The organism is Gemmatimonadaceae bacterium (assembly GCA_036273715.1).
GTDB lineage: Bacteria > Gemmatimonadota > Gemmatimonadetes > Gemmatimonadales > Gemmatimonadaceae > JADGGM01.
The window spans coordinates 1-51,583 of the sequence record DASUHB010000047.1 but is presented as its reverse complement, the minus strand read 5'-3'; the positions used below and the strand labels follow the sequence as shown (position 1 = coordinate 51,583).

Annotated in this window: 45 protein-coding genes and 2 tRNA genes; 21 read left to right on the top strand and 26 right to left on the bottom strand. The window is 67.9% G+C overall.

The window, feature by feature from the left end:
• Both VFW04_10410 and VFW04_10405 read right to left on the bottom strand, forming a co-directional pair.
• The coding region (locus VFW04_10410) for a hypothetical protein (protein ID HEX5179733.1) at positions 1 to 184 on the bottom strand (184 nt) is incomplete at its 3' end.
• Positions 185 to 1,939, bottom strand: a complete 1,755-nt coding sequence (locus VFW04_10405; GenBank protein HEX5179732.1) for a thiamine pyrophosphate-dependent enzyme — start codon at positions 1,937 to 1,939, stop codon at positions 185 to 187.
• 87 nt (positions 1,940 to 2,026) lie between these two features.
• Here VFW04_10405 and VFW04_10400 point away from each other — a divergent pair, with 87 nt between their 5' ends.
• The 4 genes from VFW04_10400 to VFW04_10385 all read left to right on the top strand — a co-directional run bounded on the left by VFW04_10400 (position 2,027) and on the right by VFW04_10385 (position 4,822).
• A complete protein-coding gene (locus VFW04_10400; GenBank protein HEX5179731.1) occupies positions 2,027 to 3,316 on the top strand; it encodes a Xaa-Pro peptidase family protein in 1,290 nt (429 codons plus the stop codon).
• Between the two features lie 76 nt (positions 3,317 to 3,392).
• Complete coding sequence (locus VFW04_10395; protein ID HEX5179730.1) at positions 3,393 to 3,572, top strand: hypothetical protein; 180 nt, start codon at positions 3,393 to 3,395, stop codon at positions 3,570 to 3,572.
• Positions 3,573 to 3,799: 227 nt separating this feature from the next.
• Entirely contained in the window at positions 3,800 to 4,273 is a 474-nt protein-coding gene (locus VFW04_10390; GenBank protein ID HEX5179729.1) for a MarR family transcriptional regulator, read from the top strand.
• A 183-nt stretch (positions 4,274 to 4,456) separates the two neighbouring features.
• Positions 4,457 to 4,822: a hypothetical protein gene (locus VFW04_10385; GenBank protein HEX5179728.1), complete on the top strand. Its 366-nt coding sequence runs from the start codon at positions 4,457 to 4,459 to the stop codon at positions 4,820 to 4,822.
• Between the two features lie 260 nt (positions 4,823 to 5,082).
• Here VFW04_10385 and VFW04_10380 read toward each other — a convergent pair whose 3' ends face one another.
• Positions 5,083 to 5,769: a TIGR04282 family arsenosugar biosynthesis glycosyltransferase gene (locus VFW04_10380; GenBank protein ID HEX5179727.1), complete on the bottom strand. Its 687-nt coding sequence runs from the start codon at positions 5,767 to 5,769 to the stop codon at positions 5,083 to 5,085.
• A 73-nt stretch (positions 5,770 to 5,842) separates the two neighbouring features.
• Here VFW04_10380 and VFW04_10375 point away from each other — a divergent pair, with 73 nt between their 5' ends.
• Complete coding sequence (locus VFW04_10375) at positions 5,843 to 6,889, top strand: radical SAM protein (protein HEX5179726.1); 1,047 nt, start codon at positions 5,843 to 5,845, stop codon at positions 6,887 to 6,889.
• Here VFW04_10375 and VFW04_10370 read toward each other — a convergent pair.
• Together VFW04_10370 and VFW04_10365 are read right to left on the bottom strand one after the other, a co-directional pair.
• A complete protein-coding gene (locus VFW04_10370; protein ID HEX5179725.1) occupies positions 6,886 to 7,743 on the bottom strand; it encodes a PhnD/SsuA/transferrin family substrate-binding protein in 858 nt (285 codons plus the stop codon). The two genes, VFW04_10375 and VFW04_10370, sit on opposite strands and share 4 nt — an antisense overlap.
• 51 nt (positions 7,744 to 7,794) lie before the next feature.
• Positions 7,795 to 8,946: an acyl-CoA dehydrogenase family protein gene (locus VFW04_10365; GenBank protein HEX5179724.1), complete on the bottom strand. Its 1,152-nt coding sequence runs from the start codon at positions 8,944 to 8,946 to the stop codon at positions 7,795 to 7,797.
• A gap of 103 nt (positions 8,947 to 9,049) precedes the next feature.
• On the opposite strand from VFW04_10365, the gene VFW04_10360 reads away from it, so the two are divergent.
• Both VFW04_10360 and VFW04_10355 read left to right on the top strand, forming a co-directional pair.
• Positions 9,050 to 9,727, top strand: coding sequence for a TIGR04283 family arsenosugar biosynthesis glycosyltransferase (locus VFW04_10360; GenBank protein ID HEX5179723.1), 678 nt, complete (start codon positions 9,050 to 9,052; stop codon positions 9,725 to 9,727).
• 34 nt (positions 9,728 to 9,761) lie between these two features.
• Complete coding sequence (locus VFW04_10355) at positions 9,762 to 10,313, top strand: TQO small subunit DoxD (protein HEX5179722.1); 552 nt, start codon at positions 9,762 to 9,764, stop codon at positions 10,311 to 10,313.
• 148 nt (positions 10,314 to 10,461) lie between these two features.
• On the opposite strand, the gene VFW04_10350 is transcribed toward VFW04_10355, so the two are convergent.
• The 13 genes from VFW04_10350 to VFW04_10290 form a co-directional block, all read right to left on the bottom strand.
• On the bottom strand, positions 10,462 to 11,649 hold the full coding sequence (locus VFW04_10350; protein ID HEX5179721.1) for a DUF2911 domain-containing protein: 1,188 nt from the start codon (positions 11,647 to 11,649) through the stop codon (positions 10,462 to 10,464).
• Positions 11,650 to 11,719: 70 nt separating this feature from the next.
• Positions 11,720 to 13,285 (bottom strand): NAD(P)H-hydrate dehydratase, encoded by a 1,566-nt coding sequence (locus tag VFW04_10345; GenBank protein ID HEX5179720.1) that lies wholly within the window; start codon positions 13,283 to 13,285, stop codon positions 11,720 to 11,722.
• Between the two features lie 51 nt (positions 13,286 to 13,336).
• Positions 13,337 to 13,531 (bottom strand): hypothetical protein, encoded by a 195-nt coding sequence (locus VFW04_10340; GenBank protein HEX5179719.1) that lies wholly within the window; start codon positions 13,529 to 13,531, stop codon positions 13,337 to 13,339.
• Positions 13,532 to 13,606: 75 nt separating this feature from the next.
• The gene (locus VFW04_10335) at positions 13,607 to 13,963 is read right to left on the bottom strand and encodes a Minf_1886 family protein (GenBank protein HEX5179718.1); all 357 of its coding nucleotides are present in this window, start codon (positions 13,961 to 13,963) and stop codon (positions 13,607 to 13,609) included.
• A 117-nt stretch (positions 13,964 to 14,080) separates the two neighbouring features.
• On the bottom strand, positions 14,081 to 15,343 hold the full coding sequence (glyA, locus tag VFW04_10330; GenBank protein ID HEX5179717.1) for a serine hydroxymethyltransferase: 1,263 nt from the start codon (positions 15,341 to 15,343) through the stop codon (positions 14,081 to 14,083).
• A gap of 391 nt (positions 15,344 to 15,734) precedes the next feature.
• On the bottom strand, positions 15,735 to 16,841 hold the full coding sequence (locus VFW04_10325; GenBank protein ID HEX5179716.1) for a Glu/Leu/Phe/Val dehydrogenase: 1,107 nt from the start codon (positions 16,839 to 16,841) through the stop codon (positions 15,735 to 15,737).
• Between the two features lie 47 nt (positions 16,842 to 16,888).
• Positions 16,889 to 18,049, bottom strand: coding sequence for an acyl-CoA dehydrogenase family protein (locus VFW04_10320; GenBank protein ID HEX5179715.1), 1,161 nt, complete (start codon positions 18,047 to 18,049; stop codon positions 16,889 to 16,891).
• Between the two features lie 10 nt (positions 18,050 to 18,059).
• A complete protein-coding gene (locus tag VFW04_10315; GenBank protein ID HEX5179714.1) occupies positions 18,060 to 18,905 on the bottom strand; it encodes a 3-hydroxybutyryl-CoA dehydrogenase in 846 nt (281 codons plus the stop codon).
• Positions 18,902 to 19,780, bottom strand: a complete 879-nt coding sequence (locus tag VFW04_10310; protein HEX5179713.1) for a type II CAAX endopeptidase family protein — start codon at positions 19,778 to 19,780, stop codon at positions 18,902 to 18,904. Before VFW04_10310 ends, VFW04_10315 begins: the two co-directional genes overlap by 4 nt.
• On the bottom strand, positions 19,777 to 20,334 hold the full coding sequence (locus VFW04_10305; protein ID HEX5179712.1) for a biotin transporter BioY: 558 nt from the start codon (positions 20,332 to 20,334) through the stop codon (positions 19,777 to 19,779). Before VFW04_10305 ends, VFW04_10310 begins: the two co-directional genes overlap by 4 nt.
• Positions 20,331 to 21,551 carry an acetyl-CoA C-acetyltransferase gene (locus tag VFW04_10300; protein ID HEX5179711.1) on the bottom strand — a complete coding sequence of 407 codons (1,221 nt, stop codon included), beginning with the start codon at positions 21,549 to 21,551 and terminating at the stop codon, positions 20,331 to 20,333. Before VFW04_10300 ends, VFW04_10305 begins: the two co-directional genes overlap by 4 nt.
• Positions 21,552 to 21,684: 133 nt before the next feature.
• Entirely contained in the window at positions 21,685 to 22,239 is a 555-nt protein-coding gene (locus tag VFW04_10295; GenBank protein ID HEX5179710.1) for an SRPBCC family protein, read from the bottom strand.
• Positions 22,236 to 22,580 (bottom strand): metalloregulator ArsR/SmtB family transcription factor, encoded by a 345-nt coding sequence (locus VFW04_10290; protein ID HEX5179709.1) that lies wholly within the window; start codon positions 22,578 to 22,580, stop codon positions 22,236 to 22,238. Before VFW04_10290 ends, VFW04_10295 begins: the two co-directional genes overlap by 4 nt.
• A 114-nt stretch (positions 22,581 to 22,694) precedes the next feature.
• Between VFW04_10290 and VFW04_10285 the strand changes: the two genes are divergently transcribed.
• Positions 22,695 to 23,225 carry a DinB family protein gene (locus tag VFW04_10285; protein ID HEX5179708.1) on the top strand — a complete coding sequence of 177 codons (531 nt, stop codon included), beginning with the start codon at positions 22,695 to 22,697 and terminating at the stop codon, positions 23,223 to 23,225.
• Between the two features lie 70 nt (positions 23,226 to 23,295).
• Here VFW04_10285 and thrS read toward each other — a convergent pair whose 3' ends face one another.
• Positions 23,296 to 25,287, bottom strand: coding sequence for a threonine--tRNA ligase (gene thrS / locus VFW04_10280; GenBank protein ID HEX5179707.1), 1,992 nt, complete (start codon positions 25,285 to 25,287; stop codon positions 23,296 to 23,298).
• 129 nt (positions 25,288 to 25,416) lie between these two features.
• Between thrS and VFW04_10275 the strand changes: the two genes are divergently transcribed.
• From VFW04_10275 to VFW04_10215, 13 genes are all read left to right on the top strand, one after another.
• Entirely contained in the window at positions 25,417 to 26,076 is a 660-nt protein-coding gene (locus VFW04_10275; GenBank protein HEX5179706.1) for a BON domain-containing protein, read from the top strand.
• A gap of 145 nt (positions 26,077 to 26,221) precedes the next feature.
• The gene (locus tag VFW04_10270) at positions 26,222 to 28,978 is read left to right on the top strand and encodes a valine--tRNA ligase (GenBank protein HEX5179705.1); all 2,757 of its coding nucleotides are present in this window, start codon (positions 26,222 to 26,224) and stop codon (positions 28,976 to 28,978) included.
• Complete coding sequence (locus tag VFW04_10265) at positions 28,966 to 30,237, top strand: Ig-like domain-containing protein (protein HEX5179704.1); 1,272 nt, start codon at positions 28,966 to 28,968, stop codon at positions 30,235 to 30,237. The genes VFW04_10270 and VFW04_10265 overlap by 13 nt, the downstream gene beginning before the upstream one ends.
• Complete coding sequence (gene selA / locus VFW04_10260; protein HEX5179703.1) at positions 30,234 to 31,607, top strand: L-seryl-tRNA(Sec) selenium transferase; 1,374 nt, start codon at positions 30,234 to 30,236, stop codon at positions 31,605 to 31,607. Before VFW04_10265 ends, selA begins: the two co-directional genes overlap by 4 nt.
• 2 nt (positions 31,608 to 31,609) lie before the next feature.
• The gene (locus tag VFW04_10255; protein HEX5179702.1) at positions 31,610 to 32,161 is read left to right on the top strand and encodes an HAD family hydrolase; all 552 of its coding nucleotides are present in this window, start codon (positions 31,610 to 31,612) and stop codon (positions 32,159 to 32,161) included.
• Positions 32,158 to 32,880 carry a phosphoribosylglycinamide formyltransferase gene (locus VFW04_10250; GenBank protein HEX5179701.1) on the top strand — a complete coding sequence of 241 codons (723 nt, stop codon included), beginning with the start codon at positions 32,158 to 32,160 and terminating at the stop codon, positions 32,878 to 32,880. Before VFW04_10255 ends, VFW04_10250 begins: the two co-directional genes overlap by 4 nt.
• Positions 32,855 to 34,993: a M20/M25/M40 family metallo-hydrolase gene (locus VFW04_10245; GenBank protein ID HEX5179700.1), complete on the top strand. Its 2,139-nt coding sequence runs from the start codon at positions 32,855 to 32,857 to the stop codon at positions 34,991 to 34,993. Before VFW04_10250 ends, VFW04_10245 begins: the two co-directional genes overlap by 26 nt.
• Positions 34,994 to 35,010: 17 nt before the next feature.
• A complete protein-coding gene (gene purH, locus VFW04_10240; GenBank protein HEX5179699.1) occupies positions 35,011 to 36,546 on the top strand; it encodes a bifunctional phosphoribosylaminoimidazolecarboxamide formyltransferase/IMP cyclohydrolase in 1,536 nt (511 codons plus the stop codon).
• Between the two features lie 37 nt (positions 36,547 to 36,583).
• Complete coding sequence (locus tag VFW04_10235; protein ID HEX5179698.1) at positions 36,584 to 38,839, top strand: DUF2723 domain-containing protein; 2,256 nt, start codon at positions 36,584 to 36,586, stop codon at positions 38,837 to 38,839.
• A 66-nt stretch (positions 38,840 to 38,905) separates the two neighbouring features.
• Positions 38,906 to 38,989: transfer RNA gene (locus VFW04_10230), tRNA-Ser, on the top strand.
• 42 nt (positions 38,990 to 39,031) lie between these two features.
• Positions 39,032 to 39,122: transfer RNA gene (locus VFW04_10225), tRNA-Ser, on the top strand.
• Positions 39,123 to 39,173: 51 nt separating this feature from the next.
• Positions 39,174 to 40,643, top strand: a complete 1,470-nt coding sequence (gltX, locus tag VFW04_10220) for a glutamate--tRNA ligase (protein HEX5179697.1) — start codon at positions 39,174 to 39,176, stop codon at positions 40,641 to 40,643.
• A 103-nt stretch (positions 40,644 to 40,746) separates the two neighbouring features.
• On the top strand, positions 40,747 to 41,328 hold the full coding sequence (locus VFW04_10215) for a hypothetical protein (GenBank protein HEX5179696.1): 582 nt from the start codon (positions 40,747 to 40,749) through the stop codon (positions 41,326 to 41,328).
• Between the two features lie 169 nt (positions 41,329 to 41,497).
• Here the strand turns inward: VFW04_10215 and VFW04_10210 are convergent, their stop codons facing one another.
• The 7 genes from VFW04_10210 to VFW04_10180 form a co-directional block, all read right to left on the bottom strand.
• A complete protein-coding gene (locus VFW04_10210) occupies positions 41,498 to 42,334 on the bottom strand; it encodes a hypothetical protein (GenBank protein HEX5179695.1) in 837 nt (278 codons plus the stop codon).
• The gene (locus tag VFW04_10205) at positions 42,331 to 43,515 is read right to left on the bottom strand and encodes an aminotransferase class I/II-fold pyridoxal phosphate-dependent enzyme (protein ID HEX5179694.1); all 1,185 of its coding nucleotides are present in this window, start codon (positions 43,513 to 43,515) and stop codon (positions 42,331 to 42,333) included. Before VFW04_10205 ends, VFW04_10210 begins: the two co-directional genes overlap by 4 nt.
• Before the next feature lie 63 nt (positions 43,516 to 43,578).
• Positions 43,579 to 44,199: a fumarylacetoacetate hydrolase family protein gene (locus tag VFW04_10200; protein ID HEX5179693.1), complete on the bottom strand. Its 621-nt coding sequence runs from the start codon at positions 44,197 to 44,199 to the stop codon at positions 43,579 to 43,581.
• Complete coding sequence (locus VFW04_10195) at positions 44,196 to 46,721, bottom strand: helicase C-terminal domain-containing protein (GenBank protein HEX5179692.1); 2,526 nt, start codon at positions 46,719 to 46,721, stop codon at positions 44,196 to 44,198. Before VFW04_10195 ends, VFW04_10200 begins: the two co-directional genes overlap by 4 nt.
• Before the next feature lie 66 nt (positions 46,722 to 46,787).
• Positions 46,788 to 48,059 carry a hypothetical protein gene (locus tag VFW04_10190; GenBank protein ID HEX5179691.1) on the bottom strand — a complete coding sequence of 424 codons (1,272 nt, stop codon included), beginning with the start codon at positions 48,057 to 48,059 and terminating at the stop codon, positions 46,788 to 46,790.
• A gap of 4 nt (positions 48,060 to 48,063) precedes the next feature.
• Positions 48,064 to 49,773, bottom strand: coding sequence for a hypothetical protein (locus tag VFW04_10185; protein ID HEX5179690.1), 1,710 nt, complete (start codon positions 49,771 to 49,773; stop codon positions 48,064 to 48,066).
• Positions 49,757 to 51,583 (bottom strand): hypothetical protein (locus VFW04_10180; GenBank protein ID HEX5179689.1); only part of this gene is annotated, 1,827 nt, incomplete at its 5' end. The genes VFW04_10185 and VFW04_10180, both read right to left, overlap by 17 nt.

Below are 51,583 nucleotides of genomic sequence, written 5' to 3'. Positions count from 1 at the left end.
GCCGGGCCGTGGCGGTATCCGCGTACGAGTAGCCGATGCTGCGCACGCCACCCGCAGTCGCCTCGACAACCACTATCGTCGTGGAGTTCCAACTGAGCGTGCCGTCGGCCTCGGGGAAGTCGGTGGGAATCGTGTAGGCGGTGACGTCCAGCTTCTCAATGCGCGCATCCATCCGGCGCGTCACCTATACCACCTCCCGCACCTTGTCCTCGAGCACGGTCTTGATGATGTCCCAGCGGTCGCGCTCCCCACGCACCAGCGCCTCTGCGAAATTCATCGCCTGTTTGGTCGAGATCTTGCCCGGCAACGGCGGCTCGTTAGGATCGACGACCGCCTCGACCACCGCCGGCCCGTCGTAGGCGAGCGCTTCGCGCAGCACCGCCGCCGCCTGGTCCGGCCTGTCGATGGTAAAGCCGCCCGCGCCACACGCCCTCGCAAGAGCGGCGAAATCGATCGGCTGGAGCTCGACGCCGAACTCCGGATTCGCGCCGAGCACCATCTGCTCCCACTTGATCTCGCCCAGCACGTTGTTCTTGATGATGATCACCTTGACCGGCAGCTTGTGCTTGACCAGCGTCGCGACCTCACCCATGAGCATCGTGAACCCGCCGTCGCCCACGATGCATACTACCTGGCGGCCCGGGAACGCCACGGCGGCGCCGATGCTGTACGGCAGTCCGTTAGCCATCGTCGCCAGCGACCCGGAGAGCGAGAACTGCATGCGGTCGCGGATGTCGATGTACCGCGCCGACCAGGTCGCGATCGTGCCGCTGTCGGAGGAAACAATCGCGTCGGAGTCGAGCAGCTTGTTCAGCTCATGGGTGACCACCTGAGGTTTCATCGGCATGTCGGTTCGCGTCCCGCGCTTCTGCATCAACGTGCGCCAGTCCTTCGTGCGCGACTGCGCTTTTTCGAGAAACCCGCGGTCCGCCTTCCGATGCAACATCGGCAGCAGGGCGCGCAGCACGTCGCCGCAGTCGCCCACCAGACCGATGTCCGCCGGATACCGCAGCCCGATTCGCGCCGGATCAGTGTCGATCTGCACCGCTTTCGCGTTGCCGGGCTCGGGATAGAACTCCATGTACGGGAACCCGCTGCCGGCGATGACTAACGTGTCACACTCGTCGAGCGCATCCTGTGATGGCGCGGTGCCCAACAAGCCGATGCCGCCTGTCGTGTAGGGACTGTCGTCGGGCACCGTCGCCTTACCGAGCAGCGGCTTGATGATCGGCCCGCCTACCGCCTCTGCGAGCGCCAGGACTTCGGCCCGACAGCCGAGGCAACCGCGGCCGGCGAGGATCGCGACCTTGGACCCGGCGTTGATGAGGTCGGCCGCTTTTTGCAGGAGCGCCTCGGGCGGCACCGAGTGGGCGCCCGCGAAGAGATCGGCGCTGTGTTCGGAAATGTTCGCGCCCGACCGATGGTTCTCGGACGCGGGCCATTCCTGGATGTCTTTGGGAATCGTGATGTGCGCAACCGTGCGGCGGGCGAGCGCGGTCTTGATCGCCTCGTCCACCACGTTATGAACGTGCGCCGGCCCCATGATGCGCTGATTGTAGGCAGCCACATCCATGAACAACTTGTCGAGATCGACGTCCTGCTGATAATGCGTGCCGATGAGGTCGTGGAACGTGTGTCCCGTGATCGCCAGCACCGGCTGTCCATCGCACTTGGCGTCGTAGAGTCCGTTCAGCAGGTGGATGCCGCCCGGCCCGGACGTGGCCAGGCACACGCCAAGACGACCCGTGTATTTGGCGTAGCCGCACGCGGCAAACGCGGCGGCCTCTTCGTGGCGAACCTGTATGAACCTGATCCGGCTCTGGCGCGTTCGCAGCGATTCGAAGATGCCGTTGATCCCATCGCCGGGGAATCCAAAGATCGTGTCGATCCCCCAATCGATGAGCCGTTCGACCAGCAGATCAGCTGTCGTGCTTGTCATGCTCGGCCTCTCCTGTCGAAGCAACGTCCGAAGCGAGAGCGCCGAGACGATGCTTGACGCGGCGCGCGACCGGTGCGATTGCTCGGCATGAATCGTTCCGAGAAAAGCACGGCCGAATCGGCAGGCGCGGCGCAGTTGCGGCTCGCGACTGACGAGACGCGTCCCAGACGTCACACTGAGCCCGACCGAGAGCGAATCGACCGCGTTAGGCAGGCGCTACAGCAGGGCGGCCTTGACGCGGTGGTATGCGCGCTCCCCAAGAACGTGCTGCTCCTCTCCGGTTATTGGCCGGTCGTGGGCACGAGCGTCGCGATCGCCACCCGCGACGGCCGCATCGCGCTGGCGGTGCCGGTCGACGAGGCGCTGTTGGCGGAACAGGGTTGGGCGGATGCGCTGCTGACCTTCACGCCCGGATCGCTTCGCGCGATCCAGCGCGCGGGCGACGCGGTGCGCGCTCCCCTCGCGAAGCTGTGCCGGACACTGCGGTTAGGCAGTGCTCGCGTGGGGTTCGAAGCAGGCGAAGCCGTGCAGGAGTCGTCGTACGCCGCCATCCATCTCTACGGGGCAAGCTTCGGCGCCCTGCTCATGGATGTGGCGCCGCGCGCGACCTGGGTCGCGGCCGACGTCATGCTCGCCGAATTGCGCGCGGTACTAACGCCGCGCGAAGGACAGGCGGTGTCGCGGGCATGCGGGATCGCCCGAACGATGTTTCGCGGTGTGCGACGGCACGTTCGCGTGGGGCGCACCGAGACCGCCAGTGCGGCGTCGCTGCGAGGAGCGCTTTCTACACGCGCGCCGAGCTGCGCCCGCGGCGATGGATTCGTGTACTGCATGGCCGGCGCGCACGCCGCGTTAGCGGCGGGCGCCTATGCCCGGTCGCGGGGCGATGTGACCATCGCGCCGGGCGACGTCGTGCTCGTGCACTGCAACTCCTACCTCGGTGGGTTCTGGACCGACATCACGCGGACGTATTCGGTGGGACCGCCGGCGCCGCGTGTGCGCGCAATGTTCGACGCGATATTCGAGGCGCGTCAGGCCGCGCTCGCCGCATTACGTCCCGGAGCGCAGGCCGCGACCGTCGATCGGGCGGCGCGGCGGGTGCTGGAGCGGCGGGGTTTCGGAACGAAGTTCACGCACTCGACGGGACACGGCGTGGGCTTCGCCGCGATCGACCACGACGCCATGCCGCGACTGCACCCGGCGTCGCACGACGTCCTAACGAGCGGCATGGTGTTCAACATCGAGCCGGCGATCTACGTGCCCGGCGTGCTCGGCATCCGGCACTGCGACGTCGTGCTGCTCGAGGCATCCGGCCCCCGCATCCTAACGCAGTTTCAGGCGACGCTCGACGACCTGGTGCTCGGTGACTCTGTGTGATGCGTGTCGTCAACAGAAACACGCTGCCGGACGCACTCGCTGCGGCGGGGATCGGCTACCGGCATCTGGCGGTCTGGTGGCGCTGTCATCGCCGGATCATCACCGACTCGTGTTGGCCGGCGGCACCCGCGTCGCCCACATCATGGCGCGCAGCCCGGTCGTGCCGGCCACGCTCACGCCGGGCGTCCGCGCTCTCGACGACGGGACGCTTTGCTATCCGGCGCCGGATGACGTCGGGGCGGCCCGCGACGGTTGAGCGACCGTGCACTCGCCGCACGCGACCCGGATGGCCGTGGCAGATCCCGGAATCGCCCGAGCTCCCCGTCGAGTGTGCACAATTCTACGGTGCACAACATCACGCATTGTTTAAATAACATGACGTAATTAAATTGTGTCATGTGGTCCATCGGCGGGAAATCGCCGGGCGCAGTACGAGAGCGCGGGCCTGCGGACGCGGAAGCACCCCATCGCGAACGAGGATCTGTGAGCCAATTGCATGGGCCCGGTGTGGCCACGTGGAGTGATGAGCTCTGCTTCGATATCTATGCCGCGGCGCGCGCGATCGCCCGCGCCTATCGGCCCTTCCTCGACAAGGTCGGGCTGACGTACCCGCAATACCTGGTAATGGTGGCGCTCTGGGAGTCTGCACCGCGAACGGTGAAGGCGCTGGGAGACAGCCTCGACCTGGACTCGGGTACGCTGTCGCCGCTGCTCAAGCGCCTTGAAGCGTCGGGCCTGGTTACCCGCCAGCGGCGCCGCGACGACGAGCGCACCGTGGAAATCACGCCCACCACGCGAGGGCGCGCGCTGGCACGCACTGCGGAGAAGGCCCCGAGGGAGATGGCGTCGTTGATGGGCATTTCGGCCGCCGATGGGCGGCGGCTGCAAACGCTCCTGGCGAAACTAACCACGTCCCTGGCCCAGCATTCCGAGCACGCGTTGTCACCCAAGGCGTAGCCTGCGGTCAGTCGCCCGGACGCGACAACCGCCGACATCGGTAACACAGTATGGAATGATACACAATTATGCATTGACTTATTTGATTGTGTACAATACATTGAAGGCGTGGTGCTGGTGCTGGCCCTATCACGGACACACCGCGTAGCGCATGGCACCTCACTCCCGGCCCGGGAGGGTCCAATGCGCGTCAGCCGCCCTGTACAGATCGTCACCGTGTTCACGTTCGTCATGCTCGCCGCGTGCGCCTCCGGAAGAGGGGCAAGGAACCAACCCGATCCGGGCTACTCCGGCGTGAACGTGCAGTGGGACTCGGGACCGCTCGACCGGGCGTACAACCACGAGCGCGCGGATATGGTCACGCGGCACAACCAAGAGAACGAGTATCCACGCTCTGGTGAGTCGTCGGATCAACGAGCCGAGCGGCAGTCATTCGAGAGCCAGGATCTCGAGAACCGCTATGCGCGGGGGAAAGCTGCTCATTCCCAGACCTTGCCACCGTCGGATGGACAGCACCACACCGACCACTCCGACCACGATCACCGGTAGGCGCTCGGGCGTGTGCGCGCGAGTAGGATTAAGTCAGCCATTGAATTCAGGACGCGCGCGGGAGCGGCTCTGCATCGAGTGAGATGCAGAGCCGCGGTCGCTGCGCTGCGCGGAGACGGGAGACGCCCGTGAGCCTCGAGTTTTCAATCGGCGTCCGCCTAACGCATTTCTTCGACTTCCTCTTTCTCTCCCTTCTGGTTCGGAGCGGGATCGAGATCCGCTCTCGCCCGCTGGGCCATGAGCGTGCGTTGTCCCTCTGGTTAATACCTATGATGCTCGCCCGTTGACCACTCCGCGAGCAGCGCGGCGGTGCGCGGCGCGCGCTCCGGACGCGCCAATAGCTCTCGGCCGAGACGGGCGAGATCTGCAGGAACATCCACGTCATAGTGCTCCGCGGTGACGGTTGACGACAGACCGAGTCGTCCTGCTCGCGCGATGAGAACGTCGAGGGCCGATGCGGTGCCCATCGCCTCCGGATCGAACAGCCCGGCATGAGTCCGGGTGGCACCTACCAGGTAATAGCCTCCGTCGTCGCACGGTCCAAATACCAAGTCATGCGTGGCGAGCGCTGCGAAGGCCGCCTCCAGTACGTTGGGCGGGAGATGCGGACTGTCGCCATTGAGGGCGATGACACGGCGCCGCGGCTGGCAGAGGAGCTCGAAGGCTGACGTCAAGCCGTCGGCGAGTCCCCGCCCGCGCTGCGGCGCTACGCGCACGTCGGGCGGCAGCCAAGCAATGATCTCTTCGGCATCGCCGATTGGACAAACGACCACAGTGCTGGCGCCGACCGTGCGAGCGAGAGCGATCGTATCCTCGATGAACGCCCGATACAATTCGACGACGTGCGCGGAACGGTACACCGAGCCAAGCCGTGTCTTGACGTAACCGGCGCGCGGCGCCTTGGCCATGATCGCCAGCACTCGGTCGTGATCGGCGAGTGTAGTCACTCGATTTCCCGTGCCGCGGAAGACCGCTACAGTGGTCATCGGAACTATCATCGTACACGCACATTACGCTGCCATGCCCAACACCGAACTTACCGCACGCGTCGAACTGGATGTCGCCGATCGCACGTTTCGGTCCGGTTTGCTGCTGGATCTGCTCTCGGCGCTCAGACGAACTGCGGCCGGCGATCTCATTGCGCTCACCGGCCGCGACGCCGCCGCCGTCGATTCCGATCTCGACGCCTGGTCTCGCCTAACGGGACACTCGATCGTCTCACGAACCACCAATGCCGACGGCACGCGGTGGGTCATTCGTCACGGCGCCGCGACCGCCGACGGTGGCGACGCGCGACCACTCGGCGAACGCTTGTGGCTCTACGTCAACTTTCACTGCAACCTCCATTGCGACTACTGCTGCGTGCGTTCGTCGCCCACGGCGCGGCGGCGCGAGCTCGGCCTCGATCGCGTTCGTCGTATCGCGCGCGAAGCGCCGCCACTCGGCGTGCGCGAGCTCTTCGTGACCGGCGGTGAGCCGTTTCTGCTGGACGATATCGACGACGTTGTCATAGCGCTGGCCGAAGCAGCGCCGGTCACACTGCTTACCAACGCCATGCTATTTCGAGGGGCGCGACTGGCCGCTCTCAACCGCCTTCCGCGGGAGCGCGTGACGCTGCAGATCAGCCTCGACAGTCCCGATCCCGTTCTGCACGACGCGCATCGCGGCAACGGTGCTTGGCAGCGCGCGGTCGACGGCATAGAGGTGGCGCGCGCCCAGGGATTTCGCGTCCGTCTGGCGGCAACCGTGGCGACCGACGAGGACGAAGCGCGTTTCACGACCTTTCTCGATGCTCGACAGATCGCTGCGGAGGATCGCGTGATCCGGCGGGTCGCGCTGAGAGGTGCCGCGGCGAGCGGCCTCGCGTTGTCACGCGCCGACCTGGTACCGGAGATCACGATCACCGCCGAGGGCGTCTATTGGCATCCAGTCGGAGCCGACGACGACGATCTGCTCGTCACGCGCGACATCCTTCCGCTGGCCAGCGCCTTCGACGCCGTTCGCGAGCACGCGGCCCGTGAAGGCGCGCATCGTGATCGCCTCGCCACCGTGTTCCACTGCGCTTAGGCCGACTGAACGGCCGGTTGAATGAAGAAGCCTTGCGCTCGGCACGCCTCCTCGAGTGCGGCGTACCCGTCCACATCAGCGGCAATCCAGCGTTGCAACCCCTCGGCCTCCAGCGTTGGCCTGTGCAACGGATTATCGATGTTCATTTTCAGCAGCGCTTCGGTGAACCCTCGCCCAAGCTCGGGCTCGAGCCCGGCGCGAGCGGTGAACATGCAATGCGAATACGGCGGCGAAGACCACACGACTCCAAGCGCGCCAACCGGGGCGATCCGCTGGTCCTGAGCGGCAGCCCAGAATGGACTGCCGACCGCACCAGCATCGGCGCGTCCGTCGAGGACGGCTCGGAGCACATCGACTTCGCTGGTCCCCGTATCGCCGTGCTTGCCGAGGTCGGTATTGAGGCGCAGGGTTCGGTAGTCGCGTCCCTCCTCGAGGTGCTGCTCGGCGAGAAAGTGGACCGGCAGGATCGCGGCGTGGCCGCTGTCGCGGCTGCCTAACGCGAGCGTGCGCCCGCGGAGGTCGGCGACCGATGCCACGGCGCCGCCCGCCGGCGCGATGATCAGTGTGGCCCAGCCGAGATCGGTGTTGCGCATGGCGAGAGGCCGGCACGCATGTGCGCTCCACTCGCGCGCCTGGAGGTACGCCAGATTCGTGTTCCAGGCGATGTCGATCCGCGGGCCGGCGTCGGCGCGTTGGGCGAGCAGCGCCCGGACCTGCGCCTCGTAGGTCTGAAAGAGTACGACTTCGACATCGAGCCGCGCTTCGTCGCGAAAATACCGGCGCATGCCTTCCCAGATGGGAACGACCTTGGGATCGTACGCCACTGCGCCCAGCCAGATGGTTCGAAGGGTCACGCGCAGCTCCTTTCCAACGTTGCGCAGAGCGTGTCGCCCTGCGATGCCCGGCTAGAACAATGGCAAGCCTAACAGCGCCCTGCCGATGAATTCGCGCAGGACGTCGTTCGTCGGCGCCATCACGGCGCCCGCATGGGCGTCGCGGAAAAACCGCTCGATGCCGGTGTGACGCGAGAACGCCGCGCCGCCGCACGCACGCATCGCGAGCGATGTCACCGCGATCGCGGTCTCGCCCGCTGCGGCTTTCACCTCGAGTACCCGCAGCATCGTCAATTCTCCCGGCTGCTCCAGGTGGCCGATCGCGTCGTCGAGCCGAGCCAGGAGTCCGTCGGTTTCGATCTGCATCGTGGCGAGCTGCGCGCGCAGAGTCGGAAGCGCTTCGCCGAGCGACGTCGAACCAAGGTGCTCGAATCTCGCGCTCTTGAGGTGCGCAATCGTAGCCGCCACGGCGGCGCGGCACAACCCGAGCGAGACGGCGGCCTGTCCCAGGTTGAACAGCGGCAGGACGACGTCGAGCATCGTCTGAAAGCCGCCGCCCTCTGCCGTTAGGCGTCTGTCGGCCGGCACGACGCAGCGCTCGAGGACCATCGGCGAGGACGCGTTGGCGCGCAAGCCCAGACCGTCCCACGCGCCCGCCACGGTCACCCCTTCGGATCCCGCCAGCACCAGGTAGAGCGTCGAATCGGTTAGGCCGGAGCCCGTGTGTGACAGCGCCGAGGTGACGTAGCTCTGGGCATGACCGGCGCTGGTCACGAATGACTTGCGCGCGGACAGGCGGGCGCCGCCTCCGTCGAGCGACTCGGCTCGGGAGATCGGCGCCCAGAAGTGGCTGCGTGAACCTGTTTCGCTGAAGGCGAGCGTCGACAGGTGTCGGCCGCCGGCCATTGCCCGCAACACTTCTTCGAGCGCGGCGGTCCGCGGCGCAGCAGCGATCGTCACCGACGCAAGCGTGTGCATCAGAAACACCATTGCGACCGAGGCGTCCACCTCCGCGAGCGCCGCGACGACGCCGGCGAACGCACGCGGGCCAAGCGACGATCCGCCGACATCGACGGGCAGCATCAAGCCGAGCAATCCAGCACGGCCGAGCTCCTCAACGGCTTCGATCGAAAACCGCCCCTGCTTGTCGCTGTCGGCTGCGGACGGCGCCAACACCGTTCGCGCGATGGCACTTGCGGCACTTGCCGCGCTCTCCACATTCATAGGCACTTCCTGGCCGGCGGACGACGTTGCGCTATCGGATGCGATCGGTGGCCGAATATTCAGCCTCGCACCTCGGGCGTCAAATACGCTACCCGAGTCATCCGTGAAGCTGTCGGTCATCGTCCCAACGCTCAATGAAGAAGCGGTGATCGCGCAGACACTGTGCCGTGCCGTCGAGGCACTGACTCCCCACGAGCTGATCGTGGCGGACGGGTGCAGCGCGGACCATACGGCGGACCTCGCGCGACCGTACGCCACCGTACTCGCGCTGTCCATGACTCGCGGCGCCGCCCTCAATCATGCAGCCGCAATCGCCACAGGCGACGTGCTCCTCTTCCTGCACGCCGACACGATGGTCCCGATTGGAGCAGCGGCGGCCATCGCGGATGCGCTGCAAGATGTGCACGTGATTGGCGGCGCTTTTCGCTTGCGCTTCGATCATCCGGGACGGCTGGCGGCGCTAGTCGCACGCCACGTGAACTTTCGGTCTTCGCTTTCCAACACGTTTTTTGGCGACCAAGCTCTGTTCGTACGCCGTGAGGTGTTTGCGCGTGCGGGCGGCTTCAAGGATTGGAACGTGATGGAAGACAAGGAGATTCTCGACCGGCTTCGACATCACGGTCGACTCGTGCTGCTCGACGAAGCCGTTGTTACGTCTGCTCGGCGGCACCGGCGGAATGGATGGGTGAGGACGATCGGCACCGTTTGGATCATGACGCTCTTGCACAGCCTCGGAGTGTCAGGGCACGCAATGAACCGGTGGTACAAGCCCGAGCGGTAGCGTCACCGGTTGGACTCGCGGAACAGAGCACCGTATGATGGCCCAACAGCCTCGCGACAGCGCCCAGGGGACCGACCACCCTCGCGCGGTCCGGCACGCCGCACTGTTCGCCGCCGTGCGCATCGCGTTAGGCTTGTACTGGCTGTACGAGCAGCACTGGAAGCTCCCGCCTGACTTCGGCCTGCACGACCCACGCGGCCTCATGTACGCGTTCCAGCAGAGCATCCGGTATCCAACGGTCGCTCTCTATGGAGCCTTTCTGCAGCACGTGGTTGTCCCGCACTTCCATCTATTTGGCTGGCTCGTCGCGATCATGGAGGTCGCGATCGGAACGTCGCTCGTGTTAGGCGCATTGACGCGAGCCGGCGCTCTCCTCGGCGTGCTTCAGGCGGTGAACCTGCTGATCGCGCAAGGCGCTACGCCTGAGGGTCCGTGGGTATACATCGTCCTGCTCGCCGCGAATCTTTTCGTGCTCGTCACGCCGTCGAATCGCCGATTCAGCGTTGATCGTCGGCTCGCGCTCAAGCTTGGCGCTCCGTCGCGACGCACGCTCCTGACCCAGGTGTTGCGACTGGCAACGTGGTGAGCCTGCTGATCGAAACAGTCCCTCGCGGCATCGACCCGTGAGGGCGGCCAGATCGCCCGTGGCCATGCGGGCCGCATCGAGCTCACGCTCGATGAGATAGCGGCCGGCGACCGCAGCGACGAGGCGCTCACTCGCGTTTGCGTGCGCGCTATTTCATGGTGATCGGGATCGTCCAAATGAACGTGTCCCACGCAATCTTCATCTCGCCGCTGTTGCCGTTCGTCGGGGCGATGGTGATGCTGAAGTTGTCTTGGGGCGACGATGCCGAGGCGACCTTCATGGGCACGCGCGCGACGTTCCGCGTCGAATCGTAGTTCGTGCCCCATTGACCGTACTGGCCGTTGACGATCAAGTCGACGCTGCCGTCCTTCTTCGGAACCGTCCACAGGCTGTAGCTGCCGCCGGGAATCGACGCGTCGCCTAACTGGAACGCATCGTCGGTGACGAGCACCGTCGCCTGATTCGCGCCGGTGCGCCACACCTGGCCGTAGGGCACGACGTTGCCGAGGATGGTGCGATTGCGTCTGCGCGGACTGCTGTACAGCACGACGACGAGCTTTCCGCCGAGCGTCGCCTTCTCGGTGACACTGGGCGACGCGACGCCGATGCCCTTCCCCGATTTATCCTCGGACTCGAACTGCTTGGCCACGTGCTTGGGATCCAGGTACGCGGTGCGGTGCGTCTGTGTCTTTTCGGTCGTTTCGTTCGCATCGGCGCTGACGATCTGCCCGGAGTCGCCGAGCGTGAGATGCGTCCACGCGATGCGGAAATAGTCGGCGTCGACTTTCGTCGGCGAGCGCTGGACGAAATCGCGCTTGACCGTGCGGCCGGACTGCATGTCGATGGATGGGATGGTGACCGAGTCGAACTTCGGGCCTAACCGAGACAGGAGCACCTCGTATACGCCGAGCGACGAGTAGAGGCCGTACGAGGATCCGAATCCCGTCATGAATTGCGGATAGGCGTTCGGCGGGACGGCGCGGACGAAGCTCGAGTGCACGCCGGACGAGTCGATGTCGACGCGGATCGAGTCGCCGACGTAGTCGAGCGTGACGTGCCGCGGCGCGACGTTCGGGGCGCTGAGCGGTTTCACGTCGACGATGGACCGCGTGACGTTGCCGGAACTGCCGAGATCGAGCTCGTAGTGGCAGAGCACCGTTCCCGGGACGCGAACCACCATGTCGCCATCGAGCCGCGTCGGTGTGCGGGTGAAGCTCTCGACGACGACGGTGTCGCGGCCGAGCGTGGTGACGAAACTGGCGTGCTCGTTGGCGGGCGGCGTTGGGCGAACGGCCAGTGCGACGAACAACGGAACGCTGACGAGGAATGGACGCATGGCGGATGTCGTTGAGGGTTGAAGGATTCGACACACATCATATCAGGATGCGCCCGAGGCGACGCGTTGTCTACGAGTCGGCGATGGCCGGGAGCTCGCAGAGCACGGGGTAGCACGCGGCAGGCGTGTCGCCGAGGTCGGGCCAGACGGCGCCGATGGCGCGCTCGACATCGTCGAGCGTGACGCCGCGCGGGCCGCGGCCGGCCGATGCGAGCTCGGCGGCGCGGCCGTGCACCCACGCGGCAGCCGCGCCGGCGCCAAGCCCATCGCCTAACTGCGTGAGGAGCGTGGCTGCGATGCCGGCCAGCAGGTCGCCGCTCCCGGCCGCGGCGAGCGCCGGCGTTCCCGCGGCGCTCACCAGACGCCGGGCGCTCTCGTCGGCGACGACGGTCGGCACGCCCTTGAGCAGCACGGCCGCGTGCGCCACACGCGCCAGCTCGCCGCCGATCTCGAAGCGCCGGGCCAGGACCTGCTGCGGATCGGCGCCGGAGAGCCGGGCGAGCTCCATCGCGTGCGGCGTGAGCAGCGCCGGCCGCCCGGCCAGCAGCGCGCCTAACGTGGACGCCTCGCCCTTGAACACGTTGAGCCCGTCGGCGTCGACGACCACCGGACCGCGCCACGCGCGGAGCACCCGCTCCACCAGCGCGCGGCTCTGCGGCGAGTCGCCGAGGCCCGGCCCGATCAGCACGCCGTCCGCCCAACGATTGATCGCGTCGTCCACATCCTCGGGCTGCTCGCCCGGCCACGCGCGCGCGATCGCGTGCGGCGCCGCGGCCTGCACGATCGGCACGCACTCGCGCGCCACCACGACGCGCACCATGCCGATGCCCGAGCGCATCGCCGCCCGCGCGGCGAAGATCGCGGCGCCCGCCATGCCTAACTGACCGCCCACGATGACCAGTTTGCGCCGCACGCCCTTGTGCGCGTCGGCGGGAATCGGCGGAACGGTGCGAGCGACCCACGCCGGCGTCACGAGCGTCGGCGTGCCGGCGTCGCCGCGCGGCAGCCCGATGTCGAGCAGCACGATCCGCCCCGCGTTGCCTCGCGCGATGAGCAGTCCGCGCTTCATCGTGCCGAACGTGAGCGTGAGGTCCGCGCGCACGGCGCCTTGGGCGTGCCCCGCGTCGGCGTGCACGCCGGTCGGCAGGTCGAGCGCGACCACCGATGCACCCGCGGCACGCGCCGCGGCGATGTCGCGAACGGCGTCGGCGATCGCGCCCCGCGGCGCGCCGCCGGCGCCGGTGCCGAGCAGCGCGTCGACGACCACTCGCGCGTTAGGCGGGCGCGCCGCGTCCACCACCGGCTGCGCGAGCGCGCGCTCGGCCCGGGCATCGTCGGTCGCCGGCTCCACCGCCGCCGCGACGTGCACCTGCACGCCGCACGCGGCGAGGCAGCGCGCAACCACCCACCCGTCGCCTCCGTTGTTGCCGGGGCCGGCGTGCACGACCACGCCGTGCGCGAGCGCGTCGCCGAACCGCCGCGCGATTTCCCCCGCCGCCGCCGCCCCGGCGCCCTGCATCAGCGCGCGCGATGGCACCCCCTGCGCGATCGCCGCCGCGTCACGCGCGGCGGACTCACGCGCATTGGTGATCGAGATCTCGAGCGACAGCGCCGGGATGAGCCACGCACCGTGCACATGTGGGCGACCCGCGTCGCCCACCGCGCTACCGTGCGCTCACGCTCCCTCTCACTTGTGCGATTGCCCGATGGTGCGCCCGAAACTGATCTCCCCGTTGTCGATGCGGATGTTGAATCCGCATTCGGGGTTGTTGCACACCCAGGCTTTGAACGTGATGGGCGCTCCGTCGCGGCCGTAGTCGCTCAGCGGGAGCATCGTGCCCTTGCCGCATTTGCGGCACGCTGGAAGCTCGTTGACATCCATGTAGCCTCACCTCCTCCCGCTCAACGCCCTTCCGACAACGAGTGCCGAGCGCCCAGCGCACGGCCCGGTACACGGTCAACCGGTTTGCAGCACGCTCCACGGATATTCTCGTTCGAACGCCTGGTCGAAATCGAACACGCCGGCGAACTCATCGCGCGTGTCGGTGGGTTGGCTGATGAGCAATCCTTCGTCGACGAGATTGAAGACAACCTCACCGATATCGGCGGACGAGCGGACGCCCCAGTGTTCGAGCACGAGACGGGCCATCACGCCGAAATGCTCGAGGGCAAGATCACGGCACGCCATCGCCAACTCGCGCCCGGTGATGTGGCGGCGCTCGTCGAGCCGCGTTTGGCAGTACTCGAGCGCACCAAGCACGAACAGGTAGGCATCCTCCCGATAGCGCGCGTCACGCGCCCGGAGGCGATCCATAATGCCATCCTGAAAACAAAGCGGCAAAGTGAGCGACCCTTCTTCGAGAGAGCGTCGCCGCTTGCGGCAGACGCCGCCAGCGGGCTCAGGGCCAAAGATGCGACGCGGCGAGCGGAATTACAACCGTTCGGCGGCCTCTACGGCCGGTGTGTACAACGGGAACCCCGACGTGAGCTCATGGACATCGCGGCGGACCTCGCGAATCACGGCGTCGTCAGCTGCATTCGTGAGCACGCGATCGATGAGCTCTGCAATGCGACGCATGTCCGTTTCTTTCATGCCGCGCGTGGTGACGGCCGACGTGCCGATGCGGATGCCGCTGGTGACGAACGGCGACTGCGTCTCGCCGGGCACGGTGTTTTTGTTGACTGTGATGTCGGCAGCGCCGAGTGCGGCTTCCGCCGCCTTACCGGTGAGGCCGCGCGCGCGCAGGTCGACCAGCATGAGATGGTTGTCCGTGCCGCCCGACACGATGGCGTAGCCGCGATGCATCAACGCCGCGGCCAATTCGCGCGCATTCGCCACGACCTGCCGCGCGTATGTCACGAACGATGGCTGCAACGCCTCGAGGAGCGAGACCGCCTTGGCGGCGATGACGTGCATGAGCGGACCGCCTTGCATACCGGGAAAGACCTGCTTGTTGATGGTCGCCGCGTACTGCTGCTTGCACAGAATCAATCCGCCGCGCGGACCGCGCAGCGTCTTGTGCGTGGTGGTGGTGACCGCGTCCGCGTATGGCACCGGCGACGGCGAGATGCCCGCGGCGACGAGTCCCGCGACGTGCGCCATGTCGACCATGAGTTTGGCGTCGGCCTCGCGGGCGATGTCGGCGAACGCCTCGAAATCGAGCGTGCGCGAATACGCGCTGAATCCGGCGATGAGCATCTTCGGCCGGTGCTGCCGCGCGAGGTCGCGCACCTGGTCCATGTCGAGGCGGCCGGTGTCCTCGCGGACGCCGTACGCGACGGCGTGATACAGGAATCCCGAGAAGTTGACCGGCGACCCGTGCGTGAGATGGCCTCCGTTAGACAATCCCATGCCTAACACGGTGTCGCCCGGTTTCACGAAGGCGAAGAAGACGGCCATGTTCGCCTGCGCGCCCGAGTGCGGCTGCACGTTCGCGTGCTCGGCGTGGAAGAGCATCTTCGCGCGATCGATGGCCAGTTGTTCGGCGACGTCGACGAACTCGCAGCCGCCGTAGTAGCGTTTCCCGGGGTAGCCCTCGGCGTATTTGTTCGTGAGCGGGGACCCCATCGCCTCCATGACCGCCGGCGATACAAAATTCTCGCTGGCGATGAGCTCCAATCCCTCGCCCTGCCGCCGCGTCTCATCGTCGATGGCGCGCGCAATGTCCGGATCCGACAGGCGGAGCGCGGACATGGGCCTCGTGGTTGTCCAGTTAGACCAGTCTGGCATTGTAGGGCGGACTGAAGACGGACAAAGCTAAAGGCGGACAAAACCGGACAAAGCCAAAGGCGGACAAGCCGGACAAAGCCAAAGGCGGACAAGCCGGACAAAGCCGGACACGGCCGGATCTTTTTTTTGTTGACTCTTCGCAAAACACGAACGATCGATGACCTAACACAATACCTGCAAAACGCAGGCAGATCCGTTCCAACAACTTTGCCAAGATGAAGCTTGCCCGGAAGTCCGGCCGTGTCCGCTCCCCTCCGATCTGTCCGCCTTCGAAGATCCGGCCGTGTCCGCTCCCGTCCGATCTGCCCGCCTTCGAAGATCCGGCCGTGTCAGTATCCGTCCGGCCCTGTCCGCCCTACCGGTTAGGCCACTGCGGCCATGTCTTGACCAGCGACCCGACCGCCTTCAGGCGCCGTTCGGCCAGGCGGTCGGCGGCCACATACGTCGGGATGCCTTCCGCCCGCGCGATGTCGAACACGCCGAGGGTAGTGGCGTAGATCTCGTCCGCCTTACGGAGCGCGCGTGCGGGATCCCAGTTCGCGAGCTCGCTGTACACGTTGATCACACCGCCGGCGTTGGCGACGTAGTCGGGCGCGTACAGGATGCCGCGCTCCTCCAGCGCATCGCCGTGGCGCTCTTCGAGCAGCACGTTGTTCGCGGCGCCGGCCACGATCTCCACCTTGAGCTGGGGAATGGTGTTGTCGTTGATCACCGCGCCTAACGCGCAGGGGGCGTAGATGTCGGCCTTCACGCCGTAGATCTCGCCCGGCTCGACCGCCCGCGCCCCGAAGTCGGTGACCACGTGCTTGACCCGCTCGGCGTCGATGTCGGTCACGACCAGCGTCGCGCCGGCGCCGTGCAACTCCTTCGCGAGATAATAGCCGACGTGTCCGCACCCCTGGATGGCAACAGTTTTCCCGGAGAGCGCGTCGCTGCCCCAGCGATGTTTGGCCGCGGCCTGGATCGCGCGGAACACGCCGTGCGCCGTGACGGGAGACGGGTCGCCAGAGCGGCCCGCGAGGCCGGTGACGTATTCGGTCTCCATGTGGACGAAGTCCATGTCGCTCGTGCTCGTGCCGACGTCTTCGGCCGTCACGTAGCGTCCGCCCAGCCCTTCGACGAAGCGGCCGTGCGCGCGGAACAGCATCTCGCGGCTGGTGGTCCGGTTGTCGCCGATGATGACGGACTTGCCGCCGCCGAGGTTGAGGCCGGCCACGGCGTTCTTGTACGTCATGCCGCGCGCCAGGCGCAGCGCATCGATGACCGCTTCTTCATCCGAGGCGTAATTCCAGAACCGCGTGCCGCCTAACGCAGGGCCCAACGTGGTGCTGTGGACCGCGATGATGCCGCGGTAGCCGGCGGACGGATCGCTGCACAGGACGAGCTGCTCGTGTCCCATTTCGGCGATGCGATCGAATAAACCCTGCGTGCCGGACGGCGTGGCGATGTCGGTGATTGTCATAAGTGGGATAGCTGGTGAATAGGCGCTTGGGTCCGAGACCCAAGCCGTCAGTTCGCGTACAACTCTCGGGCGATCACGATCCGCTGTATCTCGGACGTCCCTTCGTAGATCTCGGTCACCTTGGCGTCGCGGAACAGGCGCTCGACCGGATAATCGCGCACGTATCCGTAGCCGCCGAGAATCTGGATGGCCTGCGTGGTGACCCACATGGCAGTTTCGCTCGCCATGAGCTTGCTCATGCTGCTGAACTGCGTGATCGGCTCGCCGCGATCCTTGGCCGACGCTGCCGCATACAGCAGCGCCCGTGCCGCCGTAATGCGCGTGGCCATGTCGGCAAGCTTGAACTGGATGGCCTGAAACTCCTTGATCGGCTTGCCAAATTGACGGCGTTCGGCGGCGTACGACGTTGCGATCTCGAGCGCGGCGCGCGCGATGCCGATCGATTGCGCGGAGATGCCGAGCCGCCCGTTGTCGAGCGACTGCATCGCGTAAATGAAACCGCTGCCTTCCGCGCCTAACAGATTGGCGGCCGGCACGCGCAGGTTCTCGAACACGAGCTGCACGGTGGGCGACGCGCGCAGCCCCATCTTGTCTTCTTTCTTGCCGACCTTGAAGCCCGGAAGATCGGGGGTGACGATGAACGCGCTGATGCCGCGCGCGCCGCGACGGTCGCCGGGTTTGTCGGTGCGCGCCATGGCGAGGATCACTTCGGCGTGGCTGCCACTCGAGACCCAGGCCTTGGTGCCGTTCAACACCCAGCAGTCGCCGTCGCGCACGGCCTGCGCGTGCATCGACGCGGCGTCCGACCCGGCGTCGGGCTCGGACAGGGCGAATGCGCCGAGCCACTCGCCGCGCGCCATCGGCTTGAGATACCGGTCCTGCTGCTCCTCACTGCCCCAGCGCAGGAGCATCTGCGTGGGGAGCGAGTTGTGCACGCTCATCGCCACGGCCACCGATGCGTCGACGGCCGCAATTTCCTCGAGCGCGACGAGATAGGTGCACGTATCGAGGCCGAGGCCGCCGAGCGACTCGGGGATGAGCATGCCGAGGAATCCGAGTTCGCCTAACCGGGTGATGATGCCCCGGTCGAAGATGGCGTCGCGATCCCAGGCGTCGCTGTGCGGGGCGATCTCGTCGCGCGCGAATTCGCGCGCGAGCTGCTGGATGCCGCGCTGCTCTTCGGTGAGTGGGATGAGGGCCCAGGACATGACTCGAGAATCAGTAGGAGAAGAAGCCGCGGCCGGTCTTGCGTCCCAACCATCCGGCCGCGACGTATTTGCGGAGCAGCGGACACGGGCGGTACTTCGGGTCGCCGAGCCCGCGGTGCAGCACCTCGAGAATCGACTCGCACGTGTCGAGTCCGATGAGATCGGCCAGCGCCAGCGGGCCCATCGGGTGGTTCATGCCTAACTTCATCACCGTATCGATCGCCTCGGCGCTGCCGACGCCTTCCATGAGGCAGTAGACCGCTTCGTTGATCATCGGCATGAGCACGCGGTTGCTGACGAAGCCGGGGTAGTCGTTCACCTCCACCGGCGTCTTGCCCAGGCGCTTGGCGAGGGCGAGCACGCGGCCCGTGGTCTCATCCGACGTCGCGAGTCCGCGGATGACCTCGACGAGCTGCATCACCGGCACGGGATTCATGAAGTGCATGCCGATCACCTGCGCGGGGCGGCCGGTGCGGGCGGCAATCTCGGTGATCGAGATCGAGCTGGTGTTGGAGGCGAGGATGGCGCCGTTAGGCGCGGCGGCGTCGAGGTCGCCGAAGATGCGGAACTTGAGCTCGGCGTTCTCGGTGGCCGCCTCGACCACGACGTCGGCTTCGCGCACCGGGTCGAACGATTCCGAGAGCGCGATGCGGCCGAGCGCCGCGTCGCGCCCGGCGGCGTCGAGGACGCCCTTCTGTACCTGGCGGGCCATGTTCTTTTCGATGGCCGCGCGGCCGCGCGCGAGCGCGTCGCGCGACACGTCGATCATCGTTACCGGATGACCGGCCGCCGCGAACACGTGCGCGATGCCGTTGCCCATCTGGCCCGCCCCCACCACCACGATGCGTTCAGTCATGTCTCGATGCCATCAAAGGGTGCAGCGCGCGGCGACCGGCGGCGCCACGCCACGAGCAGGGCGATGCACGCCGCCATGCCTAACGCAGCGGCAAGACCGCCCTCCGGACCCCACCCGCCGCCGGTGAGCCAGACCGGCCCGCTGTCCACCACCCGATAGTCCGGCGGACGCGCCGCGAGTCCGCTTACCGGCGCATGGAGCAGCGCGGCCATCGACCAGTTCCAGGCAGCGTGCGCCATCCACGCCGCGTAGAGGCTCTTCGTGAGAAGCAGAATGCCGCCCAGAAAAAATCCCGCCAGGATCACGACGGTGATCGCCTGCGGCGTCGCGCCGGGATTGGCCAGGTGCAAGAGGCCAAAGCCGATGCTCGTGATGCCGAGCGCCGCCGGCCACCCGATCGCTTCGCGCGTGCGCGCGAAGAGATATCCCCGCGAGAGGAGCTCCTCGGCCAACGACTGGGGAAGGAAGAACACGGCCCACGATGCCGCGTAGTGGATCCACGAAACTGGCGCCGCCGCCGGTTGGCTGCGCATCGCGTGCACCGCCAGCAGGACGCCGCTCGGCGCCAGGATGCCGAACGACCCGGCGGCGAGGCCCACCGCGAGCCGCCCCGGCGCCGCCGACCGCCGCCCGAGACCGATCGGCGCCCAGGACCCGCGGTCGACCCAACGCACCATCACGACGTGGGCGACGAGCAGTCCCACGAGCAGCGACCAGAAGCTCAGCCCGAGCCGCGACATGAATCGCAGCACGAGCGGCGCGCTGAGGCCGGCCGTCAGCAGGCTGGCCGACGCCGCGATGAGGAGAAAGCCGATCCACTGCCACGGCGCGCGGAGCGATCCCGAAGGTCGATAAAAGAAATCGCGCGCCGTCAAGCGGGCGCGCGATCGGAGAAGCGGGGCGAGTAGCAGGCGGCGAGCACCGCCTTCACCGCGTCCAGTGCGAGGAACGGCAGCGAGCCGAGCACGAAGGCCCGCGTGAGGCTCCCCGTGAGGACCGCAAGTTGGGCGACGCCTCCGGCGTGAATGAGCGCGATGCCGCACGCCGCGGCAAGCACCCGCCACGCGAACCGCCGCGGCCGGCGACGCGCGATCCAGCCGGCGGCGTACGCGCCTAACGGATACGCCAGAAGGTAGCCGCCGGTCGGGCCGAGGAGGCGCGCCACGCCGGGCAGGCCCTCGGGCGCGAACACCGGCAGCCCCGCGGCGCCGGCCGCGAGATAGAGCACCATGCTCGCCGCGCCGGCTGCCGGACCGAGGCACATGCCCGCGAGGACAACGGCGAGCGGCTGCAGCGTCATCGGCACGCTCGTGCCCGGCACCCGAATCGCCACCTGCGATGCCGCGGCGAGGGCCGCCGCGAAGCCGACGATGCCCGCGACTGCGATGCGCCGGTCGCGCGCGGCGAGGAGCGCGGTCTGTGCCGTCAATTCACGCGCTCCACGCTCAGTGCGACGGCGTTGCCGCCGCCCAGACACAGGGTGGCCATGCCGGTGTGGGCGTCGCGATCGCGCATCGCGAACAACAGCGTGGTGAGGATGCGGGCGCCGCTGGCGCCGATCGGGTGGCCTAACGCAATCGCGCCGCCGTTGACGTTGACCCGGTCCCAGTCCCACCCGAGCGCCTGGCCGTCGGCCAGCGCCTGGGCGGCGAAGGCTTCGTTGGCCTCGATGAGATCGTAGTCGCCGATCTTGGCGCCGGTGCGCTGCATGAGGTTGTTGACCGCGACGATCGGCGCGAAGAAGAGGTCGCGCGGCTCGCCGCCGCCCGTGGCGTAGCCCGTGATGCGGGCCATGATCGGCAGCCCGTGGGCGGTCGCATACGCCTCGGAGGTCACGACTAACGCAGAACCGCCGTCGTTGAGGCCGGGCGCGTTGCCGGCCGTGACCGTCAGCTCGCTGGCCGGGATGTCCTTGGGCGCATCGTTCGGAAACGCGGGGCGGAGCTTGCCTAACTGCTCGAGCGACGTGTCGCGCCGCGGGCCTTCGTCCACGCAGACGCTCGTCGGCCCTTTCTTGCCGGCGATCTCGACCGGCACGATCTCGGCGTCGAACTTGCCGGCGTCGATCGCCGCCACGGCCTTCCGGTGCGACGCGAGCGCGAATTCATCCTGCATCCGGCGCGTGATGCCCGCCTTCTTCGCGGTGTACTCGGCGTGCCCGCCCATGTGCACATCGCAGAAGGAACACCACAGCCCGTCCTTGATCAGTCCGTCGACCAACTGCTGGTCCCCGAACTTGACGCCGCCGCGCATCCCGTAGACGTAGAACGGCGCGTTAGACATCGACTCCTGCCCGCCCGCGACCACCACCTGCTGATCGCCCGCCTTGATCGACTGTGCCGCGAGCATCACCGCTTTGAGACCGGAGCCGCAGACTTTGTTGATCGTGACCGCGGGGACGAGTCCCGGGATGCCGGCATGTATCGCCGCCTGGCGCGCGGGCGCCTGCCCTTCACCGCCCTGGATCACGTTGCCCATGATGACTTCATCGATGTCATCGAGCGGGACCTGCGAGCGGGCGACGGCAGCCCTGATCGCGATGGCGCCGAGGGACGGCGCGGTGACCGGCGCCAGGGTGCCGAGGAATTTGCCGATCGGCGTGCGAACGGCGGAGATGATGACGGGTGTGCGAGTTGGATCAGCCATGAGACGGAGGTCGACGGGTCAGCGGACGCACTACATCCTCTGAAGATTATGCGTCGGACTGAGGGGGAACAACGGCAGAGGGAAGCACCCGTCCGCGGGCGCTTCCCTCTTCGTCGGCTTCACGCCTGGACGTCTACCAGCTCGGCGCCTTCGTCCCGAACTGCTCGCCGTACTCGCGGGTGAGTCGCTTCCAGCCGTCGAACTTCATCGTCTCGATGCCGGCAATACGGCCGATCGCGTCGCCATCGAGCAGGTGGTCGAGTACGTCGAGGCAGATGTGCCATCCCGCGGCGCCCATGGACACCCAGTTGCGATCGATGTTGGCCCAGAGCGTGAGTCGTGTGCCGTCGCCATTGGGTGCGAGCTCCCATCGGAGATTTCCGCCGCCCCAGTCGAACTCGAGCACCTTGGGCGGTTCGGCTCGCTTCACTTTGGTTTCGACAACCTGGGGCGACGGCGCTCCGAACGTGCTGAGCTTCACGGTTTCTCCCGCGACGCCCAGGTTCCGGTCGGCATCGTACGGCGCCCATTCGCGCAACTGCGCCGGGTCGGTGATCGCTTTCCATACCTTCTCAGGCGAATGGTGAAGGTCGCGGACGAGCACGAGCGTCCACTTCTCGCCTTCTTTGCTTTGAATCCGCGCCCCAGCGGCCGGACCCGGCATGTACTGCTCTCGAGTGGTCATCATCGTTTTCTCCTCGATTTCGGTTTCCGTGGTGGTGGGTCGTCCATGCGATCGAGATGGCGCTCGAGTGCATCGATGTGGGTGGACCAGAAGCGCCTGAACTGCGCGAGCCAGTCATCAACCTCTTGCAGCGGTTCCGGCTTGAGTCGATAGAGACGGCGCTGTGCGGCCACGGTAGACTCCACGAACCCCGACTCGCGCAGCACGCGGAGGTGCTTGGAGACCGTGGGTTGTGGCATGCGGAGCCGGCGCTCGATGTCCCCCACGGACTGTTCCGACGTGACGAGGAGACCCAGGATGGCGCGCCGGTTCGGCTCGGCGATGACTTCGAACACGGAGTTCATGGTGACTAATATACCTCGCTAGGTATATACGTGTCAAGGCATGCAATGCGGGAACTCTACGGCCGTTTCCCGGCCTCATCCATCGACATACCACCGGCAAAGGAGCACCTACCCATGAAGCGATCGCTCGCACTCGCGCTCCTCGTCGTCATCTCCGGGGCAGGCAATGTGTGCGCCGCGCAGACCAATGCGCTCAGCGCCGGTCTGCAATCGGACTACAAGACGATCCGCGACTACTTCATTCGCGCCGCGGAAAAAATGCCGGAGGAGAATTACAGCTTCAAACCATCGCCCGATGTGCGCACGTTCGGGCAGCAAGTGGCGCACGTCGCCGACGATCAGTACAACCTGTGCTCGCCGGTGAAAGGCGAAGTGCGGCAGGGTGCGTACCGGCAGATCGAGAATTCGCTCTCAAAGAAGAGCGATCTCGTGGCGGCGCTCAAGGCGGCGTTTGCGTACTGCGACGGCGCCTACGGTGCGCTCACGGATGCGAACAGCGCCGACTCCGTGAAAGGCCAGACGCGCACGCGCTTCGGGATGTTGAACTGGAATCTCTGGCACACCTGGGAGCACTACGGCAACATCGTCGTGTACCTGCGCATGAAAGGCCTCGTGCCGCCGTCGAGCGAACCCGCGCACCAATAGCCCGCCTGCCTAACGCTGCGCTCGGCCGCGCGACCAGCGCCTGAAACTCGGCAGCCGGCACGGCCCTTCCCTAGCTGCCGGCGCTCTCGCCCGTCAGCGCGCGAGTCCGGACCTCGCCGGCCAGCCGCCGAACGAGCTCCTCGACCGGCATCACGTGCGGCTTCTGCTCTCTGCCTAACCGATGCTCGCGCAGCGCGACCGTGCCCGCCGCGGCCTCGCGCTTGCCCACGATGGCCATGTAGGGTGTCTTGAGGCGCTCCGCTTCCGCAATACGGTAGTTGAGCGTCTGCGCGCGGTCGTCCAGCGACACGCGCAGGCCGGCAGCTTTCGCGCGCGCGGCCACCGCCGCCGCCGCGTCGCGCACTTCATCCGTGATCGGGATGACGCGCAGCTGCTCCGGCGCCAGCCACAGCGGGAACGCGCCTGCGTAGTGCTCGATCAGTCCGCCGACGAACCGTTCCATGGACCCCACGAGCACGCGATGCAGCATCACCGGCCGATGCGGAGTGTTGTCCGCGCCGATGTACTCGAGCCCGAACCGCTCGGGCAGATTGAAATCGAGCTGCACCGTCGGCCCCTGCCACTTTCGGCCGATCGCATCGATCAGCTTGAAGTCCAGCTTGGGCCCGTAAAACGCGCCGCCGCCGGCGTCGATGGTGTACGCCTGGCCCCGACCCTCGAGCACCCGCGCCAGCGTCTGCTCGGCGTTGGTCCAGACCTCCGGTGCGCCTAACGCATTGTCCGGACGCGTCGAGAGCTCGACCGTGTACGGATAGCCGAAGGCGCGCAGCATCTCGTCCACCAGATCGAGCAGCCGCTCGATTTCCGTGTCCACCTGCTCGGGCGTGCAGAACACGTGCGCATCGTCCTGCGTGAACCCGCGTACGCGCAGCATGCCGTGCAGAACGCCGCTCCGCTCATACCGGTACACGGTGCCGAATTCGGCGAAGCGCAGCGGCAGATCGCGATACGACCGCTGGTGCGCCTGATAGATGCAGATGTGCCCCGGGCAATTCATCGGTTTGGGGCGGTAGGCGGCGCCTTCCACCTCCATCGCCCCGAACATGTTCTCGCGGAAATTGACGAGGTGTCCGGAAATCTCGAACAGCTTCTCGCTCGTGATGTGCGGCGTGTACACGAGGTCGTAGCCGTGACGCAGGATGAGCTCGCGCTCGAACGTCTCGATCTCGTTCCGGACGATGGCGCCGCGCGGGTGCCAGAGAATGAGTCCGGGCCCAACGCGCTGGTCCACCGAGAACAGGTCGAGCTCTTTGCCTAACGTACGGTGGTCGCGCCGCTTTGCCTCCTCGAGGCGGTGGAGGTACGCGTCCAGCTCGTCCTTGGAGAACCAGGCCGTCCCATAGATGCGCTGCAGCTGCTGGCGATGCTCGTCGCCCCGCCAGTACGCCGCCGCGGTATGCATCAGCTTGATGTGCTTGACGCGCGACGTATCGGGCACGTGCGGACCCCGGCACAGATCGACGAACGGACCGTCCGTATACACGGAGATCACCTCGTCGTCACCGAGCTCGGCCAATCGCTCGAGCTTGAGGGGATCGTCGGCGAAGCGGCGTTCGGCGTCGGCGCGATTCACTTCCTCGCGAACGAACGGATACTTCTCCTGCGCGACCTTCCGCATCTCATCTTCGAATGCGCTCAGATCCTCGGGCGTGAACGGCTGCTCGACCTCGAAGTCGTAGTAGAACCCGTCCTCGATGGCGGGGCCGAACCCGATCTTGGCGCGCGGGCGCAGACGACGCACTGCGGTCGCCAGCATGTGCGCAGCCGAGTGTCGCAGCACGGCGAGGGATGCGGCATCCTTCTCCGTGAGCACGCGGAATTGCCCGCCGCGACGGAGCGGCGTGACGAGGTCCTGCACCTCACCATCGACCTGCACGGCGACGGCCGCACGAAGCAACCCCGCACCGATGGACGCCACGACGTCGCGCGGCAACGTTCCTGCAGGAACCTGGCGCTCGGAGCCATCGGGAAGCGTGAGCGTGAGCTCGTGGTCGCTGCCGACGTGCGGCGGGGGCGCTATGACGGGCGAACGATCGATCATGTCTCGGTATTCGGGGGATGCGCCGAGCCTCAAGGTCGCGGCGCGAAGCGGGCGCGCCTCTTGCGCTCACGCGTCCGAAGCTTCACGCTAAGTTATCGTTGCGAGTTACCCTCCGCCACAGGTCGCACTATGTCACGGTATCGCATTCGCTACGAGGAGCCGGAGTCCGGCGGAACCTTTGCGAGTCTCGTCATCGGCGCGGTCGCAGGATTCGCCGTCGGCATGCTCGTCGCCCAAAAATCGGGCGGCATCGCGGGCATCACGGCGCGCGTGAAGCATCGTTGGGCGGAGCTCGAGGAGAACGAGGGCGACGAACTGCCCGAGACCGACGCGGCGCGCGAGAGCAGCTTCGATGACGATCTGGACGAAGCCGAACGCGAAGACGAAGAAGAGCTCGAGGCGGAGTACGAGGCGGACATGGCCGCCGACGCCGAAAGCATGGAGGAAGCCGACGAGGCCGATGACGTCGACGAAGAAGATGCGCACGCCGCGCTCGAGGACGAGGTGCTCGAAGCGTTCCAGGCCGATTCGACGCTGCGCGAGCGCGCGATCGACATCAGCGCGGTTGGCGACGGCTTGATCGAGCTCTCGGGATGGGTCGACACGGACGACGAATCACATCACGCGGCCGCGGTGGCGCGGCGCGTCGCCGGTGTCGAATCGGTGGTGAATCGATTGGCCGTGGGCCAGGCAGACGCCGTCGAGCGCGCGCGCGACGAGCATCGCGAGCACGGTGCGACGCGGCGTCGCACGGCGGATCGCGACCGCACGAGCGAGGAGCACGAATAAGAGCGCTCGGCCCCGCTGGCCGCGTGGCTTCGTGAAGATGGGGTGGACATGCGGCATGCTCCGGGCGAGCAGCGTCGCGTCGCATTGATCGGGCTCGTGGCGCCTGCTCGTCGAAGCCAGCCCACGCGAATATCTTTCGAGGTCTATGCGCGCAGACCTCGCCCCCCAGTACGATCCCGCCCAACTCGACGCGGCGCTGTATGCGCGGTGGAAAAGCGCCGGCGTGTTCACCGCCCACGCAGACCGCACGACCCGACTCGGCGGCGATCGCGTTCCGTTCGTCATCGTGATTCCGCCGCCCAACGTGACGGCGGTGCTGCACATGGGTCATGGTTTGAACGACACCGTGCAGGACGTGATCATGCGCTGGCGTCGCATGGCCGGCGACGAAGCGTTGTGGGTGCCCGGCACCGACCACGCTGGTATCGCCACGCAGAACGTGATCGAGCGCCAGCTGGCGCAGGAAGGACGCACGCGCTTCGACCTGGGACGCGACGCGTTCGTCGAGCGCACCGCGACGTTCGTGGCCGAGACCGGCGGCGTGATTCTCAAACAGCTCGAGGCGATCGGCGCATCGTGCGATTGGACGCGCACTGCCTACACGTTCTCGCCCGAACTGTCGCGCGCCGTGCGCGAAGCGTTCGTGCGCCTGTACGACGCCGGGCTGATCTACAAGGGACACCGTGTCATTCACTGGTGCCCCCGCTGCCTCACGTCGCTCAGCGATGAAGAAGCGGAGTTCGCGGACGAGCGCGGCGAGCTCTATCAGATCGCATACCCGGTAGCCGGCCATCCGGATCGCCGCGTCGTGGTGGCGACGACGCGCCCCGAGACCATGTTAGGCGACGTGGCCGTGGCGGTGCACCCCGACGACGAGCGATATCGCGACCTCGTTGGGCAGCACGTGGTGCTGCCGATCGTGGGCATCGAGATCCCGGTCGTCGCCGACGCGTACGCCGATCCCGCGTTCGGCACCGGCGTGGTGAAGATCACGCCGGCGCACGACGCCAACGATTTCGACGTCGGCGTGCGGCACGGCCTGCCCACGCCGGTGGTGATCGACGAAGTTGGCGCGATGCGCGACGGGGCCGAAGCGTCGGGCCGCGTGCCCGAGTCGCTGCGCGGACTCGACCGCTTCGATGCGCGCGCACGCATTGTCGAGATGCTGCGTGCGACCGGCCAGCTCGTGAAGGTTGAGCCGCATCAACACGCCGTGCGCCACTGCTACCGTTGCGACACCGTGGTCGAGCCGCGCCTGTCCGACCAGTGGTTCGTGCGCATGGCGCCGCTCGCCAAACCGGCGCTCGAGGCGCTGCGCGACAAGCGGCTGCGCGTGCTGCCCGAACGATGGGAAGCCGTGTACGTGAACTGGATGGAGAACATCCGGGACTGGAACATCTCCCGCCAGCTCTGGTGGGGGCATCGCATCCCTGTGTGGTACTGCGACGGGTGCGGCGGCGACTCGATCGTCAGCCGCGAGGACGTCGCGGCGTGTCCGCGGTGCGGCGGCGCGGTGCGGCAGGACGAGGACGTGCTCGATACGTGGTTCTCGTCGTGGCTGTGGCCGCTGTCGACGTTGGGCTGGCCTAACGAAGAGGCGCGCGACCTCGCCGCGTTCTATCCGACCGACGTGCTGGTGACGGCGCCGGAGATCCTGTTCTTCTGGGTGGCGCGGATGGTGATGGCCGGCTGCTTTTTCATGGGCCGCGAGCCGTTCCACACCGTGTACCTGCACGGCACCGTGCGCGACATGCAGCACGTGAAGATGTCCAAGTCGTTAGGCAACGGGATCGACCCGCTCGACGTCGTGCAGTCGTACGGCGCCGACGCGCTCCGCTACACGGTGATCGCGGGGCTCGGCCTGGGCACGGACGTGATGCTCGATCCGACCAATCTCGAGCAGTCGTTCGCGCCGGGGCGCAACTTCGTCACCAAGCTGTGGAACATCGGCCGGTTCATCCTGCAGAATCTGGGCGACGCGCCGGCGCCCGCGCTGGCGGACATCGCCCCCGCGCGTCTCACGCGCGCCGACGCCTGGATTCTTTCGCGCCTCGACGCCGCCATCGCCGAGTGCGACGCGGCACTCGGGCCGGCGCGGCCGGACGCGGCGCGCGCTGGGCGCTGGACGCCAGGCGAGCTGTACGCGGGATTGCGCTTGAGCGAGCTGGTGGAAGCCGCGCGGCGCTTCGCGTGGAACGAGCTCGCCGACTGGTACGTCGAGAGCACGAAGCCGCGGTTAGGCGGTTCCGATGGCGATGTGGCGCGCGCCGTGCTCGTGCACGCGTTCGACGCCGCGCTGCGTCTCCTGCACCCCGTGGTCCCGTTCATCACCGAAACGCTCTGGCAGGCCATCGCGCCGCGCGGCGCCGACGAGTTCCTCGCGCGCGCCGCATGGCCGGTGCGGCGCGGGCGCGATGACGACGCCGCGCGCGAATTCGAGCTGGTGCGCGAAGCGGTCGGCGCGATCCGTCAGATCCGCGCCGAGTACAACATCGCGCCGGGGGCGCGCGTCGCTGCGCGGCTCACCGGCGCCCAGGATCGCTCGGCGCGGGTGCTCGCGCACGAAGCGGCGCTCATCGGGCATCTCGCGCGTGCCGACGCGTCCGCGGGCGACGAGCCCGGCAACGGCGAAGCGGCGGCGCACGCGGTGCTGAGCGACGGCTCGCACGTCCGCGTGCCGCTCGCCGGCACCATCGACCTCGGCAAGGAATGCGGCCGGCTGCGCGGCGAGCTCGAGCAGATCGCGTCCCTGCGCGCCGGCATCGAACAGCGGTTAGGCAACGAGCGCTTCGTGACGCGCGCCAAGCCGGACGTCGTGGCCGGCGAGCGGCGGCGCCTCGAGGAGCTCACCACGCGCGCGGCGCAGCTCACGGCCAAGGTGCACACGCTGTGCGGCGGCTGACCGCCGCGCTGGTCCTTGCGTTAGGCGCGTGCGCGCAGCCTGGCGCGCCGCCGGGTGGACCGCCGCGCCACGTCGCGGCCAAAGTCGATTCGATCATCCCGGACAGCGGCGCCACGAGAGTGAAGGCCAAGGAAGTCCAGATCCTGTTCGACGAAGTGGTGTCCGAGAAACCCGCCGCGCAGGGCGCGAACGACCTGAGCGCCCTCGCGCTCATTTCGCCGAGCGACGGTGAAGTCCACGTGGGTTGGCACCGCAAGCGCCTCTCGATCCACGGCAAGCACGACTTCAAGGCGAACACCGCGTACACGGTGACGCTCCTGCCCGGACTCGCCGATCTGCACGGCAACGTCATCAAGACGCCGATCACCATTGTGTTCTCGACCGGCGATTCGATTCCCAACACGCGCATCGCCGGCATCGCCTTCGACTGGGTGGCCGGCAAGCCGATCCCGAACGCGATGGTCCAGGCCATCCAGCGACCCGACAGCACCGTCTATCTCGCGCGCGCCGATTCGTTAGGCGGATTCGTGCTCGCCCACGCGCCCGCGGGCACCTACACCGTGCAGGCCTGGAACGACGCCAACAACAACCGCCTGATCGATCCGCACGAAGTGTGGGACAGCATCCACGTCGTGCTCAAGGACAGCGCGCGGCTGGAAATGCTCGCCTTCGCGCACGACACCGTCGCGCCGCGCATCGATCAGTTCTCGATCGTCGACTCGAGCGCGGTCCGGGTGACGTTCGACCGCGCGCTCGACACGGCCCAGAAGATCGACACGGCGTTGTTCGTGGTGAAGCGCGCGGATTCGTCGCTGGTGCCGATCAAAGCTGTCGAGCGCGGGAACGTGTACGATTCCGTACGCGCAGCGACGATGCCGAAGGACACGACGCACAAGGCTGATACCACGAGCAAGGCCCCGCCGACGAAGGCGCCGCCCACTCCGCCACGCCGCGGCGTGTTGGGCGGACGGGGTGCGCGAAACCTGCCGACCGCCGACACGACCAAACGCGCGCCGCTGCCCAAGCCGAGCCGGCCGAGTCCGGTGATTGAAGTGGTGGTGATCCTGGCCGAGCCGCTCGAGCCGGGTACATCGTATCGCATTACCGCGCGCGACGCGCGCAGCCTGCTCGGGTACAAGGCGAGCCCGAGCCGGGTGTTCACGATGCCGAAGCCGGCGCCGCCATCGACGAAGCCCCAAGCGCATCCGCCCAAACCAAAGGCGGACACGACGAAGGCGCCGCCGCCGCACAAGCCATGACCGACCCTCGACGCGCGCTGCCAAGCGTGCACACGCTGCTGGACTCCGAGGCGGTGCGTCCGCTGCTCGAGCGCGCGCCGCGCGCGCTCGTCGCGGACGCCGTGCGGGACGCGGTGGAGCAGGCGCGCCGCGATCCGGATCGCGCACCGCGCGATCCGGCATCGTGGCGCGCGGCGGTGGATGCGGCGCTGGACGAGCGGGAGCGCCGCTCGCTCCGACGCGTGCTCAACGCGACCGGCGTGGTGCTGCACACGAACCTCGGCCGCGCGCCCCTCGCGCGCGCGGCCATCGACGCGATCGCGCAGGCCGCCCAAGGCTACTCCAATCTCGAGTATGATCTCGAGCACGGGACGCGCGGCACGCGCTACGTGCATTGCGTCGGGTTGCTGCGCGAGCTCACGGGCGCCGAGGACGCGCTGGTGGTGAACAACGGCGCCGGTGCGATGGTGCTCGCGCTCAACACGTTCGCCGAGGGCGCGGACGCGATCGTGTCGCGCGGCGAGCTGGTGGAGATCGGCGGCAGCTTCCGCGTGCCCGACATCATGGCCAAGAGCGGCGCGCGGCTGGTGGAGGTGGGCACCACCAACCGGACGCATCCCGAGGACTATCGCCGAGCGTTAGGCGGCGCCGGCAGGCGCGGTGCGCTCGTCAAGGTACACCGCTCGAACTTCGCGATCGAAGGGTTCGTGGCCGATGTGCCGGTGCGCACGCTGGCGCCGCTCGCCGCCGCGGCCGGCGTGCCGGTGCTGCATGATCTGGGGAGCGGGTTGTTCGTGCCGCTGGACGCGTACGGCCTGACGGGAGAGCCGGTGGCGCGCGATGCGGTGCGCGACGGCGCGACGGTCGTGACGATGAGCGGCGACAAGCTCTTGGGCGGTCCGCAGGCGGGCATCGTGCTGGGGACGCGCGACGCGGTCGAGCGGATGCGGCGCAATCCGCTGACGCGGGCGCTGCGGGTGGACAAGCTCACGCTGGCGGCGCTCGAGGCGACGCTCGCGCTCTACCGCGATCCGGCGCGCGCGCTGCGCGAGATTCCGGCGCTGGCGATGTTGACGGCGCCGGTGGCGCGGATCCGGGAGCGGGCGGTGGCGTTAGGCGCGAGGCTGGCCGGCGGCGGCATCGCGGCGGCGGTGGTCGACACGGACGCCACCGCCGGCGGCGGCGCGTTCCCGACGACGCGCATTCCCTCGGCGGCGCTTGCGTTAGGCGGCGACGCCGCGGCGCACGAGGCGCGCTTGCGCGCCGCGCGCGCCGGCGGCGTCCCGGTGATCGGCCGCATCGCCGATGGCCGGCTGCTGCTCGACCTGCGCTCGGTCCCCGAAGACGAGGACGACGCACTCGCCACCGCCGTCCTCGCGGCCCTCGCGTGACGATGCGCCCTGCGGTGTTCCTCGATCGCGATGGCACGGTAAACGTCGACGCCGGCTTCGTTCGCCAACCGGCCGATGTCGTCCTGATTCCCGGTGCGGCGCGCGCGATCGCACGCCTCAACGCCGCGCAGGTGCCGGTAGTGATCGTCACCAACCAGTCGGGCATCGGCCGCGGGCTGATGAGCACGGCCGACTACGCCGCCGTGCGCGACCGGCTGGCCGAGCTGCTGCGGGAACAGGAAGCATACGTGGACGCGACCTACGAGTGTCCGCACGATCCGCGCGTCGGGGCCTGCGAGTGCCGCAAGCCGGGGACGGCGCTGTTCACCCGCGCCGCGCGGGATCTCGACCTCGCGCTCGACCGCTCGTGGTACGTCGGCGACCGGTGGCGCGACATCGCGGCCGCACTCGAGTTAGGCGGCGAGGGCGTCCTCGTGCCCGCCGCCAGCACGCCCGACGAGGATCTGCGCCTGGCGCGCGAGCGCGCGCGCGTCGTCGACACGCTCGGCGAGGCGGTCGATACCGTGCTCGCGTCGCTCGCCGCGGTGCGATGACGGGCGACACGCGGCGGATCGCCGTCATGGCATCGGGGCGCGGCTCCAATCTCGATGCGCTGCACCGCTATCTCGCCGCGCTCGGGCCGCGGGCGGCGGCGACGATCGGACTGGTCGTGTGCGACCGCGAGGCCGCCGGCGCGCTCGCGCTCGCCTATGCGTTAGGCATCGACGCCCGCGTCGCCGCGCCGGGCCCGGATCAGGGCGAACGCCTGGCGTCGCTGCTCGCGGAGTTCGAGGTCGATCTGGTCGTGCTCGCCGGCTACGTCCGGCTCGTCCCCGATGATGTCGTGCGCGCGTATCGCGGCCGCCTGGTGAACGTGCACCCTGCCCTGCTCCCTGCGTTCGGCGGCCGGGGGATGTACGGCGGGCGCGTGCATCAGGCCGTCCTCGACGCCGGCGCCCGCGTGAGCGGCGTCACGACGCACTTCGTGGATGCCGTGTACGACCGCGGCGCGATCATCGCACAGTGGCCGGTGCCGGTGGCGCACGGCGACACGGCCGCATCGCTCGGCGCGCGCGTGCTGCGCGTCGAGCACCTGCTGTATCCGCGCGTGGTGCAGGCCGTGGCCGCCGGCCGGGTGTCGCTCGACGACGCGGGCCGAGCCGTGTGGGCGGATGCGGCGCCGCGCCGCGGACTGACCTTCGTTCCCGAATCGCTGGAGGACCACGAGATTGTCCGGTACATCGACGATGCGCTCGACTGTTCGCCCCGTTAGGCGCGGCGCGCGCGTCACCCTCGTCGCGGCGCTGATCGCGATGGCGGCGGCTCCGGTCGTTGGCCACGCCCAGGGCGCGGCCGCGCCCGACACCACGACGCTGCCGGCGCTCGAGTCGTGGATCGCCCTCGACGCGTCGCCCGGCCGCGAAATGGCAGCCGACGCGATCATCGAGCGCGCGATTCCGGGATGGCAGCGCGATGCGTTAGGCAACCTTGTGATGCGCCGCGGCAGCGGCAGCCCCCGGCGCATCGTGGCCTGCGCCATCGACGAACCGACCTTCGTCGTCAGCGAGCTCACGGCCGACGGCTATCTGCGCCTCCACGATCCCGTCGGCCTGCCCCGCAATCCATTGTGGACGCAATTCCACGAAGGCCAGCGCATCATCGTGCACACGCGCCGCGGTGGCGTGTCCGGCGTGATCGGCGTCCGCAGCGTGCACCTGTGGCGCGGCCGTTCGCCCGGCGACGCGCCGGCGAGCATCGAGAACCTGTGGGCCGACGTCGGCGCGCGCAGCAGAGCCGAGGCGCAGGCGATGGGCATCGAGCTGCTCGACCCGGTAACGCGCGACTGGCCGCGCTGGACCTACGGCGATTTCGTCGCCGGCCCGGGAGCCGCCGACCGCACCGGATGCGCGGCCGTCGCCGCCGCGGCGAGCGCGGCGCCCGAACACGGCGAAACGGACTACGTGATCTCGGTCCAGCACGGCTTCCGTTGGGCGGGTCTGTCGGCGGTGGTCGCTTCGTTAGGCGGCGCCGATACGCTCGTGCTCGCCGTCGCGCCCCAGACGGCGCCCGGACCGGGCGGGCCGCCCGTGAGCGCACGCACGGACACGCGGGCGCCGTTTCCTGCGCTGCCGGGCGTCGAGGTTGGCACGACGATCGAGCTCGGCGTGCGCTCGCGCTACCCCAACACGCTCGTCGAGAGCATCGACCAGGGCGACGCCGAGCAGTACGAGGCTGCCGTCGCGCGCGCGGCGGGAATCGCGTCGCGCCCGCCGTTCGTCGAGCTCGACGTGCCGGCCGAGCGCACGAACGAGCCGCGCGACAGTCTCGCCGCCGCGGCCTCCCTGCTCCGCCGTCTCGCCGACGCGTACGGCGTGTCGGGCGACGAAGGCCAGGTGCGCGATGCGGTGCGCGCCGCGCTTCCCGAGTGGGCCGCGGCCAACGCGCAGGTGGATACGGCGGGCGACCTCATCGTCGCCGTTGGGCCGGACCGCGACACGACGGTCTTCGTCGCGCACATGGATGAGGTGGGCTTCGCCGTCTCGCACATCGCGCCAGACGGCACGGTGTCGCTCGCGCGCCGCGGCGGCTTTCTGGGCTCGCTGTGGGAAGGACAGACCGCCATCGCGCACGTCGATTCCGGGCAGTCGCATCTGAACGTGCGCGGGATTTTCATCCCGCGCGACAGCGCACACACGGCGCAGCCGCGCGAGCTCACGGCGTGGTTCGGCTTCGATTCCGCAGCGCTCGCCGCGCGCGGCGTCGCCGTCGGCACCACGATCACCAGCTACAAGAAAGCGGCCCGCTTCGGCGCGCTGCGCTTCTCGGCGCGCTCGCTGGACGATCGCACCGGCTGCACGGCCCAGCTGCTCGCCATGCGCGCGATCAATCCGGCCACGCTGACGCACAAGGTGATCTTCGCATTCTCGGTGCGCGAGGAAACGGGACTCTTCGGCGCGGCGGCGATCGCGGCGGCGTTGGGCACATCGGTGCACCGCGTGCACGCGATCGACACGTTCGTGTCGGCCGACGATCCGATGGAGAGCGACCGCTTTGCCGACGCGCCGTTAGGCGCCGGGGCCGTCGTCCGCGCGCTCGACAATTCGAGCGCCACGCCGCCCGCCGAGGTCGATCGCGTGCTGGCGATCGCGCACGCGGCGCGCATCCCGATCCAGGTCGGGACGACCAACGGCGGCAACGACGGGAGCGAGTTCGTGCGCTGGGGCGCCGTGGACATTCCCATCGGCTGGCCGCTCCGCTACTCGCACTCGCCGGCGGAAGTGATCGATCTGCGCGACGTGTTGTCGCTCAGCCGCGTGATCGAGCGCCTCGCGCGCGCCTCGGAGCCTGCGCGTCGTCCGACGCCGCCGGCCGCGGCGAAACCGTAATCCCGAACCCAGGAATCATGCCCCGCGCACTACTGTCGGTATCCGACAAGTCCGGTCTCGTCGACCTCGCCCGCGGCCTCGCCGGCCACGGATGGGAGCTCGTGTCCACCGGCGGCACCGCGCGCGCGCTGCGCGACGCCGGCCTAACGGTGAAGGACGTGAGCGCCATCACCGGCGTCCCGGAAATGCTGGACGGCCGCGTGAAGACGCTGCATCCGGCCGTCCACGGCGGCCTGCTGGCGCGCCGCGACCTGCCCGAACACATGCGTGCGCTCCGCGAGCACGACATCGCGCCCATCGATCTGGTCGCGGTCAACCTGTATCCGTTTCGCGAGACCGCGGCGAAAGCCGATATCAGCGCCGAGGACGTGATCGAGCAGATCGACATCGGCGGTCCATCCATGATTCGCTCCGCGGCCAAGAACTTCGCCAGCGTGTACGTGGTGGTCGATCCGGCCGACTATGCGCGCGTGCTGGCCGCGGTCGAGGCGAGCGATGACGATCTCGACCTGCGCACCCTGCTCGCGGGCAAGGCATTCGCGCACACCAGCGCCTACGACGCGGCAATTGCCGGCTGGTTCGCCTCGCAGCGCGAGGGCCTCTTTCCGGAATACGTCGCGCTGTCGCTCGAGCGCGCGCAGTCGCTCCGGTACGGCGAGAATCCGGATCAGCGCGCCGCGTTCTACATCGAGCGGCCGGGCGCGGGGCTGCAGGGCCTCACCCAGCGCGGCGGCAAGGAGCTCAGCTTCAACAATCTGCTCGACCTCGAGGGCGCGCTCCTCGCCACCGATTTGTTCGCGGGCGACCGCCCCTGCTGCGCCATCATCAAGCACACCACGCCGTGCGGCCTGGCGTTAGGCGAGACGGCGCTCGACGCCTATGAGAAAGCGTTGGCCTGCGATCCGGTGTCGGCGTTCGGGTCCGTCATCTCGGTGAACGTGCCGGTGGATGAGGCCGCGGCGCAGGCCATCTCGCGGCTCTTCGTCGAGTGCCTCGTGGCGCCCGCGTTCTCCGAAGAAGCGGTCGACATCCTCGGCCGCAAGAAAAATCTGCGCGTGCTCGAGGGGCGCGCGCAGTGGGACAAAGGCGCGTTCGACTTGAAGCGCGTGCGCGGAGGATTCCTCGTCCAGGAGCGGACCGGCATTGGTGACGAATTGTCGTCGTGGCGGGTTGCTACGAAGCGCTCGCCGACGCGCGAGGAGCAAGCCGACCTCGAGTTCGCGTGGCGCGCTGTGGCGAGCGTCAAGTCCAACGCGATCGTACTCGCTCGCAACGGCGCCACGATCGGGATCGGCGCGGGCCAGATGTCGAGGGTCGATGCGTCCTTCCTCGCCGTGCACAAGGCGAAAGGCGCCGGACACGATACCCAGGGAGCCGTGCTCGGATCAGATGCTTATTTTCCGTTTCGTGACGGCGTCGACCAGGCCGTCGAGGCCGGCATCACCGCGATCGTCCAGCCCGGCGGCTCGGTGCGGGACGATGAAGTGATCGCTGCCGCCGATGAGCGCGGCATCGCCATGGTGCTCACCGGCAAGCGGCTCTTCCGCCACTAGACTAACGGACGCCTCGCGCGTCCCTCTTCCCGATCGCATGGCCACCACCGAGCTCGACTATCGTCCCTCGTACCGGGCAGCCGCCATTGCCGGCGTGCTCGTGTTCGTGCTGTACCTGCTCACGCTGTCGCCGTCGACGGCGATGTGGGACACGAGCGAGTACATCTCGGCCGCCTACGTGCTCGGCCTGCCGCACCCGCCCGGCAATCCGTTGTTCGTGCTCATCGGACGCCTGTTCGCGGTGCTTCCGCTGGGCTCGCTCAGCGTGGCCGTGAAGATCAACATGTTGGCGGCGCTGACGAGCGCGATCGCGGCGGCCATGTGGTTCCTGGTCGCCGAGCGCGTGCTGGTGTCGTGGCTGCCCGACCGGTGGCAGCGCATCGTCGGCGGCGCGTTAGCCACGCTGGTCGGGGCGACGGCGTTCACGGTGTGGAATCAGTCGGTGGTGAACGAGAAAGTGTATACGGTGTCGTTGATGGGCCTCGCGATCGTGTCGTGGCTCACGGTGCGGTGGTCCGACGACCCCGAGGGACCCGCCGCCGACCGCACCCTGGTGCTGATCGCGTACCTGCTCGGGTTAGGCAACGCGAACCACATGATGGGACTGCTCGCCGGCCCGGCGGTGGTCGTGGCCGTGCTCGTGCGGCGGCCGGATACCCTGCTGCGCTGGAAGCTGCTCGCCGTGATTGCCGGCGCGTTCCTGCTCGGCAACACGCCGTTCCTCACGCAGCCGATTCGGGCGATGCACCATCCGCCGATCGATGAAGGCGAGCCCACGACGTGGAGCGCGTTCTGGTACAACTTCAACCGCGGCCAGTACGGGAAGCCGTCGGTGTTCGACCGCCAGGCCCCGTTCATCGGGCAGTTAGGCATGTACTGGCTCTACTTCAAGTGGCAGTGGATCCGCGACGCCGCCGGGCAGAACGGATTCTGGCAAGCGTTGATGGCCGTCGCGTATATGGCGCTCGGCCTGTTAGGCGGCTGGGTGCACTGGAAGCGCGACCGGAAGTCGTTCTGGTACCTCGGGACGTTCATGTTCACGCTGACCCTGCTGCTCATCTGGTACCTGAACTTCAAGTACGGGTACAGCCAGTGCACGGCGATGGGCAATCCGCCCGGCGTGCCGTGCGAGGTGCGCGACCGCGACTACTTCTTCATCGTCAGCTTCTCGGCCTGGGGCGTGTGGGTGGCGCTCGGCCTGGTGTGGGTGTGGAGCTACCTCGGCTCGCTGGTCGGCAGCGAAGGCGTGAAGCTCGGCAAGGCGTACGAGACGCTGCCCACGCGCAACGGATGGCTCGGCGTGTCGCCGTTGCTCCTCGTCGCGTTCGTTCCGTTAGTCGCGAACTGGACGGCTGCGTCGCGCGCCGGACAGACCGACACGCGCGACTTCGCGCACGACCTGCTCAACAGCGTCGAACCGTACGGCATTCTCGTCACGGTGGGCGACAACGATACCTTCCCGCTCTGGTACGCGCAGGAAGTGGAAGGCATCCGCAAGGACGTGATCGTCGCCAACACGTCGCTGCTCAACACCGACTGGTACGTTAGGCAGCTGATCCAGCGCCCGGTGTACACGTACGACAGCCTCGCGGGGCCCGCCATCTATCGAGGACATGCGTGGCCCAAACCGGCAGGGTCGCCGTTGCACCTCACGATCGATCAGGCAAACGCGCTGCCGCCGTCGGTCGAAATCACGCAGCCCGAGATCTTCAAGGCGGGCAACCTCACGGCAACGATTCGGCCGCAAGTGCTCGCGCGTGCGGACGTGGTCGTCTTGCGCATGATTCGCGACTCGTGGCCCGAGCGCCCTGTGTACTTCAGCCGTACGGCCGGCGGCTATCCGGGTGACCTCGGCCTCGAATCGCATTTGTTGACGCAGGGTCTCGCGCGCAAGCTGCTGCCGCAAGAACCGGTGGCGGGCAAGGACACGGTTCCCGTGCCCGGCGAAGGCATGCTCGACGTGAAGACCTCGGATTGGCTCTGGAACCACGAGTTCCAGGCGCCCACGTCGCTCGCGCGTCGTTCGATGTGGGTGGACCGCGCGTCGGTGGGCATCCCGTATCTGTACATCGCGAGCGGCGCGACGCTCGCCGAAGCCGAGCAAGCATCGGGCGGCGATGCGAAAGACGCGGACCACATCATGTCGCAGGTGCAAGCGATCGCGAACGCGACGGGCTTGCAAGGGTTGTTTGCGCCGCAACCGGCGCAACCGCCAATCCCGCTGCAGCCGGAGTCGAATGCGACCAAGCTGCTCGACACGACCAAGCCGAAGACCAAGCCGAAGAAACCGTGATCGACTCTGATGCACGCGTCGTCGCGGGTTGCGTGCCCGGCAGCGATGGGTGATGTTTTGAAGTCTGGAGGGCTAGACCTAACTGGTAAGGCAGCGGTCTTGAAAACCGCCGGGCGAAAGCCCTTACAGGTTCGAATCCTGTGCCCTCCGCCTGGTCTGGCAATTCGGGCGAGACGCGATACCGAAAATGCTGGAGTGGTGGCCGAGAGGCTGAAGGCGGCGGTTTGCTAAACCGTTATAGGGTTGAAAAGCCCTATCGAGGGTTCGAATCCCTCCCACTCCGTTCGAGGGAAGCGCGCGGTTGCGTGCTTCCCTCGTTGCTTATGTTACCCGCATGCCTTTACTGACCTCGGCTCCCCGCGTTCGCTTCGCGCCATCGCCCACCGGCTATTTGCACGTGGGCGGTGCACGCACGGCGTTGTTCAACTGGTTGTTCGCGCGAAAATATCACGGACAGTTTTTGCTGCGCATCGAGGACACGGACAAAGCCCGCAGCACCGACGAGAGCACGCGCGCAATCTTCGAGGGCCTCACGTGGCTCGGTCTCGACTGGGACGAACAGGTGGTCTACCAGGCGCAGGGATTGGCGCATCACCAGCGCGATGCGCGGTTGCTGCTCGATCGCGGGCACGCATACCGGTGCTTCTGCACGGCGGCGGAGCTCGACGCCCAACGCAAGGCGGCCGGTGCGCGGGGCGAGAGCTTCCGCTACGACCGGCGCTGCGATCGGCTTTCGCCCGACGAGGTGCAACGCCGCGTGGAGGCAGGCGATCCGTTCGTCGTCCGGTTCCGGGTGCCTAACGGAACGACGTCGTGGGACGACGTGGTGCACGGCCCGATCGCGTTCCCGAACAAGGACATCGAGGACTTCGTCATTCTGCGCTCGGACGGAACGCCGATCTACAACATGGCGGTGGTGTCCGACGACATCGCGATGGCGATCTCGCTCGTCATGCGCGGCGACGACCACATCTCGAATACGCCCAAACAGATTCTCCTGTACGACGCGTTAGGCCACGCGCTGCCGCGCTTCGCGCACGTGCCGATGATCCACGGCTTGGACGGGAAGAAGCTGAGCAAGCGGCACGGCGCCACCGCGGTCGCCGACTACCGCAACGAGGGCATCCTGCCGAGCGCGATGGTGAACTTTCTCGCGCTGCTGGGATGGTCGCCGGGCGGCGATCGCGAGGTCATGACCCTCGATGAAATGATTTCCCTCTTTTCCACCGACGGCCTGCAGAAGAAGGCAGCGGTGTTTGACACGAAGAAGCTCGAGTGGATGAACGGGCAGCACCTGAGTCTCACGCCGTCGACGGAGCTCGAGCCAAGGGTGACGCCCGATCTCGTTGCGAGCGGACTCGCATCAGCCGAGGATCTTTCGGCGAAACATGTGTGGTATCTGTCGCTGCTCGACCTGCTCAAAGTTCGCGCTCGCACGGTGCACGACATCGTGCGTCAGGCTGCGCCGTACTTTCCGGGCCCGCTTTCCTATGACGAGGATTCGGTGGCGAAGCAGTGGAAGGATCGAGCGGCCGCGCGCGACGTTCTGTCATCGGTACGCAAATGTTTGTCCGAGCTCACCGACTGGCAGACGACATCCCTGGAAGAAGCGCTGCGCAAGCTCGCGGAAACACGCGGCGTAGCCGCCGGCAAGATCTTTCAGCCGCTGCGTCTCGCGCTCACAGGAATGACCGTGAGCCCGGGAATCTTCGATGTGTTGGTAACAATGGGCCGCGACCTCGCCTTGCGTCGCATCGATGATGCGGTCCGATATCTCGAGGTGGATCAACACTTGTTGACGTAGCTGTTGACCGAACTCTTGGGTTCACACTATTGTTGCGCAGAGGAAGTTCACCGGGAATTCACACTCGTTTGGATTCCCGGTTTCGCATCATCGGGGGGAGCCCATGCCCGAGACGTTGACGCCGATCGAGCGAAAGGTCTATAACTACCTGCTCGACTTCCTCACCGCGAATACGTATCAGCCGAGCGTACGCGAGATAGGACGCGAGTTCCGCATCAAATCCACGAAGACGGTGTCGGAAATTTTGCAGTCGCTCGCGCGCAAGGGATTCATCGAGCGCGATCCGTCGCGGTCGCGCGGCGTGCGGCTCCTCGGGTACCAGGCCGCCGGCCGCACGATGCCGGTGCCGCCGTACGCGACCGCGGCGCCCGGGCCCTCCGACACGCGCACCGCGTACCTGACGCTCGACCGCCGCTTCTTGCCTAACGAGCGCGTGTTCTACGTCCGGGTGGAAAACGCCGGCGCCGCGCACGGCGGCGCCATCCTCGATGGCGACTACGTTCTGGTCGATCCGGTGGCGAGCGCATCGCCCGGCGACCTGTGCGCCGAGCGCGATGGCACCGGCGGCGGCGTGACGCTGCGCATCGCCGACAGCGCGCGTCCGCACACCAACGGCAGCGCCGCTACTGTGTTAGGCAAGGTGTGCGGCGTGTTCCGCCCGTTCTGCGAGGTCGACGACCGTTAAGGCGGACAAATCGGACAGGAACGAACAAGCCCGACGGTAACGGCGGACACATCGGACCGGAACGGACAAAGCCGGAGACAAAGGCGGGCACCGCGATTCGCGGCCGGACAGACTAACGGAACGGCTGGGTTTTTCCGGCTTTGTCCGTTCCTGTCCGATTTGTCCGCCTTTACGGTTGGGAAATCACGCTATCCGCGGACTGCTTGTGCCGCTGGCGATCCTTCATCTCCTCGTCGTGCTCGCGCTGCTTGCGCTCGCGGATCGCCTTCACCGCCGCATTGAACTCCTCTTCGTTCATCGCCGCCTGCGCGTTGTGCGCGATCAACTCGTGTTCCTCCTGGAACAACTTGTTTTCGTTCGACGTGATCGGGTTCGCGCCCTTGTTCAGCGGCAATAACGCGAGAATGGCCGTCGGGATCTTGTGGTCACCGATGTAAATGTTCTTCGGATCCATTCCCCACTTCTTCCCATCCTTGTTGAACGTCCAGTCGCCGGGCGCCCTTCCCTGATGTTCGGCGATCGCCTGCATCGAATCGATATGCGGCTGCAGCCGCGCCATCAGCACCGAATCCAGCTTCTGCGCTTGCGTGCGCGGCGCGCCCATCACCGGTCCGGGCGGGAGCCACAAACGCGGATCGGAGAATGACGGCGTGATGCCACTCTCGGCGCCTCCCACTCCCACTTTCTCGCCCGTGCCCTGGCCGCCGCTCGGCACCGATGCCTGTGGCGCCGCCTTCGGGATCACGGTCGGCGTCGTGGCCGGCGCGGCCAGATGGCGCACCGGTCCCTTCTCCTTCGGGATGTTGTTGCCGCCGTTGCGGCCGGTCCGCGTCACCCCTTCGTTAGGCACCTGGAAATAGCTGATCTTCTGGACCGGCACGTCCGCGTGCTCGTGCAGCCATCTCTGGAACGGCATCGGCACGGCCATGATCCACACGAGTCCCGCGATCAGGACGACGTGCAGGCCGATCGAGATGACCAGCGCGCCACTCGGTTTCCGCGTCATGCGACCGCCGCCTCGAAACTCTCGAGCACACGACCCGCGCGTTTCGCCGCTTGGGCGATGCGCGCCGGAGACGTGATGAACGAGATGCGGAAAAATCCCTCGCCGCCCGCGCCGAACGACGAGCCCGGCAGCACCACCACGCCTTCTTCGTTCAGCAATCGCTCGGCGAACGCACCGCTCGGCACGCCCGCCGGCAGCGGCAGCCAGAGATACATCGTCGCGCGCGGCGTCTCGCACGTGAAGCCCGCGGCGCGGAATGCCTCCACGGCCGCGTCGCGCCGCTCGGCGAACGTGCGCACGTTGTCGGGCACGAAGCGCTCCCAGGCATCGAGCGCCGCCGCACCCGCTGCCTGCACCGCCATGAACGTTCCCGTGTCGAGGAACGACTTCACTTTGGCGAGCACGCTCGCGATTTCGGGACGGGCAACCGCCCACCCGCAGCGCCAGCCCGTCATGTTGTACGTCTTGGACAGCGAATGGAACTCGATCGCGACGTCGCGCGCGCCATCGATCTCGAAGATGCTCGGCGGACGGTACCCGTCGTACGCGAGCTCCGAATACGCGTTGTCGTACGCGAGCAGGATGTCGCGCTCGCGACATTGCCTAACGACGCGCTCCAGATAGTCGCGCGGCGCGATCGCCGCCGTCGGATTGTTCGGATAGTTGAGGTAGAGGAGCTTTGTGCGCGCCAGCACGTCGCCCGGTACCTGGTCCAGCTCGACGAGGAAGTCCGCCCGCGGATCGAGCGGCACGACGTGCGGCGTCCCATCGGCCAGCAGCGTGCCGCCCAGATACGCCAAGTATCCGGGCTCGGGAATGATCGCGACGTCCCCTTCATCGAGATATGCGAGCGCGAGATGCGCGATGCCTTCCTTGGATCCGATGAGCGGAACCACTTCGCGCATCGGATCGGCGTTCACGCCGAAGCGGCGATGCATGAAGCGGGAGACCGCCTCGCGGAACGCCGGCAGTCCGGCGCCGAATCCGTAGCGGCTCATCGCGGGGTCGTGTGCCGCACGCTCGAGTGCGGCAACTGCCTCGGCAGGCGGTGCCAGGTCCGCGTCGCCGGCGCCCAAGTCGATGACGTCCACGCCACGGGCCGCGAGCTCGCGCTTTTTCTGCGGGATCGAAGCCAGGAGGTATTCGGGCAAGCGGGCGTAGCGAGACGACTTAGGCGGCATGACCCTCAATCTACAGCGGCGATGGGGTACGGCACACGCGCAAACGCCCGTTCGACCGTGTGTTCACCCCGCAGCAGCCACGGAGTTCCGTACCAGGCTTCCTGCGACCTGCACTTCGACCACGTCCCCTACGTCCAATCGGCCGACTCCTGACGGTGTTCCCGTGGCGACGAGATCACCAGGTTCCAGGGTCATGATGCTCGATATGTACGCGAGCAGCATGGGAATGGCAAAGACCATCTCGCTGGCCGACGCATGCTGGCGAGCGGAGCCATTGACGCGAGTGGTGACCTCGAGCGAATGGAGGTCTTGCGGGGCGGGCACTTCGCTACCAACTGGACAGAACGTGTCGAATCCCTTGGCCCGCGTCCATTGCCCGTCGCTGCGCTGCAGATCGCGCGCCGTGACGTCGTTGAGCGCCACGATCCCGCGAATGCCGCGCCGAACGTCGGCCTCGTCCACGCGAGACAGCCGCGTTCCAATCACAACACCGATCTCTCCCTCATACTCGACTTGCGACGAGACCGTTGGGAGCACGATTGCGGCGCCGGTACGAATCACGCTCGACGGCGGCTTAAGAAAAATCAACGGCTCGGCGGGCACATCGTTGCCCAACTCCTTCGCGTGTGCGCGGTAGTTGCGGCCCACGCAGACGATCTTGCCCGGTCGAGTCGAGTCGTTCACGTCGTTGCTCCGTAGAAGTGGCTCACGTGATGGCGCGCGCGCGCCCACGTGTCGATTACGCGCGCCGCCGGCGGAAGCGTTGCGAGCATCGCCTGCCCGTACGTTTTTTTGACGATGCGCGGATCGCACAGCACGACCACGCCGCGGTCCGTCTGCGACCGGACGAGCCTTCCGAAGCCCTGCTTCAGGCGCAGTGCTGCGTTGGGCAGCATGAACTCGACGAACGGGTCGCCGCCACGCTCGGCGATGGCCTCGCAGTGTGCGGCGGTGAGCGGGTCGGTGGGCACGCGGAACGGGAGCTTGGCGATGACCAGGCCGCGGAGCGCGTCGCCAGGGACGTCGACGCCTTCCCAGAACGAGGCGGTGCCGACGAGGACCGCGCGACCCGAGTCGCGAAACCGGCGCAGGAGCGCGTCGCGCCCGTCCTCGCCATGGACGAGGAGCGGCCAGCGAGCGCCGTCGGGGCACGCGCGGATGACTGCGGCCGCCGCGCGCACATCGCGATGGCTCGTGAAGAGCGCGAACAGGCCGCCGTCCGACGCCCGGGCGAGGTCGAGCACGATCTCGATAGACGCGCGCAGGTGCCCCTCCCGATCTGCGTTAGGCACCGGCACGTCGGTCGGCACCACCAGCAGCGCCTGCTCGGCGAAGTCGAACGGCGACGGGAAGACGGCCGTCTCGGGCTCGACCTCCGGTTCCGTTAGGCCGAGCCGGCCGGTGAGGTAGGCAAAGTCATCGCCGGCGGCGAGGGTGGCGCTGGTGACGATCGCGGTCTCGAGGCGGGCGAACAGATCCACGCGCAGAATGGGCGCGAGGTCGAGCGGGACCGCGGTGGCAGCCAGGTTGCGGTCGCGGCCGCGCGACTCGAGCCAGCGCACCGTGGGCGGCGAATCCGGCGGCGGCCGGAGCGCGCGCGTGAGGCCGTCGCCGAACGCCTCGAGGCGCCGGACGACGCCGCTGATCTCGCGCACGAGCGCCGCCGCGGGGTCGGCGGCCTCCACGTCGACTTCGAGGCGGTCGCGCACGAGTCGGAGACCATCGCGCAGCAGGCCGATCTGGCCGAGGAGATCGGCGAGCGCGGCCTCGAGGCCGCCGCGCCATACGGGATGCGCCTCGAACTCGTCCGTTAGGCGCAGCACGGGCTCGCCGGCCTCGCGGAGCACCGTGTCGAGCAGCGCGAACACCGTGGCCGCCGAGTCGCGCGCGAACGGGACGACGGGAACCAGCCGCGCGGTGACGAGGTCGTGGCTCGCGGTGCTGTACAGGTCTTGTCGTCCTTCGAGACGCGCCGCGAGGACGGCCAGCAGCCCGCGGCCGCCGCGCCGCTCGAGGCGCGCCAGCAGGCGTTCGACGGCGCGGCGCGTGACGCTCGTCCCCAGGTGGGCGGCCGCCGCATCCTCGAGATGGTGGCCTTCGTCGACGACCAGCCGACGGTACGCCGGGAGCACCGCGGCGTCGCCCCAGTTCTGCTGCACCCGCCTAACGGCGAGGTCGGCGAGCAGCAGATGGTGATTCACGACGATGACATCGGCTTCGGCGGCCTTGCGGCGCGCGGCGAACACGAAGCAGTCGGCGAAGTGCGGGCACTTGAGCCGTCCGCAGAGATCCGGCTCGGCGGCCACTTCATCCCACGCGTCCGGGCTCGGCGGCGAGGGAAGATCGGCCAGTGATCCGTCGCTCGTCCGCGCGGCCCAGGCGCGCAGGCCTGCGATTTCGTTCGTCACCCCGCCCTCGAACAACGATGCGCCGTGCGCGGCGGCCTGTTCGAGGCGTTGCAGGCACACGTAGTTGCGCCATCCCTTGAGGAGCGCGAACCGCACCTTCTGGTCGGTGAGGGCGTCGGCGAGGAACGGCAGGTCCTTGCCGACGAGCTGTTCCTGCAGGTTGATCGTGTTGGTGGAGACGATCGTCCGCTCGCCGTTCGCGGCTGCCCAACGGAGCGCCGGCACCAGATAGCCCAGCGACTTGCCGACGCCGGTGCCGGCCTCGAAGAGCCCGATGCCGCCGCCGTTGTAGAGGCGCGCGATGGCTGCCGCCATGTCGCGCTGGCTTTCGCGGTCCTCGTATCGCGTGAGCCGCGCCGAGATCGGGCCGTCGGGCGCGAGCGTCGCGCGCACGGCGTCGAGCGCCAGCCTGACGGCGTGCTTCTGGCGCGGGACCTCGACCACGACATAGAGCGCCGATGCCGCGTTGTCCACGATGCCGAAGCCGATGCCGTCCACGTGGATGCGCGCCGCGACCTCGAGGTCGGCGTCGGATGGATCGAGGCGGCCGCTCGGATGGTTGTGCAGCAGCATTTCGCCGCGCTCGGCGAATCCCGGGAGCGCGAGCACGCTGTCTACGCCGCCGCGCGCGACCACGCGCACGCCCTGCACCACGCCCTCGGCGTCGAGCGTTGCCGCGAAGCACACTTCGCGTCCGCCCGCGAGCGCGATGGCGGCGCGCAGCGCCGCTGCGGCGCGGGGCGAGAGGCGCCGCTCCGATGCGGTCTCGTTAGGCGAGGCCGGCCGCGTCGCGGTCATCGGGTCACGGGAGCGTGCACCGCGTCGGGCCCAGATCGATCAGTGCCGATGCCCGGATCCCATGCGCTAGGTTTTCAGCGGCTTCTTCTTCGCCGCCGGAAACAGCACGTTATTCAGGATCAACCGGTAGCCCGGCGAGTTCGGATGCAAGGAGAGATCGGTGGGCGGATTCCCGATGGCGTGCTGCGGATCTTCGGGGTCGTGGCCGCCGAGGAACGTCCAACTGCCCTTGCCGTAGTCGCCGTGGATGTACTTGACCCAGGGGGCACCGGGCTCGTCGGCCAGCACCGTGACACCCGGCTTGAGCCGGTTCTTCATGAAGCTCGTCGTGACGCCGTAGAAATCGGGGATCACGGTGCGGTGATCCTGCACCAGCATGGATGGAACGGGATCGAATTTGGCGCTGAACGCGAACAACGTGAACGTGCCTAACGGCTGGCGGCGCCCCGGCACGTTGGCCTGGTGCCCGTCGATGTCGCTCATCGAATTCACGTACGGCGACTGCTCGAGGTGCGCGTCGCGGAACGCCAGGCTGGCGTTCCAGTCCATTTTCGCGTCGGCGTTCGGGTCCATGGGCGTGCCGTCCGCGAACACCGAGGCGATATCCACGTCGTGGCCGGCCAGCGCCAGGTCGAGCGTCTCGGTGGCGCCGCACATCGCGAACAGGAACCCGCCGTTGTTCACGTAGTCGCGGATTTTCATGGCCACATCCTTCTTCAACGCCGGAATATTGGGGAAGCCCAGCTTCTTCGCCATGGCGGCGTTGGTGCGCTGCATGTCGACGAACCACGATGCGCCGCTGTACGCAATGTAGAACTTGCCGAGCTGGCCGGTGAAGTCTTCGTGGAAGAGATGTACCCAGTCGTACTTGGCGAGATCGCCGTGCTCGATCTCTTCGTCCCAGATCGGCGTGTATGGAATGCCGGCGTATCGGAGCGCGAGAATCACCGCGTCGTCCCAGGGCGGCGAATAGGGCGCGGTGTAGACGGCGATGCGCGGCGCTTTTTCGAGCGGCACCGACTCCATGTTCGCCTGGGACATCTGGTTGCGGATGTCGGACAAGGTCGCGTCGTCGATCGGTTGCGTGGTGATGCCATCGAGCGCCGCGCGGCGGCGCAGCTCGGGCGTATCGGGCAGGAGAAACGATCCGCCGCGGTAGTTGAGCAGCCACTCGCCGCGTGCGCCGTCCTTGAGCGCGTTGTAGGTGAGGCCGTAGGCCTTGAGGTGGTTGGCCTGGCCGTCGTCCATCGGCACGAGCAGGTGCTGCGCCCGGGCCGCGTTAGGCAGCAGCGCCAGCGCGAGGACGGCAAGGCATTTCAGCGTTTGTGGTAACGACATCGACTCACGATGTGGAAGGCACCGATTGCCGCGCGAGCTCCAGCTCGCGCCGCGCCTGCGGGACCAGCGCGCTCTGCGGGTAGGTGAGAATCAGGTGCTCGAGGCGTTCGATCGCGGCCGGCCCTTGCTTAGACCGTCTGAGGATCCGCGCCCACTCCAGGTCGGCTTCCGGCGCTTCCGGACTCTGCGGCAGCGAGTCGACGATGGTTTTCCAGGCGGCGATCGCCTGCGGGCCATCGCCGTGGGCGGTGTAGAGCCGCGCGGATGTCGCAATAAGGAGCGATCCCGCGTCGGGGAGCGACGGAGCGACGGAGGCGAAATCGGCGGCCGCGGCGGCCGTATCGCCGCGGGCGAGCGTCAAGTACGCGTTGCCTAACGCTTCCGACTTGGCGGCGCGGGTGCGGTCGAGCAGGGCCAGCACGGCGAGAGCGTCGGTCGCCGGGTTGCTCTGCCCCTGGAGCCGGCGGCGCGCACCGGCCAGGTCGCCTTGATAGAGCGCGATCCATCCGGCCGCGGCATCGTCGCCGCCGCCACCGGATGCGAGCGCCTGCCGGGCGTGATCGAGGTCGCCGACACGCACCCAGCCCCACGCGAGCAGCCGCGCATTCTGCGCCTGCTCGTCGGCGGACATCACGTTGCGGTAGGCGTCGAGGAGTCTGGCGCCGTCGGCGGGTTTGCCTAACGCAGCCAGGGCGCGCAGGTGGATCGGGAGCGCGGTGGTCGCCGCCTCCGCGGAATCGAGGTCCGTCTCGGCCCGCGCCGCGAGCGACGCGGCGCCGGCGGCGTCGCCGCCGGCGAACGCGTCGTTCGCGGCGCGGACCAAATACGCCGGCGTCGGATCGGCCTGGTCGGCCGCGACGAGCGCGTCGCGGGCGACCAGCCACGCATTCGCCTGCTCGGCGCGGTGCGCAAAGTCGAGCCACGCCGCCACCGTCGCGCTGTCCGGCCGCAGCACGTGCAGCGCCGTCCACCCTTCGCGCGGCGCGCCCCACGCCAGCTCGAGCGCGCCCAACACCTTGAGCGGCGGCGTGCTCACCGGCGGCGCCGCCAGTGCCCGCCTAACGGCGTCGCGCGTCCCGGCCGGCGTCGGAAAGAGCGCGAACACCGCCGCGTCGGCAAGATATGGATTGTCGGACACGGCCTCTCGCCACGCGCGCGCCGAGGGCTCCCACTTCCCCATCGCCGCATCAAGCTGCGCCACCTCGTACGAGAAGCCGCGGCCGCTGCCGGCCTCGGCTTGCGCCAGCTGAAGCACCGTGTCGGCCTGCGCGGTATACCCATCCTCGATGAGCATCCGGGCGTATTCCTGATACGGCGCCGGGTCGTGCGGCACATCGTGCCGCCACTGATCGAACGCACGCTGCATTCCGGCGTGATCGCCCAGCGATCGATACGTGCGCAGTTGCGCCGCGCGCAGTGCCGTGAGCCGCGGTGCGCGCGCAATCGCCGAATCGAGGATGGGGAGCAGCGAGTCGGATCGGCCGAGCTGCGCGTACACGCGCTCGAGGCCGAGCATCGCCGGCAGAGAGTTCGGCGTCTGGGCGAGCGCCTGACGGTACGCCACCGCCGCCGAATCGTACTGATCGCGCGTCTCCAGGTCCTGTCCGCGGAGATACGCCGAGCCCACCGAGTCCGGGTTCTGGGCGCGCGCCTCGCCTGACGTTAGGCAGAGCGCGGCGAGGACCATCGCTGCCGCGCTACGGTTGATCCGCATTGATCCGCTTGAAATACTCCAGCACGGCGCGGCGTTCGTCCGGCGTCAGGCCGCGGAGCTCGTTCCAGGTGGGCTCGCGGAATTTTTCCACCGCACGGCCGCTCGACACGGTGCCGGTCGTGATCGCCGTGTCGATGCGCGCCGTCTCCGCCTGCCGCTTGCCCTGATCCTCGCGCTCGTTCTGCTCCAGCGTTAGGCCAGCGTCCAGCAGGCGGTGGAACAGCTGCTGCTGGCGTTCGAGCAGCGACGGATCCACGCGGCCGCGATCCAGCTGATCCGCGATCTGCCGCATCTCCTTGGCCAGCTCCGCTGCGCGCTGCTCACCGTTGCCGGCGTTGTCGACACCGTTCGCGATCTCACGCTGCCGCGCGGCCAACGCCCGCGCCTGCGCCATCATCTGCGCCGACGGCTCGGCGCCAGGCATGGGCATGAGCCCGGCCGACTGCGAGTTGACCGCGCCCTGCTGTTTCGCCGCATTGCGCATTGCCTCGATCATCTCCGCGAACCCGGACGCGGATGATCCGTTCGCCGCGCGTGCCCGATCCTGCACCATGCTCGCCGCGGCGCGATTCAGCGCGTCCGCGGCGTCATCCATGTCCGACGCCATCTCCTCACCGGCGCGCGCACCGTCGGCCGAACTGCGCGTTGCCGCTTGTACGCGCTGGCTCGCGTCCGCCATCGCGCCCTGCGACCGCGCGGACACGTGCGCGGACTGTCGCGCAGCCTGGTCGAGCCGCTTCTGGATGCGTTGCACGCCCTGCTGCACCGCGCTCTGGTCCGCGCGCAATCCATCGGTCTGTCCACTGCGCGCGCGGTTGGCGAGCTGCTGTTGATCGCGCGCCAGCTGCATCGTTTCCTGGATCGAGCGATCGAGCTCGGACGTGACCTGATTCTTCCACTCCTGAATCTGCTGCTCGCGTGCATCCGCGAGCTGCTGCTGCACGGCGTCCATCTGTTGGGCCGCCTGACCGGCAGCGCTCGATCGTTGGGCGCGAGAGCCGCCGGCCTGTTGGCCCTGCTGCGACTGTTGCCCTCGTTGCCCCTGCTGTCCTTGTTGGGCTTGCTGTCCTTGTTGGGCTTGCTGTCCTTGTTGCGCTTGCTGTCCTTGTTGCGCCTGCTGGCCCTGTTGTCCTTGCTGCTGCGCGCCCTGGCGTTGTTGGGCGTGATCGCGCTGCTGCGATTGCGACGCCGAGTCGCCGCGCTCGGGCGCGGCGCGGGCGACGGACGACGCGGAGGAATCGGCGCGCTGTGGCGCGCCTTGCAATTTCTGCGGTCCCGACTGGGCCGAGTCCTGCCGCAACCGCTTCTGTAAGTCGGTGAGGTTCTGCGCCAGATCGCGCGAACGCTGGCTCAACTGCTGCGCCGTGCGCGAGGCCGACGAGTCGCCGCGCGCGCCGCTGCGCTCGAGCGAATCGGCGAGCTGGTGCTCGCCCTTCGCGATGTCGCGCGCCTCGTCGTGCAGCGTCTGCATCGAGCCCTCGAGCGCGGCGCGCTTGAGCATCTCGGCGCTGCGCTCCAGCTGATCGCGCAATTTCTGTTGGGCCTGCGCCAGGTTCTGCATCGCGCGGCGCGCCTGATCGGGCGACAGCTGCTGCGTCGCCTTGAGCACGTCGTCGAGCTGCTTCTGGAGCTCGGGCGTGAGCGCGTCGCGCAGCATCTGTTGGGCGTCGTGCAGTTGCTGGGTGAGCGCCGAGTCCATCACGCCCGCCGCGCGCAGCTGCTGCTCGAGCGCCTGCGCGGTTTGTTGGGCCTGGCGCACGCGGTCGGTGAGCTGCTGCTGCTCCTTCGCCAGCGCCTTGGCCTGCTCGGC

What these genes read in the sequence shown, in the direction of transcription:
- VFW04_10205 (HEX5179694.1), bottom strand. Translation starts at nt 43,515, where the DNA reads ATGCCGCCTAAGTCGTCTCGCTACGCCCGCTTGCCCGAATACCTCCTG.
- VFW04_10320 (HEX5179715.1), bottom strand. Translation starts at nt 18,049, where the DNA reads ATGTCCTGGGCCCTCATCCCACTCACCGAAGAGCAGCGCGGCATCCAG.
- VFW04_10275 (HEX5179706.1), top strand. Translation starts at nt 25,417, where the DNA reads ATGTCACGGTATCGCATTCGCTACGAGGAGCCGGAGTCCGGCGGAACC.
- gltX (HEX5179697.1), top strand. Translation starts at nt 39,174, where the DNA reads ATGCCTTTACTGACCTCGGCTCCCCGCGTTCGCTTCGCGCCATCGCCC.
- VFW04_10325 (HEX5179716.1), bottom strand. Translation starts at nt 16,841, where the DNA reads ATGACAATCACCGACATCGCCACGCCGTCCGGCACGCAGGGTTTATTC.
- VFW04_10400 (HEX5179731.1), top strand. Translation starts at nt 2,027, where the DNA reads ATGAATCGTTCCGAGAAAAGCACGGCCGAATCGGCAGGCGCGGCGCAG.
- VFW04_10295 (HEX5179710.1), bottom strand. Translation starts at nt 22,239, where the DNA reads ATGATGACCACTCGAGAGCAGTACATGCCGGGTCCGGCCGCTGGGGCG.
- VFW04_10210 (HEX5179695.1), bottom strand. Translation starts at nt 42,334, where the DNA reads ATGACGCGGAAACCGAGTGGCGCGCTGGTCATCTCGATCGGCCTGCAC.
- selA (HEX5179703.1), top strand. Translation starts at nt 30,234, where the DNA reads ATGACCGACCCTCGACGCGCGCTGCCAAGCGTGCACACGCTGCTGGAC.
- VFW04_10340 (HEX5179719.1), bottom strand. Translation starts at nt 13,531, where the DNA reads ATGGATGTCAACGAGCTTCCAGCGTGCCGCAAATGCGGCAAGGGCACG.
- VFW04_10255 (HEX5179702.1), top strand. Translation starts at nt 31,610, where the DNA reads ATGCGCCCTGCGGTGTTCCTCGATCGCGATGGCACGGTAAACGTCGAC.
- VFW04_10300 (HEX5179711.1), bottom strand. Translation starts at nt 21,551, where the DNA reads ATGGCTGATCCAACTCGCACACCCGTCATCATCTCCGCCGTTCGCACG.
- VFW04_10235 (HEX5179698.1), top strand. Translation starts at nt 36,584, where the DNA reads ATGGCCACCACCGAGCTCGACTATCGTCCCTCGTACCGGGCAGCCGCC.
- VFW04_10245 (HEX5179700.1), top strand. Translation starts at nt 32,855, where the DNA reads ATGCGCTCGACTGTTCGCCCCGTTAGGCGCGGCGCGCGCGTCACCCTC.
- VFW04_10315 (HEX5179714.1), bottom strand. Translation starts at nt 18,905, where the DNA reads ATGACTGAACGCATCGTGGTGGTGGGGGCGGGCCAGATGGGCAACGGC.
- VFW04_10405 (HEX5179732.1), bottom strand. Translation starts at nt 1,939, where the DNA reads ATGACAAGCACGACAGCTGATCTGCTGGTCGAACGGCTCATCGATTGG.
- VFW04_10285 (HEX5179708.1), top strand. Translation starts at nt 22,695, where the DNA reads ATGAAGCGATCGCTCGCACTCGCGCTCCTCGTCGTCATCTCCGGGGCA.
- thrS (HEX5179707.1), bottom strand. Translation starts at nt 25,287, where the DNA reads ATGATCGATCGTTCGCCCGTCATAGCGCCCCCGCCGCACGTCGGCAGC.
- purH (HEX5179699.1), top strand. Translation starts at nt 35,011, where the DNA reads ATGCCCCGCGCACTACTGTCGGTATCCGACAAGTCCGGTCTCGTCGAC.
- VFW04_10250 (HEX5179701.1), top strand. Translation starts at nt 32,158, where the DNA reads ATGACGGGCGACACGCGGCGGATCGCCGTCATGGCATCGGGGCGCGGC.
- VFW04_10375 (HEX5179726.1), top strand. Translation starts at nt 5,843, where the DNA reads ATGCCCAACACCGAACTTACCGCACGCGTCGAACTGGATGTCGCCGAT.
- VFW04_10185 (HEX5179690.1), bottom strand. Translation starts at nt 49,773, where the DNA reads ATGCGGATCAACCGTAGCGCGGCAGCGATGGTCCTCGCCGCGCTCTGC.
- VFW04_10350 (HEX5179721.1), bottom strand. Translation starts at nt 11,649, where the DNA reads ATGCGTCCATTCCTCGTCAGCGTTCCGTTGTTCGTCGCACTGGCCGTT.
- VFW04_10215 (HEX5179696.1), top strand. Translation starts at nt 40,747, where the DNA reads ATGCCCGAGACGTTGACGCCGATCGAGCGAAAGGTCTATAACTACCTG.
- VFW04_10355 (HEX5179722.1), top strand. Translation starts at nt 9,762, where the DNA reads ATGATGGCCCAACAGCCTCGCGACAGCGCCCAGGGGACCGACCACCCT.
- glyA (HEX5179717.1), bottom strand. Translation starts at nt 15,343, where the DNA reads ATGTCCGCGCTCCGCCTGTCGGATCCGGACATTGCGCGCGCCATCGAC.
- VFW04_10195 (HEX5179692.1), bottom strand. Translation starts at nt 46,721, where the DNA reads ATGACCGCGACGCGGCCGGCCTCGCCTAACGAGACCGCATCGGAGCGG.
- VFW04_10270 (HEX5179705.1), top strand. Translation starts at nt 26,222, where the DNA reads ATGCGCGCAGACCTCGCCCCCCAGTACGATCCCGCCCAACTCGACGCG.
- VFW04_10290 (HEX5179709.1), bottom strand. Translation starts at nt 22,580, where the DNA reads ATGAACTCCGTGTTCGAAGTCATCGCCGAGCCGAACCGGCGCGCCATC.
- VFW04_10335 (HEX5179718.1), bottom strand. Translation starts at nt 13,963, where the DNA reads ATGGATCGCCTCCGGGCGCGTGACGCGCGCTATCGGGAGGATGCCTAC.
- VFW04_10365 (HEX5179724.1), bottom strand. Translation starts at nt 8,946, where the DNA reads ATGAATGTGGAGAGCGCGGCAAGTGCCGCAAGTGCCATCGCGCGAACG.
- VFW04_10385 (HEX5179728.1), top strand. Translation starts at nt 4,457, where the DNA reads ATGCGCGTCAGCCGCCCTGTACAGATCGTCACCGTGTTCACGTTCGTC.
- VFW04_10190 (HEX5179691.1), bottom strand. Translation starts at nt 48,059, where the DNA reads ATGTCGTTACCACAAACGCTGAAATGCCTTGCCGTCCTCGCGCTGGCG.